This window comes from Thermodesulfobacteriota bacterium, assembly GCA_034189135.1.
Taxonomy (GTDB): domain Bacteria; phylum Desulfobacterota; class Desulfobacteria; order Desulfobacterales; family JAUWMJ01; genus JAUWMJ01.
In genome coordinates, this window is record JAXHVO010000051.1 from 19,558 (window position 1) to 67,657 (window position 48,100).

The 48,100-nt window shown below is 45.4% G+C and carries 37 protein-coding genes and 1 tRNA gene; 11 read left to right on the forward strand and 27 right to left on the reverse strand.

Translation table 11 applies throughout. From position 1 onward, the window contains the following. Positions 1-161 precede the first annotated feature (161 nt). Both SWH54_07215 and SWH54_07220 read left to right on the forward strand, forming a co-directional pair. Positions 162-1,346, forward strand: coding sequence for an NTP transferase domain-containing protein (locus SWH54_07215; protein ID MDY6791040.1), 1,185 nt, complete (start codon positions 162-164; stop codon positions 1,344-1,346). Positions 1,347-1,429: 83 nt separating this feature from the next. Beyond that, positions 1,430-1,846: a LysR family transcriptional regulator gene (locus SWH54_07220; protein ID MDY6791041.1), complete on the forward strand. Its 417-nt coding sequence runs from the start codon at positions 1,430-1,432 to the stop codon at positions 1,844-1,846. Positions 1,847-1,889: 43 nt separating this feature from the next. Here SWH54_07220 and SWH54_07225 read toward each other — a convergent pair whose 3' ends face one another. From SWH54_07225 to arfB, 4 genes are all read right to left on the reverse strand, one after another. Next, on the reverse strand, positions 1,890-2,720 hold the full coding sequence (locus SWH54_07225) for a CoA pyrophosphatase (protein MDY6791042.1): 831 nt from the start codon (positions 2,718-2,720) through the stop codon (positions 1,890-1,892). A gap of 245 nt (positions 2,721-2,965) precedes the next feature. Then, positions 2,966-3,388: an HIT family protein gene (locus tag SWH54_07230; protein MDY6791043.1), complete on the reverse strand. Its 423-nt coding sequence runs from the start codon at positions 3,386-3,388 to the stop codon at positions 2,966-2,968. Between the two features lie 52 nt (positions 3,389-3,440). Then, complete coding sequence (locus SWH54_07235; protein MDY6791044.1) at positions 3,441-4,745, reverse strand: MFS transporter; 1,305 nt, start codon at positions 4,743-4,745, stop codon at positions 3,441-3,443. A 223-nt stretch (positions 4,746-4,968) separates the two neighbouring features. Then, positions 4,969-5,394, reverse strand: coding sequence for an alternative ribosome rescue aminoacyl-tRNA hydrolase ArfB (arfB, locus tag SWH54_07240; GenBank protein MDY6791045.1), 426 nt, complete (start codon positions 5,392-5,394; stop codon positions 4,969-4,971). A gap of 311 nt (positions 5,395-5,705) precedes the next feature. Here arfB and SWH54_07245 point away from each other — a divergent pair, with 311 nt between their 5' ends. Further along, the gene (locus SWH54_07245; protein ID MDY6791046.1) at positions 5,706-6,086 is read left to right on the forward strand and encodes a response regulator; all 381 of its coding nucleotides are present in this window, start codon (positions 5,706-5,708) and stop codon (positions 6,084-6,086) included. A gap of 178 nt (positions 6,087-6,264) precedes the next feature. Here SWH54_07245 and SWH54_07250 read toward each other — a convergent pair whose 3' ends face one another. The 3 genes from SWH54_07250 to lepA form a co-directional block, all read right to left on the reverse strand. Further along, positions 6,265-6,789, reverse strand: coding sequence for a 3-isopropylmalate dehydratase small subunit (locus SWH54_07250; protein ID MDY6791047.1), 525 nt, complete (start codon positions 6,787-6,789; stop codon positions 6,265-6,267). Positions 6,790-6,793: 4 nt separating this feature from the next. Continuing rightward, positions 6,794-8,080 carry a 3-isopropylmalate dehydratase large subunit gene (locus tag SWH54_07255; protein ID MDY6791048.1) on the reverse strand — a complete coding sequence of 429 codons (1,287 nt, stop codon included), beginning with the start codon at positions 8,078-8,080 and terminating at the stop codon, positions 6,794-6,796. Between the two features lie 248 nt (positions 8,081-8,328). Further along, positions 8,329-10,125: a translation elongation factor 4 gene (gene lepA, locus SWH54_07260; GenBank protein MDY6791049.1), complete on the reverse strand. Its 1,797-nt coding sequence runs from the start codon at positions 10,123-10,125 to the stop codon at positions 8,329-8,331. A 273-nt stretch (positions 10,126-10,398) separates the two neighbouring features. Here lepA and SWH54_07265 point away from each other — a divergent pair, with 273 nt between their 5' ends. Continuing rightward, positions 10,399-11,313: a diguanylate cyclase gene (locus tag SWH54_07265; protein ID MDY6791050.1), complete on the forward strand. Its 915-nt coding sequence runs from the start codon at positions 10,399-10,401 to the stop codon at positions 11,311-11,313. Here the strand turns inward: SWH54_07265 and SWH54_07270 are convergent. From SWH54_07270 to SWH54_07285, 4 genes are all read right to left on the reverse strand, one after another. Beyond that, positions 11,308-12,279 (reverse strand): rhomboid family intramembrane serine protease, encoded by a 972-nt coding sequence (locus tag SWH54_07270; protein MDY6791051.1) that lies wholly within the window; start codon positions 12,277-12,279, stop codon positions 11,308-11,310. The two genes, SWH54_07265 and SWH54_07270, sit on opposite strands and share 6 nt — an antisense overlap. A 13-nt stretch (positions 12,280-12,292) precedes the next feature. Next, complete coding sequence (gene nadC, locus SWH54_07275; protein MDY6791052.1) at positions 12,293-13,138, reverse strand: carboxylating nicotinate-nucleotide diphosphorylase; 846 nt, start codon at positions 13,136-13,138, stop codon at positions 12,293-12,295. Positions 13,139-13,181: 43 nt separating this feature from the next. Continuing rightward, on the reverse strand, positions 13,182-15,848 hold the full coding sequence (locus SWH54_07280) for a valine--tRNA ligase (GenBank protein ID MDY6791053.1): 2,667 nt from the start codon (positions 15,846-15,848) through the stop codon (positions 13,182-13,184). Between the two features lie 210 nt (positions 15,849-16,058). Next, entirely contained in the window at positions 16,059-18,080 is a 2,022-nt protein-coding gene (locus SWH54_07285) for a hypothetical protein (GenBank protein MDY6791054.1), read from the reverse strand. 205 nt (positions 18,081-18,285) lie between these two features. Between SWH54_07285 and SWH54_07290 the strand changes: the two genes are divergently transcribed. Together SWH54_07290 and SWH54_07295 are read left to right on the forward strand one after the other, a co-directional pair. Continuing rightward, the gene (locus SWH54_07290) at positions 18,286-19,032 is read left to right on the forward strand and encodes a 16S rRNA (uracil(1498)-N(3))-methyltransferase (protein MDY6791055.1); all 747 of its coding nucleotides are present in this window, start codon (positions 18,286-18,288) and stop codon (positions 19,030-19,032) included. A gap of 53 nt (positions 19,033-19,085) precedes the next feature. After that, positions 19,086-19,161 (forward strand) — tRNA-Phe (locus tag SWH54_07295). A 76-nt stretch (positions 19,162-19,237) separates the two neighbouring features. Here the strand turns inward: SWH54_07295 and SWH54_07300 are convergent. The 3 genes from SWH54_07300 to SWH54_07310 all read right to left on the reverse strand — a co-directional run bounded on the left by SWH54_07300 (position 19,238) and on the right by SWH54_07310 (position 23,138). After that, positions 19,238-19,510: a PilZ domain-containing protein gene (locus SWH54_07300; protein MDY6791056.1), complete on the reverse strand. Its 273-nt coding sequence runs from the start codon at positions 19,508-19,510 to the stop codon at positions 19,238-19,240. A gap of 646 nt (positions 19,511-20,156) precedes the next feature. Then, positions 20,157-22,367: a catalase/peroxidase HPI gene (katG, locus tag SWH54_07305; protein MDY6791057.1), complete on the reverse strand. Its 2,211-nt coding sequence runs from the start codon at positions 22,365-22,367 to the stop codon at positions 20,157-20,159. A 327-nt stretch (positions 22,368-22,694) separates the two neighbouring features. Further along, the gene (locus SWH54_07310) at positions 22,695-23,138 is read right to left on the reverse strand and encodes a transcriptional repressor (protein ID MDY6791058.1); all 444 of its coding nucleotides are present in this window, start codon (positions 23,136-23,138) and stop codon (positions 22,695-22,697) included. A gap of 369 nt (positions 23,139-23,507) precedes the next feature. Here SWH54_07310 and SWH54_07315 point away from each other — a divergent pair, with 369 nt between their 5' ends. Next, positions 23,508-24,434, forward strand: a complete 927-nt coding sequence (locus tag SWH54_07315; protein MDY6791059.1) for a GGDEF domain-containing protein — start codon at positions 23,508-23,510, stop codon at positions 24,432-24,434. 168 nt (positions 24,435-24,602) lie between these two features. Here the strand turns inward: SWH54_07315 and SWH54_07320 are convergent, their stop codons facing one another. The 5 genes from SWH54_07320 to SWH54_07340 form a co-directional block, all read right to left on the reverse strand. After that, entirely contained in the window at positions 24,603-24,812 is a 210-nt protein-coding gene (locus SWH54_07320) for a hypothetical protein (protein MDY6791060.1), read from the reverse strand. Positions 24,813-24,963: 151 nt separating this feature from the next. Then, on the reverse strand, positions 24,964-27,570 hold the full coding sequence (locus SWH54_07325; protein ID MDY6791061.1) for a cache domain-containing protein: 2,607 nt from the start codon (positions 27,568-27,570) through the stop codon (positions 24,964-24,966). 1,367 nt (positions 27,571-28,937) lie between these two features. Beyond that, positions 28,938-29,429, reverse strand: coding sequence for a PaaI family thioesterase (locus SWH54_07330; GenBank protein ID MDY6791062.1), 492 nt, complete (start codon positions 29,427-29,429; stop codon positions 28,938-28,940). A gap of 120 nt (positions 29,430-29,549) precedes the next feature. Next, the gene (locus SWH54_07335; protein ID MDY6791063.1) at positions 29,550-30,239 is read right to left on the reverse strand and encodes a DUF1722 domain-containing protein; all 690 of its coding nucleotides are present in this window, start codon (positions 30,237-30,239) and stop codon (positions 29,550-29,552) included. A gap of 31 nt (positions 30,240-30,270) precedes the next feature. After that, on the reverse strand, positions 30,271-30,876 hold the full coding sequence (locus tag SWH54_07340; protein MDY6791064.1) for a TetR/AcrR family transcriptional regulator: 606 nt from the start codon (positions 30,874-30,876) through the stop codon (positions 30,271-30,273). Positions 30,877-31,032: 156 nt separating this feature from the next. Here SWH54_07340 and SWH54_07345 point away from each other — a divergent pair, with 156 nt between their 5' ends. Beyond that, positions 31,033-31,593: a methyltransferase domain-containing protein gene (locus tag SWH54_07345; protein MDY6791065.1), complete on the forward strand. Its 561-nt coding sequence runs from the start codon at positions 31,033-31,035 to the stop codon at positions 31,591-31,593. Between the two features lie 24 nt (positions 31,594-31,617). On the opposite strand, the gene SWH54_07350 is transcribed toward SWH54_07345, so the two are convergent. The 7 genes from SWH54_07350 to SWH54_07380 form a co-directional block, all read right to left on the reverse strand. Beyond that, positions 31,618-32,343 (reverse strand): class I SAM-dependent methyltransferase, encoded by a 726-nt coding sequence (locus SWH54_07350; protein ID MDY6791066.1) that lies wholly within the window; start codon positions 32,341-32,343, stop codon positions 31,618-31,620. 77 nt (positions 32,344-32,420) lie between these two features. Beyond that, a complete protein-coding gene (locus tag SWH54_07355; protein MDY6791067.1) occupies positions 32,421-33,023 on the reverse strand; it encodes a poly-gamma-glutamate hydrolase family protein in 603 nt (200 codons plus the stop codon). A 166-nt stretch (positions 33,024-33,189) separates the two neighbouring features. Further along, positions 33,190-33,789, reverse strand: a complete 600-nt coding sequence (locus SWH54_07360; protein ID MDY6791068.1) for a flavodoxin family protein — start codon at positions 33,787-33,789, stop codon at positions 33,190-33,192. Positions 33,790-34,138: 349 nt separating this feature from the next. After that, the gene (nifJ, locus tag SWH54_07365; protein MDY6791069.1) at positions 34,139-37,648 is read right to left on the reverse strand and encodes a pyruvate:ferredoxin (flavodoxin) oxidoreductase; all 3,510 of its coding nucleotides are present in this window, start codon (positions 37,646-37,648) and stop codon (positions 34,139-34,141) included. Between the two features lie 289 nt (positions 37,649-37,937). Continuing rightward, complete coding sequence (locus SWH54_07370; GenBank protein ID MDY6791070.1) at positions 37,938-39,548, reverse strand: fumarate hydratase; 1,611 nt, start codon at positions 39,546-39,548, stop codon at positions 37,938-37,940. 26 nt (positions 39,549-39,574) lie between these two features. Next, positions 39,575-39,952: an FMN-binding protein gene (locus SWH54_07375; GenBank protein ID MDY6791071.1), complete on the reverse strand. Its 378-nt coding sequence runs from the start codon at positions 39,950-39,952 to the stop codon at positions 39,575-39,577. 123 nt (positions 39,953-40,075) lie between these two features. Next, positions 40,076-41,428 carry a zinc-ribbon domain-containing protein gene (locus SWH54_07380; protein MDY6791072.1) on the reverse strand — a complete coding sequence of 451 codons (1,353 nt, stop codon included), beginning with the start codon at positions 41,426-41,428 and terminating at the stop codon, positions 40,076-40,078. Between the two features lie 392 nt (positions 41,429-41,820). On the opposite strand from SWH54_07380, the gene SWH54_07385 reads away from it, so the two are divergent. Both SWH54_07385 and SWH54_07390 read left to right on the forward strand, forming a co-directional pair. Beyond that, on the forward strand, positions 41,821-42,582 hold the full coding sequence (locus SWH54_07385) for an NAD-dependent protein deacylase (protein MDY6791073.1): 762 nt from the start codon (positions 41,821-41,823) through the stop codon (positions 42,580-42,582). A 36-nt stretch (positions 42,583-42,618) separates the two neighbouring features. Further along, the gene (locus SWH54_07390) at positions 42,619-44,172 is read left to right on the forward strand and encodes a chemotaxis protein CheW (protein MDY6791074.1); all 1,554 of its coding nucleotides are present in this window, start codon (positions 42,619-42,621) and stop codon (positions 44,170-44,172) included. A 271-nt stretch (positions 44,173-44,443) separates the two neighbouring features. On the opposite strand, the gene lgt is transcribed toward SWH54_07390, so the two are convergent. After that, positions 44,444-45,289, reverse strand: coding sequence for a prolipoprotein diacylglyceryl transferase (lgt, locus tag SWH54_07395; GenBank protein MDY6791075.1), 846 nt, complete (start codon positions 45,287-45,289; stop codon positions 44,444-44,446). A 645-nt stretch (positions 45,290-45,934) separates the two neighbouring features. On the opposite strand from lgt, the gene SWH54_07400 reads away from it, so the two are divergent. Continuing rightward, positions 45,935-47,962, forward strand: a complete 2,028-nt coding sequence (locus SWH54_07400; GenBank protein ID MDY6791076.1) for a LuxR C-terminal-related transcriptional regulator — start codon at positions 45,935-45,937, stop codon at positions 47,960-47,962. The last annotated feature ends 138 nt before the right edge of the window (positions 47,963-48,100 follow it).

Consider the following 48,100-nt stretch of genomic DNA (forward strand, 5'->3'; position numbering starts at 1 on the left):
AAGTGACTAAAGTTAAGGAATTCTGTCTATTTTATTTTTATTAAAAAGATGAAGCGAAGCGACACCACAACTTTAGGCACTCTCGTTCACTTTAGTCACTCTTATTTATTCAGGCAAAACCAATTATCTCTGCCCACGCCCAAAGGGCGTAGCTTTAAAAATTGAATAAAATCACAGCCATCATCCTTGCGGCAGGATTGTCATCCCGCATGGGAAGCTTCAAGCCTCTACTGCCTCTGATAGAAACGTCGCTAATCGAGCGGTTGATACAGCTTTTTCGATCAGCTGGCATCAACGACATCCGTGTGGTAGTCGGTCACCGGGCGGATGAGGTAACGCCGCTAATTGAAATGCTTGGCGTGCAAAGCATCGTGAACCGCAGCTATCACGATGGTATGTTCTCCTCGGTATTGACCGGGATTCAGAGTTTAACACTATCAACGTCCGGTTTTTTTATCCTACCGGTAGACGTTCCCCTTGTCCGGCGACAAACGCTGCTCGATCTTTTAAACGCATTTTTCCAAAGGAACGGGAAAATTTGTTATCCGACATTTCTGGGAGAACGAGGGCACCCGCCTCTGCTCTCCATGGCATTTGCCCAAAAAATCAAATGCTGGAGCGGGCATAACGGTCTCAGAGGGTTTCTGGCTCTTCATGAAAATGATGCGGCAGAAGTGCCAGTTGCCGATCAATATATTCTGAAAGACCTGGATACCCCTGTTGATTACCAGTGGATGGTAAAACGTATCAAACGATATGCTATTCCTACAGCCGCAGAATGCCGGGCTTTGATGACCAAACGCCTCATCGTCCCGGAAAGGGTGTTTGACCATTGCCGGGCCGTAGCCGGTGTGGCATTGTGCATAGGCAAGGCTCTGAAGGCTGCAGGCTGCAGGCTGGATCTCGGTTTAATCGTCTCGGCGGCCCTGGTTCATGACCTGGCCAGGGGGAAGCCGAACCATACCGCAGAAGGATCGCGTGTACTCAGGGAAATGGAATTTCCTCTCCTTGCAGACATAGTTGAAGTGCACATGGACTTATCCATAACTAATTGGGTCCCGATAACCGAAGCCGAAGTAGTCTTTCTGGCCGACAAACTGATCCAGGGGCATCATCGTGTGGATCTGTCGGAACGCTTTCAATCGAAGCTGACAAAATATGGCGGCGATCCTGTGATACGCGATCGGATCCTATCAAGAAAGAAAAATGCTTTTAAGGTTAAAAATCGCGTTGAAGCCTTCCTGGGCAAACAAATTGTCGAACTGTGGCCTGTATGCTCGAAAAAACCCACGAACATCCTGCGCCTTAATCATGACAGGGCCGAAGCGCCCCTTACACTGTCCTGACTTTCAGAAACATACTCATTTCAGCTAAAAAAGGTGTAAATCGTTTTTACGCTTTTTCCTTGAAATTAAAGCAAAATCTGATAATGATTAAGCAGGCTGCGTTTATAACAGAAGATATTTTCAATAGCAGGGAATATATATTACATATGCCGGTTGACAGCACTGCATTTCACATGCGTTCAAAGATGTGGATTGAAAATGAACAGGGAAAAGTTGTTTTCGGTCTCGGGCGGTATCGCATTCTGGATTCAATCCAGCGTCTTGGATCGCTGAATGCCGCCGCCCAGGAATTGAAAATGAGTTACCGGGCCATCTGGGGGCGAATCACCGCAACCGAGGACAGGATTGGAAAACCACTGCTGGTTCGAGGCAGCAGAGGCTCAAGCCTTACCCCACTGGCCGAATCCTTGCTGAAGCAATTTCGCAGGATGCGAACGATCGTGGAGGCCGAAGCGGATGAAGTTTTTAAAGATTTAATGGCAGCTTACCTGGATGGGTGAACCTTTGCTTCATTTACCGGATCATCAAGGGATGAGATAACGATCACCCGTTTCCGGTCAGATAATTTTCATCCAAAGTCCCGTGGACCACGGGAAGTGATTCCATATCCGGTGGTTTGAATCCAAAGACAATTTCAAGAAAAACCATGGTGATGCGAAAGGTTGCGCCCCATAGCTTTTCCACACGATCGTTATCTTTATGCAGAAAACAGGGAAAGTCTTTTACGATAGATTTTTTTTCGTTTTCTGGGTGGGTATTAATATTCAACCGATAACAGGCATAATTAGAATGCATCAGTAAATTTTTAAGCGGTATATAAACGACTTCTTCAACTTCCCAGTTCGGTGAAAAACGTTTTTGTCCGGAAACCCAGCCAACCATGGGATAAATGACCCTTTGAAACATGACCAGCTGTTGCGGCGGCAGGGGTCCTAAAAATTTTACGCCAAAAGGGTTCAACCGCATTTCTTCAAATCCTTCACGCAGGCTGGTGGCAAAAAGAAGTGCCAGTTTTCGGGCCTGTCGTTGTTTTTCTTTACGCCAATTATGCCACGAGGGCCAGTTTGACAGAGAAGATCCGGGCAGATATAACAGTTTTGCCAGAAAAGAATCCAGATAAGAAGATATGCTGCCGCCAGGGCAGCAAAGGTCTCCGGGCTGTTTGACCTTCAGAGATCTCTTGTTTAAAATCAGACATGGTTCAGGGGGAAAACGCTTTTTATCACTCATAAGACCGAGCAGAAACAATACCGCCGATGCACTCGATGAGTGGTTAATATCACCTGAATAAATACGCTTATCAGGGTTGTTTCCATGGAGTGCATCTATCACTTTGTTAATAAATACAAAGGGATCTCCAGAATCGTTCAACATTTCATCTAAATTATAAATAATCCACCTCGCTTATCGCTGACTTTAGGACCTACTTAACCCCGGAGATAATTTTTAGCAGTTGTTATAGTCACTCCAACCTATTGAATATCAGAGGAATAACTCTTCAGGATTCCATCCCGAGAGCGTTGTGAAAAGTTTCATGACCAAGGTGCAGCGGTTTTCCATACACCGACCTGCAGTACGCCGAGTTATGAAAAACCGCTGAAACGCAGTTGATGGGTTTTTTATGACGTCATGGCTGCGGCTATCCGATCACCGGTCTGTTTGATGGCATCCATATCTCCCGGTATAAGTTCCCATTCGGTCATTTTAAGTTTCGGGCTTCCGCTGACTCGGGGAATCAGGTGAAGATGATAGTGCATTACCACCTGGTTCACACCCTTTCCGTTGAGTTGGAGCACGGCAACCCCCGCCGGGTTGAATACCTCATTTATGGCATCGGCCACTTTTTTGGAAGCCATGTGAATGGCGGTAAGGTCTTTAGCTGAAATTTCCCATATGTTCTCTGCGTGCGCCTTTGGTATAATCAGGGTGTGACCATCTGAAATAGGGTTTACATCTTCAAATGCCAGCACGCGATCATCTTCATAGACTTTGAAACAGGGAATATCACCTTTAACAATTTTGCAAAAAATACAGTCTCCCATTTCATACCTCCTTTTTAAGTGTTAGAGGTTGTATTAAAAACGCCTTCTAAATTCATTCATTTGATGCTTCACTAGGAAAAGTCTCCTTCATCATGAATGTGCAAATCAGTGCTGCCAGTGAAGTCCCCAGCAAAATAAGCAAAAGTGTAGCATATGCATCGAGTGAATATCCTGTTGCTGATTTTGGATAGGCATCCAGAACTTTGCCAAGCGCGGGCATGAACACGGCCCCGCCTAAAAATGGAAACAGGTTTACCGTTCCGACAGAGGTGCCTGCAATCGCAACCGGGAAGAGCTCTTTGGTCATGGTAAATCCAATGGCCACAATGCATGAGGCGCAGATCGAAAACATAAAAAACAGAACGTACAGGACGGCATGGGGCAAGTCTGAGGGAAATATATTGAAAAATAATAGTATCAACACAAGACCTGAAGTGCAAAATACAAAGACTTTCTTTCGGCTTTTCAAAACCCTGTCCGATAAAAATCCCAAAATAGGGCTCCCCACAATCATTCCCCAGGCAATCATGCTGAGAACAGTCCCTGCCTCGGCCCGGGTCATGCCATATACATGCATGAGATAAGGCCCGCTCCAGAGAGCTCCGAAACCGAAAAAGATACCGCAGTCAAAAAAGTACCATACGGCGACCGGCCAGAAATATTTTTCAGCGACAACTTGTCGTGCGCCCTCCCATAACCCGATCTGATTGACCGGAGCCATCACCTCGCTTCCTTTACCATCAATTTGAGCCAGTGAAGGCAATCCCTTGTCTTCAGGACGATCCCGAATAATTAACCAGCCCAGGACCACAGCCGCAATTGTGCATACACCGATCAGCTCAAAAGATACCCGCCATCCAAACCAGGCAACCATCAGGGCCAGGAGCCAGGTGGCGGCAAGAACCCCCGCTCCCCCCACCGCATTGAGAATGCCGGCCATGAGGGCAAATTCATGAGCCCTGAACCACTGAGAAAGTATTTTCATGGCCGGAATGAAAACCATGGATACTCCCAAACCCACCATCACCCTTCCGGCATATGCAGTTTCAATGTTTGGAGCAAAACCAAATAAAATGCTCCCTGCAGAAGCGATGAGCAGAAAAAATGTCACAGTTTTTCTGGGCCCGATGGAGTCAGAGAGAAGTCCGGCAGGTAATTGCATCACCGCATAACAGTAGAAGTAGATAGAACCGAGCACACCGATTGCACTCGCGGTGGTTTGAAAATCTTTTACCAGATCATTCGCCACCACAGATAGAGACAAGCGGTGAAAGTAGACAAAAAAATAGGCCAGCGATAAAATAAAAAAAATCAACCAGCGGAATCGTAAGACGGATTTGGTTTTGTCTCTATTCATTTTCTAAACTATCCGGTACAGGTTCATTGTTTAGTCTCCTTGCGTAACATAAAACAGCGTTTAACGCTTTTTTGTAGAAGATGGATTTGAAGCTTTCTCCTGACCTGCCTTGTAAAGACAACGGTTGAAGTCAGCTTCGGTTTTCCCGGAGTACCATTGATTTGGGTTATATTTTACACTTATCACAGCCATACTTGGACTGCAAGGGTGCTCCTAACCCCCCTTAATCATCAGAAATTGAAACCCGGCGCCTCATCCGTTTTAGCTTGCTTCGATGCCGTTTTGCCGCCAGCAAACGTTCTTTTGAGGCTCTGGTTTGTCTGGTCTTAATACGTGATTTTGGTTTTTCCGATGCTTTGCGGATCAATTTAACCAGACGATCCATGGCATCCTGACGATTACGTTCCTGTTTCCGAAACCGTTTGGCTTCAATAACAAGCACTCCGTTTTCCGTCATTTTTTTTCCTGCAAGACCAACCAGGCGGGTACGAACCCCATCAGAAAGAGAAGGGGAGTTCTTTACATCCCATCGAAGTTGAACAGCCGTGGCCACCTTATTCACATTCTGACCTCCGGGGCCGGATGCTTTTATAAACTGAAACTTTATCTCATTTTTATCTAGTTTAATTGAGGGTGTGATGTCAATCATGACCGCAGCTTACATCATATCCATTTTTTCTTCAACAACAGCGGTTTGAAAAACTTTCCCGATCCCTGAATGAGTTATGTTGGTGAATTCGGCGTGCTTTTTGGAAAATTCGTTTTTTTTGAGACGGTCAACTTTTATTGAAAGAAAAAAGATTGAGTTAAAAAAAGAGTTGTATTATTTTATTTCTTTATTTATACACGTGCACTTTGTTTCTCGGTCATGTTCACTCGAACCCTTGACTCCCTGACTCCTTGAACCCTGATCAATCGACCCACTCCCCGGGAGATGATCAATAGCAAAAGGTATCCCCTATGAACGAAAAGAAATTACTGGTAGTGGATGATGATACGGCTTACCTGAATGTTCTGGAAAAGATATTTTCTAAGATGGATTATACGGCTGAATTTACCGGCAGTTCTAAAGAGGCGCTGGAAATTTTAACCAAAGAGCATTTTCCCCTTATCATCACAGATTTAGATATGCCAGGTCTCGATGGGGTTGAGTTGTGCAAGCAAATAAAAAAAATTGACCCTAAGTCCATCGTTTACGCTTTATCCGGATACATTGTAGAATATGATGCGGAGAATCTTGAAAAGTCCGGGTTTGATGGCTACCTTTCCAAGCCGGCTAAAATTGAAGTGCTTCAACAGGCGATAGAAGGTGCCTTTGACAAAATTGAAGAAAACCAATAAGGGTTCACAGGAACCAGGGTAAGTACCGGATGGCGTTGTAGAAAGGCTCATATACCCCCGCTAAAAATCAGCGGGATAAAAAGGCGTAGCATTTTTTCAGGGACGAGACTATACACATAGTATGTCGAGTTTCTGAAAAAAAGCTACAACGCAGTAGGTGCGCCTTTCTACAACGCCATCAGTATTTTGAGTCCGCATATTCCATCCATCCCCCGGCTTTAACAAGCGCACGGTCGAAATCAGAAAGCGAATAAAATATCGTTTCTTCTTTTCCCTCCGTCGAAATGGTGATTTTACTTTCTTCAAAGTCTGTTTCCACCACAGTTTCTCTTCCGCCAAAAACGGTAAATATATGATCAATGGATTCGGCAGGCAATTCAACAGCCATCATTCCACAGTTAAACATGTTTTGTCGAAAAATTCTGGCAAAGCTGATTCCGATGACCAAATGGATGCCATTTGCTTCAAGGGCCCAGGGGGCATGTTCTCTGGAGGACCCGCAGCCAAAATTCGCACGGGTAATAATGACGGTTTTGCCTGTTATGTCCCGCCCGGGAATGAATTCTTCCAGGTTAAGATCCTCCAGCAGATGTGGCTTTAAGGCCTGTTTTGAAATTTCCGTCAGATATTTTGCCGGAATGATTTCGTCCGTATTGATATCCGATCGGTCGAGAAAGAGTACCGGTCCTGCAAAATTTTTCACTGTGTTATCCCTGGTAAATCTTGGAATTTGTTATTTGTCCGGCAATGGCCGAAGCGGCTGCGGTGGCAGGGCTCATCAAATGTACCATACCGCCTTTACCCATTCGTCCGTTGAAGTTTCGGTTGGTGGTTGACGCGCAGACTTCGCCGTCTGCAAGCACACCGTTGCTCATTCCAAGACAGGCCCCGCAAGTCGGGTTGGTCACACAAAATCCTGCATCCATGAAAATCTTGATGATTCCTTGTTCAAGAGCCTGACTGTAAATGTCGGGTGTGGCCGGGGATACAATCCCACGAACCAGATTACTTATTTTGTTACCTTTAAGAATCTTTGCGGCAACCCGAAGGTCCTCCAACCTGCCGTTGGTGCAGGAACCGATGTAAACCTGGTCTATGGCGGTCCCTTTCATCTCGTCTACCGGCTTTACCAGATCCGGCTTGTAGCCGAAAGTGACTTGGGGCTTAAGGTTATTTATATCGTGCTCGATGATATCATCATACACCGCATCAGAATCCGGAGCAAACATTTGATACGTTTCCAGAGCGGCTTCTTTGGTGGTGTATTCTTGTTGTATGAATTTCCAGAGATAATCGACGGTGCGCATATCTGGGCTGCATATACCACTGGTGGCCCCTGCTTCAACGGCCATATTGCAAAGGGTCATTCTGCCTTCCATGTTCATGTGATCCACCACCGGCCCTGAAAATTCGATAATCTTATTGGTTGCACCGTTTACACCGATACGTCCGATAATTGAAAGAATCACATCTTTTGCATATACGCCCTCAGGCAGTCTGCCGGTAATGTTGATTTTAACGGTTACCGGTGTGTGAAATGCACATACACCTTTAAGAATCCCCACTTCAAGATCCGTTGTTCCCACACCGGCGGCAAAAGCGCCGAATGCCCCGTGGGTGCATGTGTGCGAATCCCCCATGATGATGGTAAATCCCGGTCTGACAAAGCCTTTTTCAGGGAAAATAGCATGACACACGCCGTTTCTTCCAATGTCAAAAAAATCTTTTATATCATGGCGGTGGGCCCATTCCCTGAGAATTTTTCCCTGCATGGCCGTATTTGAATCTTTTGCCGGGCTCACATGGTCTATGACCGCCTTTATTTTAGAAGGATCAAATACCCTGTCCTTGCCTTTGTCCAACAGGCTGTTAATCGCAATCGGTGTGGTTATCTCGTGGCAAAACACGGCATCCAACTTTAACACATGGATATTTTCCGCCGGACGGTCCACCCGGTGTGACTGGAAAATTTTTTCAGCAATTGTTTGTCCCATAAAAGCTCCAGATTAGATGGTAAACTATGTTATTAACCCGACAACGTAACTTTCAAGCCCTGTTTAGCAGCAGCTTTATTTTGTGTAACGCGTAATCGTTACGGGTTGCGCGTTTCGGGTTACGGGGTATAAAAAAGGAGTATTTACGATTAACAACGCGCAACTCGTAACCCGAAACACTTGCGTGATCACAAAAAGAACAAGTTTAAAAAACCGTTTTATGGGTAGCGATAAATGTTGTTGTAAGGTTAATCCGTATCGGTTTTCAGTACGGATAAAAAAGCCGACTGGGGGATCATCACCTGCCCCACCATCTTCATCCGTTTTTTCCCTTTTTTCTGTTTTTCCAAGAGCTTGCGTTTTCTTGTTATATCACCGCCGTAGCACTTTGCCGTCACATCCTTTCTAAATGGCGACACCGTTTTTCTGGCGATAATGGTGCCGCCGATGGCTCCCTGTATGGCTATTTTAAACATCTGCTTGGGAATTTCATCTCTCAGTTTTTGACAGGCCAATCTCGCCCGCTCAACAGCCCTTTCTCGGTGAACCAGTTGGGACAGGGCATCTACACGGTCTCCGTTTATCAAAATATCAAGCTTTACCAGATCTGTTTCTCGGTAATCTTTTAAATCATAGTCAAAGGATCCGTATCCTTGGGTAACGGATTTGAGTTTATCGTAGAAATCATAAATAACTTCAGCCAGAGGAAGCTCAAATATCATTTCCAGGCGGCTGTTGGTGAGATACTGGTAATTTTTATTGATTCCGCGGCGATCCAGACAAAGTTTCATTACCGCACCCATATAGCGGTCCGGGACAATGATTGAGGCACGGATAAACGGCTCCTGGGTACTTTCAATCCCACTGGGATCCGGGTATAAAGCAGGGTTGTCTATGGTCAACTCCGATCCGTCATCCATAAGGATTTTATAGCGTACCGACGGCGCGGTGAGGATCAGGGAAAGACCATATTCACGTTCAAGCCGTTCCTGAACCACCTCAAGATGTAAAAGACCCAGGAAACCGCAGCGGAACCCAAAACCAAGGGCAACGGATGTATCTTTTTCATAAATCAGCGATGCATCGTTTAATTTAAGCTTTTCCAGGCCGATGACAAGTTCCTCATATCCATCAGAGGCAACAGGATAAATCGATGAAAAAACAACGGGTTTGGCTTCCTTAAATCCAGGCATCGGCGTTTCACAGGGTCGGTTTTTTAGGGTGATGGTATCTCCGCACCGGGTATCGCTGACCGTTTTTATGCCTGCGATTAAATAGCCCACCTGGCCGGCAGAAAGCTCCTGTTGAGGCATGCGGTCAATCTGAAATATCCCCACCTCCTCCACTTTGTAAGCCGCCTGGTTGGACATAAATATAATTGTATCGCCGGCTTTTATTTTCCCCTGAAATATTCTAAAATGAACAACCGTTCCCCGGTAAGGGTCATAGTGGGAATCAAAAATCAGCGCTCGAAGTGAGTCTTCTGTGTTTATTTCAGGGGCCGGCAGCTTGGTGACTATCGCTTCCAGCACATCCTCGATACCGGTTCCTTCTTTAGCTGATACCAGGATAGCCGTGGCGGAATCAAGCCCCAGGTCTTCTTCGATCTGCTTTTTGATCCTTTCAATATCCGCCGACGGGAGGTCGATTTTGTTTATCACCGGAACAATTTCAAGGTCGTGTTCCAAGGCAAGATAAAGATTTGCCAGGGTTTGGGCTTCCACACCCTGGCTGGCATCTATTAGAAGCAGTGCTCCTTCACAGGAAGCCAGTGCCCGTGAAACTTCGTAAGTAAAGTCAACGTGGCCAGGGGTGTCAATCAGGTTTAGAGAGTACGGATGGCCATCTGTTGCAGTATAAGGCAGACAAACGGTCTGGCTCTTTATGGTGATGCCCCTTTCACGTTCAATATCCATGGTGTCAAGGATTTGATTCTGAAAATCACGGTCAGACACAATATGGGTGGCTTGAATAAGTCGATCAGACAGGGTGGATTTGCCATGATCGATGTGTGCAATAATACTGAAATTTCTTATATTTTTCATTTAATTTTTATTCTCACTAAAAAATGAAAGGTAAAACCTGTTCAGGACAAGGAGGAAAAACTCATAGCTGGTAAGCCAAAAAGGATTTTGTGGTTGTGGGAAATTAACAGCCGATCATTTTCTCCAGGAATTATAGACGCAAACAAAAGTCGGTTGACACAATCCATGTTTTCAGCTATATTAATAACTTAGTAATAAAATCATTTTTATCAAATTGTTTTGCCTGATGTCAAGCTTGTAATAAATCGAAAAATAGCTGAGAAATAATCAACCATGAATGTAGATATTTTAATTGTGGATGACGACTCCAGTGTCAGAAATCCCATGAGCGAATTTGTCAGGCTATCCGGGTACAATTCCTTCGAGGCGTCAAGTGCAGAAGAAGCCATTGATATTTTAAAGACAAACACCATACAGGTGGTCATCACCGACATCATGCTACCTGAAATGAGCGGGTTTGAGCTAACCGAGCTTATCATAAAAGAATATGACAGTGATGTGATCATTATCACCGGCTATAGTGACATTTATTCTTACGAAGAAGCAATCAAAGCGGGAGCAAGTGATTTTATCATTAAACCGGTTCGCTTCGAAGAACTGTTGCTTAGGTTGCAAAAAGTTTTATCAGAAAGAGAACTGGCAAAAGATCGTGTCCGGATGATGGAAAAATTGCAGAAGCTTGCCATCACCGATGGGCTTACCAAACTCCACAATTCAAGATCTTTTTACAGTCAGCTCGAAGTGGAAGTGGACAGGAACAACCGTTACAAACGCTCACTTGCATTAATGCTTATGGATATCGATCATTTCAAGAAGTACAATGACACTTATGGCCACCTTGAAGGAGATAAGGCGCTGGTTAAAATTGCTCAGACAATCAAATCGTGTCTGAGAAAGCTGGATAGTGCCTATAGGTACGGCGGTGAAGAATTTACTGTGATTCTGCCTGAAACAAGCTGTGAAGAAGCGCATACGGTTGCGCAGAGGATTAAATCGGCTTTAAATGCTGAAAATTTTACGCCTCAAGAGGCAAAAGAAGGAAACATAACCATCAGTATTGGGGTGACGGAATATTACCCGGGTGAACAACTGTCGGAGTTTATACAGCGGGCGGACAAGGCCATGTATAAGTCAAAAGAAAAAGGACGGAATAAAGTCACCACACTGACCGCAGAAGAACTTTTATGATTTAATCATCACCTTTAAAAACAAATCCCCTTTCAGGCCATCCGTGGTCATCCTGCCAAGCCCTTTTAAGCGAAGCTTGGTATTTTCTTTTATACCGGGCGGAATAGAAACCCTGACAAGTCTTTTGTGGAATCCCCATGGGATGTTCACCATCTTATGGGTACCTGCCAGGGCCTCAAAAGGTGTAATTGCAATCGTGCCGTAAAGATGAGAGTCGTTACCCGGTGCGACAGGACGGATCACCTGCAGGCGGTGTGTCTTTCTCTTTGCGGTTACCGGGCGCATTTTTTTCGTCACCCCTGCGGACGGTATCAAGAGAAAAAGTTTCAGAAAAATTATTCCAAAAACAAATCCGCCGATATGGGCCCACCATGCAATACCGCTCACATCTCCGTGGCTCCCCGCAGCATTCAAGAACTGAAGGATAAACCAGAACCCGAGAAAAAAATAAGCAGGTATCTCAATAAACCAGGGGATAAATATAATGGGGATTAAAGTTAAGATTTTCGATTTGGGGTGGAGGATAAAATATGCCCCCATGATACCTGCAATCGCGCCACTTGCTCCGATAGTGGGAATATTGGAATGTAAATTTAGTAACAGATGGGAGAGGCCGGAGGCCGTACCACAAAGGAGGTAAAACCCGAGGTATCGCAAAGGACCCAGGCGATCCTCTACATTATCACCGAATATATATAGAAACCACATGTTCCCCAGGAGATGCAGGAATCCTCCGTGCAAAAACATAAAGGAAACGATGGAAAAAAGCTGCTGACCCGTTGAAAAATAAGCGGCGATTTGATAGACGGAATATCGGGCGGGAACCAGGCCGTAGATATAGATAAAGCGGTCCAGCCCCGGCCCCTGCATCAGTTGTAACAAAAATACGACCACATTGATGCCGATGATTGTATTATTGATAACCGGGTGGTTTCTGGTAGAAATGGTATCGCGGATAGGAATCATCTGGGCTTACCGGTTATTTGTCGGTTGATTTGGTTGGTTTGATCCGCATGCTTATATCCATGCTTCTGGCAGAATGGGTGAAGGCCCCCACTGAGATAAGATCCACACCGGTATCTGCCAGGCGGAGAAAATTGTCTTTGGTAACCCCCCCCGAAACTTCAACGATGGCGCGACTGCCGATCAATACGATCGATTCTTTGATTTGTTTAACGCTCATATTGTCCAGCATGATCACATCCGCACCGGCATCGATGGCTTTCTTTACTTCATCCAGGTTGGATACTTCTACTTCTATCTTCACCAGATGTGATATTTTGCTGCGGATACGTTCCACCGAAGCGGTTATTCCGCCGCCGGCAGCGATATGATTGTCCTTGATAAGAACCCCGTCGTAAAGCCCCATGCGATGATTAAAAGCCCCCCCAACGCGGACGGCATATTTTTCTAAACAGCGTAGACCCGGGGTGGTCTTGCGTGTATCCACCAGACGAACGGTATTCTTTTTCAGCTTGTCTACATAAAAACGTACATTGGTGGCAATACCGGAAAGTCTTTGCAGGAAATTCAAAGCGGTCCGCTCACCTTTGAGCAGGGCACCAAGCGTGCCGCTGACCTGAAAGATGGTGTCGCCCTTTTTCACCGTATCGCCATCCTTGAACTCGGAATTATAAACGATTTGGGGATCAAGGCGCTGAAAAACGCTTTTGGCCACCTCAAGTCCGGCAATCACCAGGCTTTCTTTTGCAATGGTCACACCGACACCCTCAAGCTCAGGGCCAACCAGATTGTCGGTGGTAATATCGGCCGGACCGATATCCTCTTTAAGTGCGATTTCGATTAAATCATCTATAGAATGCATGTCTAATACTACGGGCAAAAAGAGCCCCTCTCTAAGTTGGCCTCTAACCAGGGTTAAGCGCTTTTATCCTATCCAGGTTCGACTGCAACTTCTGCTGCTTTTCCAGCAGATGCATTTTTTTATCTTGCACCTTTTGTACCACCTCTTCCGGTGCTTTTCCCAGGAATTTCTCGTTTTTCAGTTTGTTTAAAACAGGGACCAGTTCATTGGTCAGCTTGGTAATTGCTTTTTCTAGACGGTGGGTTTCTTTGGCAAAATCTATAATTCCTTCCAGGGAGACAAACAGGGTGGCGCCCTCTATCACCGAGGTGGCTACCCGTTCCGGCTTTTCCCCGGAAGGCTCAACCCGAAGAGTCGTCAGCCCGGCAAGGTTGATAATGATATCTTGATGTTGATGGATCGTTTCTCTGATTTTTTCGTCGTCTGACTGTATGGAAACATCCAGGGACATGGAGGGGGAGATGTTCATTTCGCCCCTGATATTCCTTATTCCGGTGATTACCTGCATAACCGTTCCCATTTTTGCTTCGGCGGCTGAATTTCGATTAATGTTTGCAGCATCGGAATGGTCCGGAGGAAAAATTGCCCGCATAATGGAGCCGTCGGTACCCGGCAGTTTATTAAATATTTCCTCGGTGACAAAAGGAATAAACGGATGCAGCAAAACAAGTGTATCGTGCAACACCCGCCAAAGTACACTCAAGGTTTTCTTTCTGTTATGCTCACCTTCATTGCCGTAAAGTACAGGCTTAATCGCTTCAAGATACCAGTCACAAAACTCATGCCAGACAAACTTGTACAGCGCTCCGGCTGCCTCATTAAATCGGTAACTTTCTATGGCTTGGGAAGTCTTGGTCGCCACATGGTTGAGTCTGGACAAAATCCATTGGTCCGGAAGAGATAACCCATTGTATTCGATGGAGTGGTGACTGTGATCAATATGCATCAGGGCAAAACGCGCCGCATTCCACAGTTTATTGACAAAATGGCGGTATCCTTCCACCCGCTTTTCGGACATCTTGATATCCCTGCCCTGGGCGGCAAAAGCGGCCAGGGTGAACCGGAAGGCATCCGTACCGTACTTTTCAATGATGGTTAACGGGTCGATGACGTTTCCCTTTGACTTGCTCATCTTTTTGCCATGCTCATCACGAACCAGAGCGTGCACATAAACATCCTTAAAAGGGACATCCCCCATGAAATGGATTCCCATCATCATCATGCGGGCCACCCAGAAGAAAAGGATATCAAAGCCGGTAACGAGTACGGATGTGGGATAAAAAATTTTTAGCAGCGGTGTTTTTTCAGGCCAGCCCATGGTAGAGAAGGGCCAAAGGGCGGAGCTGAACCATGTGTCGAGCACATCTGTTTCCTGCAACAGGTTTTTGCCTCCACATGCAGCGCATTTTTTTGGTGTATCCAGCGCAACCACCATTTCTCCGCACTCCTGGCAGGTCCAGGCCGGTATCTGATGCCCCCACCAAATCTGCCGGGAAATACACCAGTCCCTGATATTATTCATCCAGTCAAAATAGGTGTTTTCCCAGATTGAGGGAATAATTTTTGTTTTTCCTTCCTTTACCGCGGCGATTGCCTTTTCCGCAAGGGGCGCTGCTTTCACAAACCACTGTTTGGACAGATTCGGTTCAACCACGGTCCTGCACCGGTAGCAGTGCCCGACGCTGTGTTTATACGGCTCTATCTTCTCAAGAAGACTCTCTTTTTGAAGCTCTTCAATCACCTTTTCTCTGCATGCAAAACGATCAAGGCCTTCGAACTTTCCGGCTTCAGCAGTCATCATGCCGTCGTCTCCAATCACCTTGATGCTGGGCAGATCATGGCGGGTGCCTATTTCAAAGTCGTTGGGGTCGTGTGCCGGTGTAATTTTCAGTGCTCCGGTTCCAAAGGACATGTCCACATATTTATCTTTAATCAGGGGGATCCGCCGGTTCATCAAAGGAAGAATTACACCTTCGTCGGCGGTTTGCGGATATCGCTCATCATCCGGGTGTATGGCAACTGCTGTATCTCCGAGCATTGTTTCAGGCCGGGTGGTTGCCACCACAATGCCGCCTTTTACGTCAGCATATGGATATCGTATATAATAAAGATTTCCATCAATTTCTTCATGCTCAACCTCAAGATCTGCCAGAGCGGTGTGACAGCGATGGCACCAGTTAATAATATAGTGACCGCGATAGATAAGGCCTTCTTCGTACAGCTGTACAAAAACCTTGCGCACGGCCTTGGACAGCCCTTCATCCATGGTAAAGCGTTCACGGGCCCAGTCACATGAAGCGCCGAGATGTTTGAGCTGGTTAATAATGGCACTGCCGTATTCCTTGCGCCACTCCCATACGGCCTCAATAAACTTTTCCCGTCCCAGCTGATGTCGATCCGTTCCCTGCTGGGAAAGATGTTTTTCCACCACATTCTGGGTGGCAATGCCGGCATGGTCGGTTCCCGGCATCCACAGGACATTATTTCCCCGCAGCCTCTGATAGCGGCAGAGAATATCCTGCATGGTATTATTAAGTGCATGGCCCATGTGAAGTACTCCGGTAACGTTGGGCGGAGGGATCACGATAGAATAGCAGTTTTCATGGCGATCTTCACTGGCGGCAAACAATCCCTGCTCTTCCCAGAATGCATACCAGCGTTTTTCCACGTCATGGGGTTCATAACCCTTGTCAAGCAGATTGGAACTCATGAATAAAAACTCCTTTTTACTTTTCACTTCCCCGGAAGAAAAAGCCGTCGGGCTTCCACCGGGCAGGCTGATTTTTAGGGAAATTGCAATCAACCCAATGCGTCAATAAATTGAAAGCGGGGATTATCAAATAATCCCCGCTCTGTATCCTGATTTTAAATTAGCGAAATATTCCGATGGGAAATCACACGGGTAAAAATGACTGCAAAATTACTCATCATCGGTTGTATCTTCAAGCAGAAGGGTTTTAAGCCTTTGGATTTCTATGGACACTTTTTTTTCAATCACATCAGCAAGTACGCGCTCAATCTTTTCAGCATATATCTTATGGACCACTTTTTCAACCGCCCCTTCAATCATCTCAGCGGATATTGATTCAGGGTCAACCACAGCATCCTTTGTCTTTAAATCTTCTGGTGGCAAATCGGCAAAATCGTCTTCCTGGACCAAGCCAAAACCGGTTTTTATGCCCGAAGAAATGTCTTCAGCTTCTACGGGTTCTTCTTTAACTGGTGTTGAATCCGCAGAATCAACTTCCTGGTCTAAGTCAAAGCCGGTTTCCATGTCCTCAGAAACATCTTCAAACTCCATGGATTCTTCTTGTTTGGCTTGAGATGCATCCTCAGAATCAACTTGCTGGTCTAAGCCAAAGTCGGTTTCCATGTCCGCAGAAACGTCTTCAAACTCCATGGATTCTTCTTGTTTGGCTTGAAGTGCATCCTCAGAATCAACTTCCTGGTCTAAGTCAGAGTCAGTTTCCATGTCCTCAGAAATGTCTTCAAACTCCATGGATTCTTCTTGTTTGGCTTGAAGTGCATCCTCAGAATCAACTTCCTGGTCTAAGTCAGAGCCGGTTTCCATGTCCTCAGAAATGTCTTCAAGCTCCATGGATTCTTCTTGTTTGGCTTGAGATGCATCCTCAGAATCAACTTGCTGGTCTAAGCCAAAGTCGGTTTCCATGTCCGCAGAAACGTCTTCAAACTCCATGGATTCTTCTTGTTTGGCTTGAAGTGCATCCGCAGAATCAACTTCCTGGTCTAAGTCAAAGTCGGTTTTCATGTCCTCAGAAATGTCTTCAAACTCTAGTATTTCTTCTTCGCTAACAGGCCCTTCATCCAAATCTTCGCCGTCTAATTCCTCCAATTCAATCATTTCTTCATCAAAGCTCGAATCGAGATTTGCGCCTGGATCATCTTCTACTGAATCGGCAAGTTCAGGACTTCCCGTTTCACTTCCGAGCTCGGTAGATTTAAAAACATCTTCATCTTCCACGGGAGTATCATCGGTCATATCTTCAACTTCTTCCTCAAAAGAATTCTCAACCGTAAGGTCTTGTGGTTCAAAAGCCGTTTCTTCAAGCTCAACGGGTTTTTCGTCTTTAGCCGGTTCTTCATCCAATAACTCGGTTGGCTCGTCATCCATAGACGATACTTCTGGTGGTGAAAACTCAACAGTCTCTGCCAATGGTTCGTCATCAAATTCAATATTGATTTCTCCATCCAGATCATCACTGTCCAATTCGTCCAGTACAATGGTCTCTTCATCAGCGTCCGAATCGAGGTCTGTGCTTTGATCATTTTCTGTTGAAGCGGAAAGTTCTAAACGGTCCGTTTCGCTTCCGAGCTCGGTAGATTTGAAAATATCTTCGTCTTCCACGGGGGTCTCATCGGCCACAGGTTCATCTTCTTCCTCGAAAGAAGTCTCAACCGCAGGGGTTTCCGGTTCAAAAGCCGTTTCTTCAAGCTCAACGGTTTCTTCAACAGTGTCAGAAAGCTCAGGCTTTTTTTCAGCTTCCTCAGCCGGCGCTTCAGTAACATGCCCCGTCCCTGAGATTTCTTCAACTTCCGCAGAAGATGGGTCCGGCATACTGTCAAGCTCCATAATTTCATCTTCGTCTATAAAGAGTTCCTCGTCCGCATTGTTAAATTCTAAACCGTTTTCATCCTGCGGGGCATTGTCTTCTACTGTGTCAGTGATATCAATAATATCATCATCTTCAGATGGAGGCGTGTCGACCGTGTCAGTCACATCTATAATATCATCATCTGAAGGGGTATCGGCCATTTCGGTCAAATCCAGAATGTCTTCGTTTTCCGTTGGAGAAGTATCGGTAGGCTCCGATTGCTTTTCTGCTTCTTTCTCATCAGGTTTATCCGGCACTTCATTCTTAAGTTCAATAATTTCTTCATCCAACGGATCATCCAGTTGAATGATATTTTCTTTTTCTTCCATGTTAACCCTCATTTGGTAGAAATAAGTATTGGGTTTGCCAAAAATTAAGTTCCAGATCCGTATAATGGAAATTCTTGATTATTATGTAATTTTATCACAGGGTATGATATGTGTCAACATAATTGGCTTTGATCGGATTTTGAGGATTTCAGGGTTCAAGGGGGCAGGGGCTCGAGTAACCCTCTGCAGAAGAGGCGGAAACAATATGAGATACTTCTTTATCAAGCAATCGGATCTTGCAGGCTCAAAAGCGGTGGTCAAAGGTTCTGATGCCCACCACATTAAAAACGTACTGCGCCTCAAGCCGGGCGATAAGATCGGCCTTTTTGACGGTACGGGCCTCAACCATGAGACCAGGATTCTCAGTGTATTACCCAAGAGTATAGAAGTCTCGATCATTCGCAGTTTTTCCTCCAACACCGAATCCAACGTAAACATCACGGTTGCCCAGGCCCTGTTAAAAGACAGAAAAATGGACTTGCTGGTCAGGCAGCTTACGGAGCTTGGAATCACCCAATGGATACCTTTTATCGCCACGAGATCCATTCCCCGACCGGATCAAAAACGCCTTGCTGCACGAAACCAAAGGTGGGGAAAAATTGCAACAGAAGCGGTAAAACAGTGTAAAAGATGCCGTTCGCCGGAAATCGGTGCAACCGTCTCCTTTGAAGAGGTGCTGAGTGTTGGGAAAGAAAGTGACCTCAAAATCGTCTTCTGGGAAGAAGAATCAAAGCCGGTGGATAAAGATCTTCTGGTGTCTAATCCAAATCCTCTTGAACAAATATTTATCCTGCTGGGGCCCGAAGGTGGTTTTACATCAAAGGAGGTGGAAAGCGCCAAAGCCAGCGGTTTTATTACCGCAGCCCTCGGTCCGCGCATTTTGCGTGCCGAAACAGCCACCCTAGCCGCATGCACTATGCTGCAATATCTTTTTGGTGATATGGGCAAATAAATCTTGACAAAATTTCAGGACTTCTATAGGGAAAGCAAGCTATCGTTGGTTGTGCCGAGGTAGCTCAGTCGGTAGAGCAGGGGACTGAAAATCCCCGTGTCGGCAGTTCGATTCTGTCCCTCGGCACCAGAAAGAAAACAGCCACTTACGCTAAAAAGCGGAGTGGCTTTTTTCATTTTTGGCTAAAGAATGGCTATTTCAAATTTTAAAATTCATCTACTACATTTAATTCTACTCCAATGCCCTCTGTGTTTTGCCAGATAACCGCCCCTAAGCGTTTTGAATCTTTTGCTTTTGAATATGGAAGTGCCAACTTAAGCGTTTCTCCAACAGAATATTTATCCTTGGTTTTTACAAAAAGACCGGATGTACTGTAATTTTTTACTTCCCCCTCGTAAAGCTGCTTCTCATTAGAAAAAAAAATAGAGCCCTCAAAAGGTATTCTTTGCTCTTTTCTCAATTCTTTTTTTATCTTCACAACTTTCTCCTTTATTTTTGTTTTAAACAGATATTGCCAATCTATTCAGTATGACCATATCACAATATGCAGCTAAAGTCAAGTAATAAACCACTATATGTTGTAGTTCATCCAGGACAACAAAACTTGCGATATCTCCAAACAGTAGATATCAGTTGCAAAAATTCCGATGATATTCGATTTAAATCACAGTTTACAATTATTTAACAAACCGAGCGTTCCCGATGTAAGCTTTAGACAGGCAAAGCGTATCTGATAAAAATCCATTGTACTATATAAGATGAATATCTCAGTATATCACAGGTTGTGTCGTCTGATGTTTTTGAGATAATGGCTGATATTAGGGCAAATTGGGAAATGTTCTCCTAATATGCAACAGTTCAGCCAGGCAGTTTGCAGTGCATGCATCAAATAAAGCGGTACCATCCAGCAACCCTGTCAACCCCAACCTTTTTGGCCCCGATTTTGTGACCAGCAGACTGAAAGGGGCTAAAAAAAAGGCGGCGTTTCAGATTGTATTGAAACGCCGCCCTCATATATTGCCAATAGCCTTCGTGAGCGTTCAAAACATCCTTCCATTGGTGTGGTGATTATCGTTTCCTGATCATCTACACTTCACCAGCTCTCGAAGACGTTTATGCTGCGATCAGGCAAGGTCGAAGCGGTCAAGGTTCATGACCTTGTTCCACGCCGCTATAAAATCATTTAAAAATTTATCCTGGGAGTCCTCACAGCCATAGACTTCCGCCAAGGCCCGGAGCTGGGAGTTCGAACCGAAGATGAGGTCGACACGGGTGCCGGTCCACTTGAGTTCGCCGCTGTTGCGATCATGCCCCTCGAACACGTCTTCGTCTTTCGAGGTTGCCTTCCACTCCGTGCTCATGTCGAGCAGGTTCACGAAGAAGTCATTGGTTAGCGTCTCCGGCTGCTTGGTGAAGACGCCGTGCCGGGACTGCCCGAAGTTGGTGTTCAGAACACGCATGCCGCCAATGAGAACCGTCATCTCGGGAGCGGTCAGTGTCAACAGTTGCGCACGATCGACCAGCATTTCCTCTGCAGAAACGGCGTATTTTTTCTTTTGGTAGTTGCGGAACCCATCTGCAGTCGGTTCAAGTACATGGAATGAGGTCACGTCGGTTTGCTCTTGCGACGCATCGGTGCGTCCCGGAGTGAAAGGAACGGTCACATCGTGACCGGCATTCTTGGCAGCCTGCTCCACGCCTGCGCATCCACCCAGGACAATCAGATCGGCCAGCGAAACCTTCTTCGCGCCTGACTGCCCGCTGTCGAATGCCTTTTGGATTTCCTCAAGGGCCTGAAGAACAGTTGCAAGTTGCCCAGGCTGGTTGACTTCCCAATCCTTTTGCGGCGCAAGACGAATGCGGGCCCCGTTTGCCCCGCCACGCTTGTCGGAACCGCGGAACGTGGAAGCCGATGCCCAAGCGGTCGAGACCAGCTGGGAAACAGAGATGCCCGAGTTTAGGATCGTGCCTTTGAGGTCTGCGATGTCCTGCGCGTCGATGAGCTCATGGTCGACAGCGGGCACCGGGTCCTGCCAGATCAGTTCTTCTTGCGGAACCTCGGCACCGAGGTAACGCGAGCGGGGACCCATGTCCCGGTGGGTCAGCTTGAACCATGCTCGGGCGAAGGCATCCGCGAATTCCTCGGGGTTCTTCAGGTAACCCCGTGCAATCGGCTCGTAAATCGGGTCGAAGCGCAGGGAGAGGTCTGCCGTGGTCATCATCGGCCGGTGCTTCTTCGACGGGTCGTGCGCGTCAACCACCATGTCCTCATCGTCCACGTCCTTGGCCAGCCACTGATTCGCCCCGGCCGGGCTCTTGACCAGCTCCCACTCGTATTTGAACAGCACTTTCAGATAGCCCATGTCCCATTTGGTCGGGTTCGGTTTCCATGCGCCCTCGATGCCGCTGCTGATCGTGTCGCCGCCTTTGCCGCTGCCGAAACCGCTCTTCCAGCCGAGACCCTGCTCTTCGATGCCGGCGGCTTCAGGCTCGGGCCCAACATGTTCCGCATCCCCGGCGCCATGACACTTGCCGAAGGTATGCCCGCCGGCAACGAGCGCAACGGTCTCTTCGTCGTTCATGGCCATGCGTGCGAATGTCTCGCGGACGTCATGTCCGGAGGCGACCGGATCCGGGTTGCCGTCCGGGCCTTCCGGGTTTACGTAGATCAGGCCCATCTGCACAGCGGCGAGGGGATTTTCCAGATCCCGGTCGCCGCTGTAGCGGCTTTTGGGCTTGTCGCTGGTAGCCAGCCATTCCTCTTCGGCACCCCAGTAGACATCCTCTTCCGGCTCCCAGATGTCCTCGCGCCCTCCGGCAAAACCGAAGGTCGGCAAGCCCATTGATTCGATGGCGCAATTGCCGGCAAGGATCATCAGGTCGGCCCAGGATATTTTTCGGCCGTATTTCTGCTTGATGGGCCAGAGCAGGCGGCGCGCCTTGTCGAGGTTCACGTTGTCCGGCCAGCTGTTAAGCGGTGCAAATCGCTGGTTTCCAGAACCCCCTCCACCGCGGCCGTCGCCCATGCGATAGGTGCCTGCGCTGTGCCACGCCATCCGGATGAAAAGTCCCCCGTAGTGACCGTAATCGGCCGGCCACCAGTCCTGCGAGTCGGTCATCAGGGCGTAGAGGTCCTTTTTCACCGCCGCCAGGTCGAGTTTTTTGAATTCTTCAGTGTAGTTGAACGCCTCATCCATTGGATTGCTCTTGTGCGAGTGCTGATGCAAAATCCTGAGGTTCAACTGGTTTGGCCACCAGTCCAGATTCGACGTGCCACCGCCGGCAATGGGTTTGCCTGTCCTGCCCGTTACCGGGCATTTGCTGTCTTCATTCATAAGATTACCTCCTTTCGTTGTGTAAACGTATGCACCGTAATGCTACGGATATCGTGCTTCGGTGCTTATTTACCTGGTTAACTTAAGCGGACTTATTAATTGATTCTGATAAGAATGGGAGATTTGAAGAACCGTAAGAAGAACGGCGCGAATTTTTTGAGCGAAAAATTTTGAGCCGGCTGTGATTATTTTTCAATTATGAGCGACAGAGCAGCTGCATTCTTGGTCAGCCTTTTCATTTCTGACGTGTGGACCTCCTCATTCATTTGATTATTAAATAAAAAGTATTATACAATAACAATTATCATTTAGTGTTAAAAAAATATATTAGACTTTCTCTGACCTACAATTGCTGCATATACCGAAAAAGTCCAAGCGATGATTGAGAATTTTAAAATCGGTCTCTAGCGCAACCTCTTTTTCCATTTCAGGCAGACTATGCAGGTGTGGGTCGATAATTTTTTTACACTTGATACAGATGACGTGTGGATGAGGGTTGGGCTTGTTTCCATCATATCGGTTACTCCCATCGGGAAACCCTAATTCAAGAACTTCACCTAATGATTTAATTAATATAATATTTTTATATACAGTGGCAAGGCTCATGGTGGGAAATTCATTTTTTATCTGGTCATGAATATTTTCCACACTGGGATGGCCTTCACTTTTCGCCAGAACTTTGGCGATAGCCAGCCGCTGGGGTGTTATCTTGTGTCCATTATCCCTTAATTTCTGAATGATGATTTCAAATCTTTTTTTAGGGTCTGCCAACTAAAGCCTCTTTAAGTTAAATAATAATTATTTTCAGCTAACATTAATTTTCTTTTATGTCAACCTTTTTTTTAGTTGTTTACATATGATAAATCAATTGTTAATTTGTATTAATTTCAATTAGTTAAATAATGGAATGATTTTTAGGTGGCAAAATTTTTAACCGGGTTGCGCAACCCGTCAACCTCCGGTTATCAGCGATAGGATGATCTAAAAAATATGCTGGCTTTTTCATTGTAAATACGGTATCATACATTTGAGCGATTTAATTCTTTTGTTTTTATGCGTATTAAATTTTCGTGAAGCATATACAAAACTTACCTTTTAAACCAATATCCTTTTTTTAAACAGTGCTTGAATATCAAAACTATGAACAAGGCAGATGAAACATGCAGACCTGATGATGAAGATACAGAGGATCTTGAGTTAGAGGAGATTTTCGGCGGGCCCTCCCAAAAACAAAAGGATCAACAGGAATGCTATTTAATTATTGTTTATGGCGATGATGCCGGCAAAATATATCCTTTAGATAAAAAGGTCATTACAATCGGCAGGAGTGATGAGTTTGATATTCAGATTTCAGATTCCAGTTGTTCAAGGGAGCATTCAATCATTCAGTTTAATAATAGCAATAAGCCTGTCTTAAAAGACTTGAACAGCACCAACGGGACATTTGTGAACGGATCGCAAATCACGAAAATAAATCTTGAAGATGGGGATAAGATTATGTTTGGTGTTTCCTCAGTATTCAAGTTTGCGATACAGGATTCTCTTGAAGCCAAATTCCAGAAGAAACTGTATGAATCTTCTGTAAATGATCATCTGACAGGCGCATTCAACAAAAAATACTTCATCGATACATTGAATAAAGAGTTCGGTTACTCTTTAAGACACCACAGCAGCCTTGGCCTGCTAATGCTGGATATAGATTTTTTTAAAGAGATCAACGATACGTATGGCCATCTTGCTGGCGATATTGTTCTGATAGAGGTTGTTAAAAAAATCAAAAACAATTTGAGAAATGAAGACATTCTCTGCAGATATGGCGGAGATGAATTTGCCGTTATTTTTAGGAATTTTAAATCCGGCTTTGTTAAAGCCACTGCAGAAAGAATCCGGCTTTTTTTTGATGGAAGATTGATAAACATTAAAAATCACGAGTTCAATATATCGGTCAGCATAGGCACGGCAACAATAGGTAACAAAAACATCGCAACGCCTGAAGATATGATAGAACTTGCTGACGCCAATCTCTATAAGGCAAAACAGTCCGGCGGGAACTGTGTTGTCATTTAACCGGGGTGGGGGTTGGGGTGCGAAACTTGAGTTATAAGATTCTATTTATCCATTGGTAGTTCGGGGTATAATGTTGAGATAACCCACCACCGGGGAAATAATATTTATTACCGCGTCTGCCTTATAAATACGCGGGATTGGCCTAAGGCCGCGAGACCTTATGCCGCATTATTTCTTTTTACACCCTTCCAGGCATTCCTCATATGCAGCTTCACAGGCAGCCTCTTTAAGCTCATTCTTTTCGGCTTTTTCCTTACACTCTTTTAAAGCCGTTTCACAGGCAAGTTTGCAGGCAGCTCTTTTGGGTGAAAAACCCATGTAAAAAACCGAGCCAAAAATAATTCCCAGAACAAAAAATATATATAAACCCTTTTTCATGATTCCCTCCTTTTTTGGGTGGTTGATTGCCGGCTATTCTGTATCTTCAGGCCAGGCATTTTCGCCTTCCTTAAACTCAAACAGATAAGCGTAGACTTCTAAAATTACCATTTTTCAAAAGTCTCGCAGCATAAAGAGAAAATGGACATGGCTATTTCTCCAATTCTTGCTTAACTGCCAGACCTATTCTTTCCAGAGTAATCGGTTTTTTTATATATCGACCTGCGCCTAATTTTTGGGCTGCCTTTACCTCATCTGTTTCCGCAAATCCACTGACGATAACCGCCTTTTGACCGGGGTGAATCTGTATAATCTTTTCGTATGTCTGACGGCCGTTTAGGCCCGGATCCATAATCATATCAAGCAGGATTAAATCCACCGAATTTTTTTTCAAATATTCAACCGCTTCTTCACCACTGGAAACGGCTTTGGTTTCATAACCCAATGTATCCAGCATGTTACAGGATATTTCTTGCTGGCTTTCCACATCATCAACCACCAGGATGGTTTCACCATTTCCCTGGTAGTCTTTGATGGGTATGGATAAAGCCTTATCCGATATTTTATCTCTGGTTATGGGAAAGTACAGCTCAAATGCGGTGCCGTTTTCGTCCGTGGCTACATCTATATAGCCTTTATGATCCTGCACCACATTCCAGATAACCGCCAGACCCAAACCGGTACCGCTTCTTCCCATGACCTTCTTGGTATAGAAAGGCTCAAATATTCTCTCAAGGTCATCTGACGATATTCCAGGACCATTGTCCGAAACAGACAGAATGGCATATTCACCGATGTATACATCATCATATCCCTTCAGAGGCCGGTCTATATAAAGGTTCATGGTTGATATGGTCACGTGGCCGTCTCCTTCGATGGCTTCCAGTGCATTTGACACCAGGTTCATCAGCACCTTTTTGAGATGAATAGGTGAACCACTGATGTTAAATAGGTTTGTATCCAGGCGGGTCTTGACCGTGGCGGTGGGATAAAATTGCTTGAGCTTCTTAAACTCGGGAGAATGCAAGTACTCACCGACCAGATCATTGATATCCAGGGGTTCTTTTGTGATGGCCACGCCTCTTGCCACGGTTAACAAGTCCTGGACAATGGCAACCGCACTGTGCCCGGAATTCTGTATGGTTTCAATGGGCTTTCTGAGCTTGCTGTCTTCTGGTAGATCCATTAAAATCAATTCCGGATAGCTGACAATCCCGGACAGCACGTTGTTTAAGTCGTGGGCAACACCCCCGGCTAAAAGTCCTAAAGACTCCATCTTTTTTGATCTTGCCAGCTTTTCTTCACTTTCCCGCAACGCTTTTTCCGCCTCTTTAAGCTTGGTCAGGTCAAAGATGTATCCGATTAAACCGGGTGTGATACCATCTTTGGTTGGCCTTGCGTTAATAAAGCCGTGATAAGTACGGCCGTCCTTTCGCTGGATCAGATATTCAGCACCATCGGCATACATCCCCTGCAAAATCTGTTTAGACAAAGTTAATGCTTTATCATGGTCCTGCGGAGCGATCACTTGCAGCATATTTAAGCCGGCATCAATATCTTTTTGATTAAAACCGGTTGATTCTAAGGCAGCCTTGTTGGCAAATACGACATTTCCCTCGTTATCCAGTTCGAACATGGCCATGGGCAATAGCTCTGTCAGCAGTCTGTATTTTTCCTCGCTTTCTTTAATATTTTTTCTGGATTTGTACAGATTGGAATACAGTTTATTGAACTCCTGGGAGAGAATACCGATCTCGTTTTTTGAGTAATTCCAATCCATCGGTGCATTTTTAGACCGGATATTGTGTACAAGCCTGGATAAGGGGCGGAGCGAGTATCTAAGCGTTAAGACTATCAAAATCAGAGCCGCCAGGAAAGCCGTGAGGTAGAACCGATTGATAAGACTGACCTTCTCTTTTGCTTTAGCCACCACGTCGTCTTTTGGCTGTTGAACCACCACCCCCCACCCGACGGGTTTTATCGGTTGATAGGCCGCAATCCAGGTTTTTCCCTCATATTCGTAGTCTATCATGCCAGATTCACCGTACATGAGGCGAACAACCGGAGGGTATTTGGCATAATTGTAAGCAGTAAAATGCTCGAAATCGAGCTTTATTTTCGGGTGGCCAAGCAACCAACCATGGTTGGACACAAGGTACATGTATCCATTCTTGCCAATAGCTCGGGTGGTGACTATATCGCCCAATGTGTTCATTTGGGACAGGACGAATACACCTCGCAGTATTCCGATCGTGTCGCCGCCGGTATTATGTATCGGGGTGGAAAATCCGCTGACCAGGGTGCCGACCTTCGACTGGACGATGTCTATAAAAACGGTACGATTGATTTCAAGGGTTTTATTCACCCAGTCCATGTTGTGAGAAGGAATTTCATCGCCCACCATCCATGGGCGCTTGGGATAAGACACCCATTTCCCGGTGGTGTCCAGCACGAAGTAGTAGTTGTAAAATTGGGACACCGCGTTCATTTCACCAAGCGCAGAATCCAATCTGGCTTTCTCCATTGAGACAATCGAGGGGATTTTGGAAAGTGCCTCCAGTTCCAATCTGGCTTTTTTAATTGAAGACTTTATGTTGGTAGCGAATTCAACGGCCAGCACTTGCTGACTATGCCCCGCGTCGAGGATTTCATGTTCCTGCATCAAGGGCATCAGATATAGCTTATTGAACAGCAGAGACATCCCGAAGACAGCCAAGAGTATGGCAAGGCTTCTAAACTGGAGGGAGTGGATATTCATTTAGCGTATTTCACCGTATTTTTTTTGGGGGGGGTAAGCCAAATCCTGTTTTAGCTTTTGAAAGTATGCTTAATGTATGCTGCTATCGATATCAGGTTTTTATGGTTGAAGTCTCTGGTGTGATTGAAACCGGTCAAGCTTTTAAATCGGCTTAATCCTGCTTGCCCCAATGTTCACATCTTCTAAAGTCCATCTTATTAACTGTATCTTATCGCAAAAACTTCATCAAAGCAAGAGGTTCAGCAAGTCCTGTTAAAGCGCCGATTGGTGTTAAGGGTATGAATCGAGACAGTTATATTATTTTCTTCCAGGGGATATGAACTGAATCGGTTGCAGCGTGTCCGGATATTTGGGATAAAGTCCATCCGTTGCTAAACAATATAAAGGGACGGTCTATCCCAAATATCCGAACACTGCGAAAAGAGGTAATAGATGACCCACATATCACCTTACAGAAAAAAATATAACCGTTTCGATTCACAGCTGATTTTATATGTGACGTGCCGTCAGGGCATTACTTTCCGCCAAACCGGGGTGCGAAACTTGAGTATCTTATTTATGCGAATAAGAAAATCAGCAAGATGATCCATGGCAAACAATTTATTGTAGCAGAGGCAGGCACAGGACAGCATGGCTTGAAATGTGGAGTTCACCCATTGGGGTGATGGGCATGGCAACAAAGGGAATAGATGAAGGTGATGAAATATAAGGGGTGTGAAGCAACCGAATATTCAGGCATAAATATCAATCACTCTACCCACAGATTTTGCTTTTAGAAGTTTAACTGTATTTGAAATATTATAGGTAAGGGTGTGCATATGCGCAAGGCTTGGGCGAAAATATGAGCACTGAAAGGGTTGATTTTTTTTAAAAAAGACCGGTGGATCCTGTTTGTATGGGTATGTGCGTTGCGGTGCCTGAGATATATTTCTCGGTGTATGATAAATACTGGGCAAAAGGCTGTGGTGGTGAAATACTCGCATCGGATGTCACTTTTTTTCGCCTTCGCCTGATTGCCCTAAACTTGCCATAGGGATGAAAGGCAAGGTGGCTTACGCGGTGGCTCCATAGAGCGAAGGCGGGTTAGGCAGCGTGCGAATTCAATTTTGAAAATCCGTCACTCTCTGCAGGAGATTCAGTAAATAAAATATATAAATGCATAAGTGATGCCAAAAAGGTAATTGTGTAACCAAAAATGTAACAAAATCTTTAATAACAATTAGTTATATCTATTTTAAGGTAAAGCCGTCCGTACACATACATAACGATGACGCTGACTTTGTGGGGTCAATTACCTAGAACTGTGAAAGATTTTGCATAAAACCGGTTCATAAAAAAAGGCCATTGATAAGAAACTCCCCGATCAATTAACCCACTTTAAAAATTGCACACGTGCTGACTCCGTGCGCGTATAATTCACCATGCTTATTTTTCAGTTGGCCCTCAGCTGTTGCCAATCTTTTTCCTATATGTATCGGCTTTGCCTCACAACGCAAAACTTTAGTATCGGTAGTTACAGGCCGGATGAAATTGACTTTAATCTCAATCGTGGTGCAAGTCATTCCTTTGGGAAGGGTTGAGAGGACTGAAGAAGTCATTGCAGTATCAAGCAATGTTGAAAGTATTCCGCCATGAACCGTGGCAAAAGGATTATAATGGTACTCTGCGGGATGAAGCTCAAACACGGTATAGCCATGATCTACCTGGAAAATATGGTAACCGATGAGATTCGCAACCGGTGGTGGACTAATCTTGCCATCCTTTATGGATTTAAGATAATCCAATCCAGACATCGAAGCAACGGCCTCTTTCTTATTCAGTTGGGGATCATCCCAGTATATTGTTCTTTTTCTTTCCATATCACTCCTTGTTTGCTCGTTACAGAACGCTGAAATCCATGGTGGCCATCTCTTTAACCGAACGAATGATGCATAATTTAAGGTTAAACCGCAATTTTTCCGCCGGGTTCATGCGGCTGATTACAGCCAGGCCATGAGCTCGCTCAACGCTGTTGAACTTGTTAGATACGGTTCATTGGTTGTGATTGCCCTTGTTTGTGTTTCCTGCAGCAACCTGCGCAATGACCAGGAATTTACAGCGGGGTTGTGGGGGGATGGATCGCCCGATACATGGCCCCACATATGTTGAACCGCATTGCGGATTCCACCCTCTTTCGGGGGTGTTCTTAATAACTCAGTCAGAAGTACAGCCAACCCGGAGAAGTTCCTCCTGGTATGAGAGACCTGGCGGCCGATTTTTTTGTACTGACTCGGATCACGGGCAAGGACTGAATACTTGTGATGGCTCCAGAGTTGCTGCTCATTCTTCGGAAGTGGTATGCGGCCCGGTTCTTTGTTGGCGTATTTTTTTTTGAGCAGTTGAAATTGTCGGTCCGGTTGATCCAGGTAGGTTGCCGGCCAGATGCCATTGTTGGAGCGGGTGGTGACGGAAGATTTATCAGTGAAACCCCTCAATGCCATTTCACACGTCAATTGTCTGTGGCGCTGCCTGAGGGCCCAGCCATGACCGATCCAGCGGATCGTTTCGGGATGCCTGGAGTAACCCTTTTTCCCTTTGGTGATAATTGATACCACGCCGTGAAGCTCACGATGTTCACCCAGCAGGCTTTGCCGGTTTAAATATCCTGGATTTATATCCCAAATTCGCATTGAATCCCTTATGGTGAATTGCCGGCAAATGCTAGTCAAACAAATACCGGGTAATCATTTCCGATAATTGGGTGATGAGTCGATGTTCTTCGATTTCCGGTTTGTCGATCTTTATCATATGTACCACAGATTCAACCGCACTCACCACGATAACGGCGGCAGCTTCCACATCGGTCACCCTCAAGTTGCCGTCATATGAGCGAAGACTTTGGATCACATAGTGCAAAATCATCTGTTCTTCTTTTTGTCTCACTTTGGCCACATCCGCATCCATATAGCGCATGGCCGACGTCTGGCGATGGAATTCCGGTGAGTATTCGTGGGCTTCAATGGCCCGGAAAATCAGCTGATTGACCACAGCCTGTTTGTCTTTTCCTGCAAACAATTGGCCCTGGTGGGGGGCCAGGACTTTGGAAAATATTTTGAGGCTGTATTGGGTCAGGTTTTCGATGAACAACGCTTTTTTGTCGGTAAAATAGCTGTAAAAACTGCCGATGGAAACACCGGCGGCTTTGGCGATTTCCTTGGAATTGGTATGGTAGTATCCTTTTTGTGAAAAGAGATTTTCTGCGGCAGCAATGATGCGTTGGCGGGTGGCTTCACTCCTTTTTTGCTGTGGTGTACGAATATTTCCCATAATATCAATATACTCCGATTATATTACTTTAAACATATCATAACAGTCACCGACCGCACAAGAAAAAATGAACTTTAGTTCATTTTTTTGTTGACAACATGAACCAAAGTTCATATTTTGGATATAACATTGATTGATGCAAGAAAGGAGATAGCCATGAGTATAGGTGATGTTTTACTGGGAAATAGAATAGACCGCATGCCGAACGTTGCTTTTCACCTGATGTCTTTGATGTTCAAATTAATGAAAGTGTTTTTTTCCTATGAAAAAGCGATCGACCGCATGGGGATTCAAGAGGGGATGACGGTGGTCGATTATGGCTGTGGACCGGGAAATTATATCTTGGGTGTCGCTAAAAGATTGGGCCGTCACGGCAAACTCTATGCGGTGGATGTCCATGAACTGGCGGTTAAAGCGGTGGACAAAATAATCAAGAAAGAGAATCTCATCAATGTGGAAACCGCATTGGTGCAGGACTACCGATGTGAAATACCCAACCATGTGGCAGATCTGATTTACGCCATGGACATGTTTCACATGGTTAAGCATCCGAACCGATTTCTGGTTGAACTGCACCGAATTTTAAAATCAGACGGCAGGCTGATCATCGAAGACGGCCACCAACCCAGGGAAAAAACAAAAGACAAAATCAACCAAACTCGAATATGGAAAATTGTCGAGCAGGAGAAAAGATATTTGGTGTGCAGACCGGTTTGAAAAGCCTGTGTTGAATATGGACGGCTATTGTTTGACGCCGCTGAAATAGAGCAGGGCACCGTTCCGGCCGGGAACAATTTCAAACCCGAATCCATTCTTCTGAAGTATGCTTGCAAGTTCATCTTCCCGGTAAAGTTTTCCTCTAATTGTACTTTCGGGCTTACTCCTTTCCGGCACCGGTACGGAGCAAAGGAAGATGGAACCTGCAGTTAGCACTCTGTGCGCCTCTTGTATTACCCTTTCAGTATGATCAAAAAAATTCAGTGACAGGATGCAAAGACACAGATCAAACACTCCATCATCGAACGGCAAATCATCCGCACTGGCCACATAGAATTCGGCGTCCTTAAACCCGGCGGAGCTGAAGCGGTCGACCGCTTTCTTCAGCAACCCCGTACTGATATCGGTTCCAGTGTACTGATTGTCCTTGTCTAGAAAATTAATGGAGCTGCCGCTCCCTGTGGCCAGTTCAATCACACGTTTACCGTGAACATCTTTTAGCTTCCGGAGAAGAATTTGGTGATGTTTGGTCATATCGCCATCAAACTTGTGGGGAAATATCGAATTTCTCATAATGTAGTCATAAAGAAACGAAAAACAATCTCCAAGCCAGGGCTTGAAGCGCTGAGGCTTTCCGTTCGTTCCGATAACGTAATTCAAACCATTCTTTTTGACGGTTTGCCTGTCCTTGTTTAACATGTTCAACATCTCCTTTTCATCGTCGACCAGAAGAAAACTCAATGAATTCATAGTTATTTTTGTTCGGTTGAATGAAAAATGTTACGGATTTTTCCCAGCCATTGCAGATGCAAGCGTATGTTTTTGCCCTAAAAGGAAAGCAGGGCCTCTTTAATGGGATTAACGAAAGCAAAAAAAATACTCGATTTTTTTCGTAATGAACGGCGATGCAAATTTTCAAACATTTCTTCCCTTAACCCTCTTGAAATTTCCAGCTGTACACCTTTTCCACTCTTGCATCTGTTGCAGATGTTTTCCGGTTTGATTCCCCGAAGTCCCGTTATTTCGCTGATCACAGCGTTAAATCCGTCTGCCCTTAATGCAGACATTATTCTTTGTTTTAGCTTGTGGTTTTTACCTCCGACAAAAACCATGTCGCCCCTGTTTCTGGCGCCGTGAATTGTAACGACAATGAATGCATTTTTCGAAATCTGCAGTCCGATGGGTTCATCAAACCGGTTGCTGGTGATATGTAATAGTTTATTCCCCGTTTTTTTAATACCTTTAAAGGCATAAAAGGTAAAATCGCTTCCGGCTAACGCATCTGCAATGTCTATCGTTCCGGGTTCGATGCCTCCGCCGTGGGGCGCCATTATGGCAATTTTAGCATCAACTTCACGATATAAAATAGTGTAGTCTTCATCTTCTCTCTCATGTTGTTCCAATTCAGCGAAATTTTTATATTTGTCCATTACGGTCACAAAAAGTATTCTATTCGTTTTTATAGCACATCGACAGATGCAACGGACAAACTGGAGCGAGGCGGAAGGCTGCTCTATGGAAAAAATGGTTATGATTTTACCGTGAATCCATAATTATTGAAGTATCTTGTCCGCGAAATTGTAATTTTTCAAACCATTACAGTTTGGTGCCTTTTAACAATTTTTCAGCGAAGTGACGCCCCGTATGGTAGGCTTCATCCAGATAATTTTGATGATTCAGGATATCACCCTCGAGGTCGAGACCACGATAACAGAGCGATTTTTCCAGCTTCATATCAAGCGTGTCCATAAAATAGCGCATACTTAAAATGGCACCGTCAAACAATTTTTTCCCCTGAGTCGCTCCAACTGAAATAAAAATGCCCCTTCGTGAAAAATTTCGGGACGAAGGTGGGATTTTATCAATCCAATGCTGCTTCACCCACAAAGACTGGCAGCGGTCCATGAATGCTTTGGTATGTGCGCTGACTGCATAGAAGAATATCGGACTGGCAATGATCAATCCCGGTGCCGCCAAAATCTGCTCGATTACTAGTTGAAAATCGTCCTGGATGACGCATTTTCCTTGTTGTTTGCAACCATATATTTCCAAGCAGGGTGAAATTTTTAGGTCCCGTAATACAAATTCCTTAACCGTTGCTCCCGCATCATGAGCACCTGAAACGGCTTTTTTTAAAAGGGTAGCTGTATTGCCATTTCTGCGTGGACTTCCATATATAGCGACGATATCAGTCATAACACAAAACTCCATATGATCGTTCCGCAGGAACAAAGATTATATGTTGTGATACAAAATTATGTTTATGATAGAAAATACAATTATTTTTCTGGTAAAGTCAAAGCAAAACAATTTGATAATCTTTGCTTCAAGACGGATATGCCATGGTGGTTTTTAACGGTGAAGAGACTGAAGATGAATCCGCAGAAAAAAATTGGCGCAATTTTTCAGGGAAGAAGGTGAAATAGTATAGGTTCTTTAATTGGCCGAATGGCCAACAGCTATCTATCCCCATAGAAATGGGATAGATAGCATTGTCTGTTTCCTGTTGCCGGGAAAAATGACTCAAAAAGCGGAGCCCAGTCGCCTATTCTGCTTCTGCCCGTGCTTTAAACGCCTCATACCGTTCCATAAGCTCTTCTTGGATCCGGGCACGAAGCTTTTCCGATTCTTGCGGAAAGGTTTTTTCCAGGGAGGCATACCTTACCTCACCACTCAAGAATTCCTGGAGAGTCCCATCCGGTTTTTTGCTGTCGAAAATAAATGGGTTCTTTCCCTGCGCTTTTAATACCGGATTATAACGATACAGGGGCCAGTAACCCGATTCAACTGCCAGTTTTTCTTCGAGCTGGCTTTTGCCCATTCCTTTTTTAATACCGTGGTTGATACAAGGTGCATAGGCCATGATCAAGGACGGCCCGTCATAACCTTCGGCTTCGATCAGCGCTTTCATCAGCTGGTTTTTATTGGCGCCCATTGCCACGCTGGCCACATATACATAGCCGTAACTCATCATCATGCTCCCCATATCCTTTTTGGCTGTCTTCTTACCCGAAGCGGCAAACTTTGCCACCGAACCGGTTGGGGTCGCTTTGGAAGACTGGCCGCCGGTATTGGAATAGACCTCGGTGTCCAATATAAGCATATTAATATCTTCTCCGGAAGCCATGACATGGTCAATGCCGCCAAAAGAAATATCATAGGCGCTGCCGTCACCCGCAAAAATCCAGTATGATTTTTTGGTGAACAGCTTTGACATTTCGTTAATTTCACTTAAGAGGGAATGATCCTTGTATCCGGGAAGTAAAGCTTTTAGCTGGTCTCCATATTTTCTTGATCCATCCGGATCATTCATATTTTCCAGCCACCCGGACATGGCATCCTTTACATCCTGGGAGACGTCGGACTTAAGGGCTTCCTGCATCATATCGGCCAGTTTGGTGCGTTGATGGGAAGCCCCTAAAAACATACCATAGGTAAATTCCGCCGGATCCTCGAACAGGGAGTTTCCCCAGGTGGGTCCAAAACCGTCCTTATTGACACAATATGGAATTGCCGGGGCTGATCCGCCCCATATGGAAGAACATCCGGTGGCATTTCCGATTACCATCCGCTCGCCAAAAAGCTGGGTAATAAGTTTGGCATAAGGTGTTTCTCCGCATCCTGCACAGGCACCGGAGAACTCAAGCAACGGCTGGTAGAACTGGCTACCTTTAACCGAAGTTCTCTTAACCAGATCGTCGCGAACAGGAAGTTTAACCGCATATTCATGGTTGGGAACCTGAACCTCAGTCTGTGTTTCAAGGGGTTTCATTACCAGAGCGGGCTTTTTGGCCGGACAGATGTCCGCGCAATTGCCACAGCCCAGACAGTCTAACGTATTTACTTGTATGCGGAAGTGATAACCCTTCAGTTCTTTACCAATCGCTTTTTTGGCCTCAAACCCCTGTGGCGCATCGGACAGTTCCTTATCGGTTAACAGAACCGGACGGATGGCTGCATGAGGGCAGACCATGGAACACTGGTTGCATTGAATGCAGTTATCGATATCCCACTCCGGGACCAAAATGGCCACACCCCGTTTCTCATATTGCGAGGTGGCCACAGGAAAGATCCCATCGGGCTTGAAGGCACTCACCGGAAGCTTATCTCCCTGCTGGGCCAGTATGGGGCGCATGACATTAGTGACGAATTCAGGCTCATCCTTGGCACCCAACTGCTGTTCCGCGCCATTAAGCCAGGATTCGGGGCACTTTATTTCCACAAGATTATCGAGAGAATTGTCTACTGCGGCAAAATTCATGTTAACGATCTTATCTCCCTTTTTACCGAACATCTTTTTAATCTGGTCTTTGAGATAAGCAATGGCATCTTCTACAGGAATGACATTGGCCAGTTTGAAAAAGGCGGTTTGCATGATCATGTTGATTCTGCCGCCCAAACCAATCTCGGATGCAATTTTAACCGCATCTATATTATAAAACTTTATTTTCTTTTTAACCAGGGTACTGCGCATGTGGGCGGGGAGTTCTTTTTCCATGTCTTCCGCCGTCCAATGCGAATTGAGTACAAAGGTTCCCCCTTCTTTGATTCCTTCGAGAACATCGTAAGTATGCACATAGCTCGATTTATGGCAGGCAATATAGTCTGCGGCATCGATAAGGTAGGTGGACTGAATCGGGGTTTTGCCGAATCTAAGGTGGGAAATGGTTACCCCCCCCGATTTCTTGGAATCGTATGCAAAATACCCCTGGGCATACATATCGGTATGGTCGCCGATAATCTTAATCGCACTCTTGTTGGCCCCGACGGTTCCGTCCGCGCCAAGACCCCAGAATTTACACTGAACCGTCCCTTCAGGGGCAACGTCAAATCCCGGTTCTACTTTTAAAGATGTGTGGGTGACGTCGTCATTGATCCCTACGGTAAAATGGTTTTTGGGTTTATCCGAAGCCAAATTGTCAAAAACCGCCTTAACCATGCCCGGGTTGAACTCCTTGGAGCTTAGACCGTAACGTCCGTTAACGATCAATGGCACTTCGTTGCGTTCGAAATAAGCCGTACACACATCCAGATACAGCGGATCTCCCGGTGCTCCCCTTTCTTTTGTTCGGTCAAGGACCGCAATACGTTTTACCGTGGAAGGAAGGGCTTTAAACAGATGCTCAGTAGAAAAAGGACGGTACAAGCGTACCTTTACCAGCCCGACCTTCTCACCCTGACCGGTCATATAATTGACCACCTCTTCGATGGTTTCGCAAGACGAAGCCATTGAAATGATTATATTTGTTGCATCGGGGGCTCCCACATAATCAAACAGGTTGTAGGGGCGACCGGTCAAATCACTGACCTTTTTCATGGCTGCTTCAACGATCCCCGGAACCTTTAAAAAATAAGGATTTGCCGCTTCTATTCCCTGAAAGTAGATATCGGGATTCTGAGCGGTGCCCCTAAGTTCCGGTCTTTCCGGGCTGACCCCCCTGGCGCGGAATGCTTTAACCGCATCCTGGTTTACCAGTTTTGCCATGTCATCATATTCGATCATTTCCACTTTTTGAATTTCATGGGACGAACGAAATCCATCAAAAAAGTGGATGAAAGGAACGCTGGCCTCAATGGCCGAAAGATGTGCAACCAGTCCCAGATCCATAATCTCCTGAACCGAAGCGGATGCGATTTGCGCAAAACCTGTCTGGCGAACCGCCATGACATCCTGGTGATCGCCGAAAATAGAAAGTGCATGTCCTGCCACGGACCTGGCAGTGACATGAAAAACACCGGGGAGGATTTCTCCTGATATTTTGTACATGTTCGGAATCATCAACAGAAGACCCTGGGACGCGGTAAATGTAGTGGTTAAGGCTCCCGCAGCCAGACTGCCGTGCACGGCTGCTGCGGCTCCCGCTTCGGACTGAAGCTGGCGTACCGTCATGGTTTGGCCGAAGATGTTTTTGAGGCCATCGGCCGCCCACTCATCGCACATCTCTCCCATGCCGGAAGAAGGCGTAATCGGGTAAATGGCGGCAGCGTCACTCATTGCATACCCCACATAAGCCGCCGCTGTATTGCCATCGATTGTTTTCATTTTTATTGCCATGGTACTGCTCCTTATTATATAGATTTATCTGCTATTTCATTATGTTAAAAAAAGATTTGCCTGCGCATGCCAATGACCTGAATTTGTACCGCTTGTCATAAATATGTTCCGAAATATGGAATTGCGGTATAAGTGGTTGTAGAAAAAAACGTTTTGATAACGGAACGTTTTTTTGACAACCACTATAAAAACTTGATCATGGCTGTTCAACACGCCATAAATAAGATTTGTAGAACCAAAGGAATTTTATTATTTCAACAGATATGATTTGTAAAGGAAAAAAGCGTTATCAAAGGAGATTTTCAAAAAAATCATTCCCCTTGTCATCCACTAGGATAAATGCGGGAAAATTTTTAACCGTTATCATGAATATGGCTTCCATGCCCAGTTCAGGATATTCAATGGTTTCAACATTTTTGATGCATTCTTTTCCCAGTCTCGCTGCAGGTCCCCCAATAGAGCCAAGGTAGAATCCGCCGTATTTTTGACATGATTCGGTGACCACCTTTGACCGGTTTCCTTTGGCCAGCATCACCATGGATCCACCTTGCTCCTGGAAAATCGGTACATATGGATCCATGCGTCCTGCGGTGGTCGGGCCGAATGAACCGGAAGGATATCCCGGGGGCGTTTTTGCCGGGCCGGCATAATAGATAATGTGATCTTTGATATATTGAGGCAGGCCTTCCCCCCTGTCCAGGCGCTCCTTTAGTTTGGCATGGGCGATATCCCGTGCCACCACGATTTTTCCTGACAGCAAAAGGGGTGTGGCCACCGGATATTTGCTAAGGATGGCCCGGATTTCATCCATGGGTTGGCTTAAATCTACTTTAACCGCATCATCATCGCTTGCTGCCTCAGGCTCAGGCAGATATTGTACCGGGTTGGTTTCAAGTTTTTCCAGGTAAATGCCATCTTTGGTTATTTTGGCTTTTATATTCCGGTCCGCGCTGCAGCTGACACCAATCCCGATGGGGCAGGAAGCACCGTGCCTGGGCAGGCGTACCACCCGAGTATCCAGGCAAAAGTATTTTCCGCCGAACTGTGCGCCGATTCCGAGCTGTTGAGAAATTTTTAAAATTTCATCTTCCAGGCCCGTGTCCCTGAATGCATGCCCGGATTCACTGCCTTTGGTGGGAAGTTTGTCCAGATAACCGGCACTGGCCAGTTTTACGGTTTTTAAATTTGCTTCCGCCGAAGTCCCACCCACCACAAAAGCCAGGTGATAGGGCGGACAGGCCGCCGTCCCAAGGGATTTCATTTTTTCTTTCATGAAATTCACCAGGTTTTCCGGGGTAAGGGTGGCCTTGGTTTCCTGGTATAGGTAAGTCTTGTTGGCCGATCCTCCTCCTTTGGCAATAAAAAGGAATTTATAATCATCGCCCTGGGTGGCATATAGCTCGATCTGAGCCGGAAGATTGCATGCGGTATTTTTTTCATCATACATCGTCAGCGGGGCGTTTTGAGAATACCGCAGATTATTTTTTGTATACGCCTTAAAAATCCCCCGTGAAATTGCTTCTTCGTCCGCAACGTCGGTCCACACCTGCTGCCCTTTTTTCCCTATCACAACGGCGGTGCCGGTGTCCTGGCACATGGGAAACTCACCTTCTGCTGAAATAACGGCATTTTTCAGCATTTCAAGTGCCACATACCTGTCGTTATCGCTGCTTTCCGGGTCATGTAAAATATTTTCCACCAATTTTAAATGAGACGGCCTCAGTAAGTGGGCCACATCCTGGAAAGCCTGTTCAGCAAGAAACTCAAGTCCTTCGGGAGCTATTTTTAAAATTTTACTGCCTTCAAATGATTTTACTGAAACATGTTTTTGAGTTAACCGACGATATTCGGTGGTGTCTTCTCCAAGGGGAAACATTTCCTGGTAGGTAAAATCCATCATCTAAACCTCTCCTATTTGTAACTGTCTTATTGGTAAGCCTTTTCAATTGCCTTCTGTACGGCGTTCATAATCACTCTGCTACTGTTGGTCGCTCCGGAGATCGCATCAACCTTGGTGGACTGTTGGGCTAAGATTCTTTGGGGAATAATCTTGTCCGTCTTTCTGCCTATCCATGAGGCGGTATGCTTTACCAGCGCCACATCGGTTATCCGGCCTTCTGCAATGGTAACCTTTACCACGACCTTATTGAATCCTTTGCGGTATTCCCCTTCATAAACACCGTTTTTTAATCCTTGAGGGTCAACCGGTGCGCCCGTCAACGGCGCGATCTGGCAGCTGGCGGAACTTAGAATCATACCAACGGCGATAATAATCAGGGAGCAGGATTTAAAAAGATTTTGCATGAATACCTCCAATCTGACCATGATTACCTGAATGATATCCGAGAGTCTCCAGCGGTGAAAAATTCAGGGGTCAGAGCATTGGGTTGGTTGGTGGTCGCTAGTCACTTCTCTGAAGGGACATCTTTATCCGGCGGGAAGGGCTTCACGCCCAATATCGACGATAATCTGTTCATTCAGAAGCTCTTCAAATTGCACATGCACACTGCTTTCATCAAAAGGCTGAAGGTGAACGGCCACGATCTTACCGTTGCAGTTGATTTTGTGCTTGCCTGACTGGTTTTGGTAAATAGTTTGAATGTTTATCCAGGAGTCTAACAACTGGCTGGCATCTTCTTTTTTATTAATCTTAAACCCATAACTGATACCACCTGCCGAAATATCAAACAGGGATACCTTATAGGGTCTCCTTAGCGGTTTTCCCAATTGGTCTAAAGGCTGAACCAGGGCATTGCTGGAGAACTTAACCCGCTTATGCCCCCTTAACTGCAGCCCTGATTTTTGTATCAACTCGCCCACGCTTTCAAACGAGTTGGAAAAAACTCTCAGTTTATTTTCAATACCGGGTTGATTTTTCTCCCACTCGGTGAGAATATTTTTTTCCAGAAAAAACACTTCCGCATCCGTGATGGCGACCAGAGAAGTGGTACATACGGTAAAGGAGAAAAACGCTCCGTCATTTGCCAGGTTACCGGGTGTTAACTCTTTCAAAACCGCTTCCTGCAGTCCGAAGCGATCGTAGTATACCATTTGAAGTCGGCCACTTTTGATAAAATAGATGTTTGAATCGATCTGACCCTGTTCAAAAACAGGCTGACCCGCTTTAATTGCTTTCCTTTTCATGGCAAAATAGAGGGCATTGGCTTCGTCCTTGGTAAGGGTTTCAAAAAGTTTGGCATATGTTTGAATAAAGTTTTCATCCATGGCCTTGCTTTTTTCTTCTTCAATGATTTCGCCTGAACGGACAATTTCATTTAACGCCATGGGGGCAACTTCATACAGCTTTTCTCTGAGTTTTTCCGCCCGTGTAAAATCGTTTTCCTTAGAGGATGCGGTGATCATTTCCAGCAAAACTTTTGCGGCATTTTCCTGATCTCCCTGCTCAACATAGTGGTCCACCATTTTTTCCTGGTCTGAAATATCGCTTTCCGGTGGCAATTTTTCTTTCTTTTCGGCGGAGATATCCTCTTTTTGGGCAGGTGGTTTTATTTCGGCTTTGTCTTTCTTTTGTTCTGTTGCTGAACCGGTGCTTACTGGAATAGCAGCCCCGCAATGTTTGCAAATCTGAGCGGGAGACTGGCTGAGACCACATTCCGGGCATTCTATCCACTTGCTTTGTTGCTTGCTTGCTGGAGGGGTTTCTTTTTGTACAAAAAATTTGGTCTGGCATTTTTTACATCTGGAATAAACACCCTTAGCCGGAATTCTGGCATCATCGACCCTGTATTCGGTTTTACAGTTCGGGCACTGAATGTTCATGTTCGACCCCCTTCAGCGGTGGGATAGGAAATCAGACCTTACGAGACCATCAAAATCCGGACTTTTAGCTACAATTTTTCAAACACCTATATTATTACATGATTTTATGAACTATATCAATGTTTTTATAGGCGAAATTTCGATTTTTGTCGGTTTTTTCTATCTGCGGTAAGCCGCCTTCAAAGGCAACCGGATTAAATTTGCGTTTGTTCTTTAAGAAATTTAACATTATAAATAAAGGTCATCTCCCGATTAGTTGTAGTTAATTCAGACAAGGCAGGTGAATCATCTTCAAATGAGTCGGTGTGGTTCCAGAGGGCTCAAGGGGCCAAGGATTCAAGGGCTCGAGTGAAATACTAAAGAATTACAAGGCAGGGAAAGGAAACCAAGAAATGAATAAAGAGATCACCATTATTGCACAAAAAATGCGGGAAACCGATAAAAATGTTATTTTCACCGGTGCCGGCATATCCACTGAAAGCGGCATTCCGGATTACCGCAGTCAGGGTGGAATCTGGGAAAAATTCCGTCCGGTCTATTTTGATGAGTTCATGTCATCCAAAGAAGCTCGGATTGAATACTGGCGTCGATGGTCGCAACTCTATGACGATTTGGCACAGGCAAAACCCAACCCCGCTCATTTGGCTGTAGCCGGACTTTATAAAATGGGACTCCTTGAAGCGGTGATCACGCAAAATATTGACGGGTTGCACCAGCAGGCAGGCCTTCCGCACGATAAAATAATCGAACTACACGGCAGTACCCGCAGGATAAGGTGTATGCGTTGCAGCAAAATATCCTCCATCCATGAAGCCAAAAAGCGCCTGGATGAACAAGATCTTGCGCCGGAATGCGAGTGCGGCGGTTACCTGAAGCCGGACACCATATCTTTCGGACAGGCCATGCCCGTAGATAAAGTCGAACAGGCGATAAAACGTTCTAAAAACAGCCATTTCTTTATGGTGGTGGGCTCGACCCTGGTGGTTCAGCCTGCGGCACATATGCCGGTCTATGCTAAAAACAACGGGGCGTTTGTTGCCATGATCAACCTGTCTGAGACTCCGTGTGATGGGATATGCGACGTACGAATAAATGGAAAAGCGGCAGAAGTTTTGCAAAAAATCACTAATGCAATACAGCAAAATGGTCGATAATAGTTATGATTTAGAGTCACCTTAAAATTAAAGATTATGGACAACACGCAACACCACAACGCTTTTTTAACTTTTCGGGTAGGACCTTTTTGCTTGGCTGTTCCGGCAGTGGACGCGGAAGCGATTATTACCATGCCGGAAATCAGATCCGTGCCGCTTACCCCTGCCTCTATATCAGGCGTGTTTTCCCATCGCGGTAAAATTACAGTGGTGATCAGCCTCAAACGTAAATTCGGCCTGAAGGAATCGGACGACCGATCGGCTGGCCAGCTGATTATATCACGCCTGAATTCGGGTTTGAAGGCCTTTCGGGTGGATGAAGTGCTGGATATTATTCCTGCTTCAGGTTTAAATTTCAGCACGTTGCCTGCATTTGGCCGGATCACCGCATTCGACAAATTTGCAGTCAAACATGACGAAATCATTTTACGCACCGATTTCGAACTTCTTTTCCGCCTGGAAGAATCAAAGGAAGTTGCCGATTCGCTGAAAAACTTAACCAAAACGCTAAAACCGGAGCCGGATTCTGATCAACCTGTGTCTGATGAAGATGTACCTATATCAGAACCCCACTCTCAAACAACCCCTGAAGAGAATAACGGCATAGAGCCCCCCCAGCATTCAGACAGCGGTGACTCTTCTCAATCTGACGGCAATCCTGCAGACACTCACCCTGAAGAGGTTTCAGCACAAAAAGCTGGGGCGGTGGATAAAAGGGCTTTATTAAAACCGAATCGCAGGCCAGTGCGAAAACCAATACCCTATAAAGCACGACCGGCTCAAAGAAAAACCCCGAATGGATACGGATTACCCCCGGACCGCCAAGACGCCACCCAACCGCCCAAAAGAGTCCTGCGGCTGGTGGTTGCCGCTATGGTGATCCTGGGTATTATTTTCGCATCCATGATATGGCTATGGCCGATAAACGATAAGGATCTCAAGGTGGCTTATGGGCCGGTGAAACCGGCGGAAAATCACAGCCGGGATGTTTTTACCCAGCCCCCTGATTTTTCTCAACAAGAGGTAACAGGTGATACTTCAGAGATAGTTGCGGATACCGTTGAGGTATCCGAAGATAAGAATGATGAACCAGTTAAACCAGAGGAACCTGAGGCGGTGGAACAGATACCGCTGAAAACGGCAGAAAAAACTTTCGAGACAGTTGAAAAGGATAGTGCGGATTTTACCGCGCCACCGAAAAACAAGGAAATCCTGAGAATCGATACGGACGATTTTACCCTGACTGTTGAGCGGCCGCAGTCGTCAAAAACAGAACCGGCGGTGCCACCCGAGCAAAAGACGATTGATGAAGATTCACCCCCATTGAAAACGGATGAACAATTCCCCCGCAAAACCCAACAAGCACCGCCGGAAAAAACAGATCAAACCAATTCAGCGCCTGCGGCAGCGGGAAATATGGAAATTATACACATCGTGGTAAAGGGCGATACGTTGTGGGATATTTCTGCAAAATATCTGGGTGATCCTTTCCGCTATCCGGAACTGGCAAAACTGAGCCGAATCAACGATCCGGATCTGATTTACCCCGGCGATCTGATTCGTATCACCAAAAAAAAGCAGACCGTTTAGCAAAAAGCCGAATTTACCACTGGCGACAGGATGCTCACAGAAACAAACGGTTAATAAAACAAAAACTTCTCAGCATTTTCTGATAACTCATTGATTAACTCGTAAGTTCAATTTAGACGGTTTCGAAAAAAGTATAACCGATGGCTAAACAGAAAGTTTCATATACAAGGCACAGTGGTTTTTTAGAGACGAGGCAATACAAGTAGTATGCCGAGTGTCTAAAAAACCGCTGTAACGCAGTAGATGGTACTTTCTGTGACGCCATCAATGTTCATGGGGAATCTTTTTTGCGAAGATATAGGAAAAGGAGAGCGCCGCAGCCAATCATGGCGGCACACAGCAGCTGACCCATGGAAAACGACCAGAAGATATATCCCAGGTGAGTATCCGGCTGGCGAAAATACTCGATAAAAAATCGAACAACGCCATAGCCAATCAGATAGAAAGCCAGCATGGCGCCGGGCGGTTTTTTTATCTTGCGGATACTCCACAAAACCGCAAACAGAAAGATTCCTTCGAGAAAAGCCTCGTATAGTTGTGAAGGGTGCCGAAGCCCGGTCCCGGGTGCAAGGGGAAAGTACATACCGATGGATGAAGAGGTCGTTCTGCCGAACAATTCACCATTGATAAAATTCCCGAATCGGCCGAAAGTATATCCCAGCGGAATAGCGGCAATATATAAATCCGCAATCTGCCAAAAGCTTAAGCCCGCCCGGTGAGTGTATAGCCACGTACAAAAGACCACTCCGATCAGACCGCCATGGTAGGACATCCCGGATATGCCGGTAAAGGTCATTCCGTTGGAAAATTCAAAAGGCAAAATAATTTCAAGCGGATGTCTAATATAGTAGGAAAAGTTGTAAAAAATGACATATCCCAAACGGGCGCCGATAATCAATCCCACCATCATTAAGGTGGTGAGGTCTTTCACCTGGTCGGAAGTGATATCAAAGTCCTCTTCCCGTTTGATGCGGAAAAGAACCAGAAAAAAGGTAATGGCAAAAGCAACCACATACATCAAACCGTAATACTGCAGCTTGAAAGACCCGATGCCAAATATCACCGGATCAATGTTTTCCGGGAGGTGCTGCCACCAGATTATAAATTCATCCATCATTGGTTCCGTTTCCCCTTAAGACCTTCCAACTGTCCCGTTTTACCAGGGTTTCCAATCCCTCCTGGCAATTGTTGAATTAACCAACGCATGATAATGTAATATAGTCATTTAATCTTTTCAATTGAAATTTACGGACAGTGTGATAAAATCATAAATCATAATGCGTGTAAATTGATTCTGCCAATCCGATAGGACTGCTCAGTTCTTTTGATGCTCTTCTCAGTTGATTAATTTGCTTTTTGACTTCATGGAAGCCATGCGGTTACAAAAAAAGGAACCTGTGGCTTATTCAACGTCAGGTTGAAAATGAAAACGCTCATATCCAAAACTTTAGCCATCCTCAGCACTTTATATTTCACAACGATCTACGCATCTGTCGATGCAAATTCATGGCCCGGAAAAGCGGCAGGCGTTCGGGAAACGTGCCAAACAGTTTACGTCCGGGATGGTTTTTAATAAAAGCGTGAACGTGAAACCGGTCACGAAAGATCGATATGGCAGAACCGTTGCATGGGTAAATTGTAATGGAAAAAGTCTTAATGAGAACCTGTTAAAAGATGGGCTTGCCTTGCACATCAAGAGATATTCATCCGATAAAAATCTTGCAATAATGGAAAACAAAGCACGTCAAACAAAAGCCGGGCTTTGGATAAATCCGAAAGCTCAGCCTCCTTGCAGAGTCGTGAAAATATTCCGGAATTTATAGAAACATTTGCAGGAGATGACCGCCATATTGTGGATTATTTAACAGAGGAAATAATTAATCTTCAGCCGGAGCATGTGCAGAATTTCTTACTGCAAACAGCTATTCTCAATCGTTTATCAGGACCACTCTGTGATTCCGTTACCAGTCAAAAAGGCAGCCAGGAAATATTGGATGACCTGGAAAGAGCAAATTTATTCATTATACCATTGGATAATAAGCGTCAATGGTATCGCTATCACCATCTTTTTGCCGATTTGCTTCGGCAGCGATTGCACCGGACACATGGTGATCGTATGCATGAACTACACAAGCGGGCAAGTGAATGGTACGATCAGAATGCGTTTGGAGAGGAGGCCATAGAGCATGCGTTAATGGCTAAGGATTTCAAACGAGCAGCACGTTTAATTGAAGAACTTACCGAAGCCATATGGCAGCGTGGTGAACCGGCCAGGCTGTTTCGGTGGATAGATGCTCTGCCGGATGCATATGTGATTTCGAGGCCAAATCTTTGTATCGCGTACGCTTGGGTACTAGCAGTAAGTGGTAAACAAGCAGCCGCTGAACGGAGCTTGCAGACGGCTGAAAAGATCATTCATACTACTAATATGGATAAACCAATAAAGCCAAAAGGTGAATCAACGAGCCTATATTCTTTAAAGAACAGAGAGCTGCAAGGTAGAATAGCTGCGATTCGTGCGCATATGGCAACTGACCGGGGGGACGTAAAAAGTATCGTTAAGTTCTCGGAACAGGCGCTTAAACTCCTTCACAAGGAAGATTCAGCATGGCGCGCGGGTGTTGCGATTTCATTAGGCATTGCGAACTCGCTTCAAGGAGACAGCATATCAGCCATTGAAGCGCTCTCAGAAGCGGTAGCCGCAAGCAAAGCCGCAGACAATATTAATTTGTATCTGATAGCCAATTTTTGGTTGGTGGTTCGACTGAAATATAGTGGCCAACTACCGCGAGCAATTAAACTTTGTAAGCATTTATTGAAAGTCGTAAACGAAGAGAAATTGTCACATACGACAATAGAAGGCGCGTTATTCGGTATTTGGGGAGAAGTTCTCTACGAATTGAACGAACTAGATGAAGCCTTACATTATGTAAGAAAAGGTCTTATACTGTTGGAACATGGACAATATGTCGGTAGCCTTGGTTGGGCCTATTACGGCCTGCTGAAAATTTTGACTGCCAAAAATGATCTCCCCGGCGTCGAAGAATCAATCAAGAAAATAGCGCGATTAGAGCAGGAATCTGAGGTTCCTTCTTGGGTTACTCACCCGATTGAAGCCTGGAAAGCTCGGATATGGCTAATGAATGGCAACATAGACAGAGTTTTAAAATGGGCGGAAGAACGCGAATTAAAATTGGATGACGATCTGACGCCCATGCGCGAAACTGAGCACATTATGTTTGCACGAATTCTCATCGCCCAGGGCCGACTGAATGATGCTATCGGATTGTTGGAACGTCTGAGCAAAGAGTGGGAAAAGGGCGGTAGAAGTCTAAATCAGATCGAAACACTGCTGGTTAAAGCTTTGGCCCTGCGGGCACAAAGGAAAATAACTGAAGCCTCGGTCACCCTTGGGAAAGCGCTATCAATAGGCGAACCCGGAGGTTATATCCGCATCTTTTTAGATGAGGGCCCCCTCATAGCTGAATTGCTAGAAAAAGTGCTTGATACAAAGGTTGACGTTCCACGTGCGTATGTGAAAAAGCTGCTATCAGCATTTAGGCTAAACAAACTAATTAAAACAGATGATGGTCTGGTTGAACGGCTGAGTGAGCGTGAACTGGAGGTACTGAGACTCATTGCTGCCGGACTATCCAACAATAAAATCACAGAAGAACTTTTCATCTCATTGAGCACCGTTAAAACCCACCTCAGGAACATCAATAGCAAACTAAACGTTCATAGCCGCACTGAAGCTATCGTTAAAGCAAAAGAGTTGGATCTATTATAGTTAGATTGATGGTTTACTATTTAGTGTCTGAACGACAATTGAAAACTGTTTGAATTTACGATGTAAAATCGCATAGAAGTAAAACGAAGATTTTCCAGAAAATGCATAATTTACTTGCATTGGCAACTCGTTAAAGGT

Bases quoted from the DNA above. Each gene is read 5' to 3' on its own strand.
- SWH54_07330 (MDY6791062.1), bottom strand. From the start codon at position 29,429: ATGGAAAGAAAAAGAACAATATACTGGGATGATCCCCAACTGAATAAG.
- nifJ (MDY6791069.1), bottom strand. From the start codon at position 37,648: ATGGCAATAAAAATGAAAACAATCGATGGCAATACAGCGGCGGCTTAT.
- lepA (MDY6791049.1), bottom strand. From the start codon at position 10,125: ATGAAAAATATAAGAAATTTCAGTATTATTGCACACATCGATCATGGC.
- SWH54_07270 (MDY6791051.1), bottom strand. From the start codon at position 12,279: ATGATTCCTATCCGCGATACCATTTCTACCAGAAACCACCCGGTTATC.
- katG (MDY6791057.1), bottom strand. From the start codon at position 22,367: ATGAATGAAGACAGCAAATGCCCGGTAACGGGCAGGACAGGCAAACCC.
- SWH54_07325 (MDY6791061.1), bottom strand. From the start codon at position 27,570: ATGAATATCCACTCCCTCCAGTTTAGAAGCCTTGCCATACTCTTGGCT.
- SWH54_07350 (MDY6791066.1), bottom strand. From the start codon at position 32,343: ATGAATTCATTGAGTTTTCTTCTGGTCGACGATGAAAAGGAGATGTTG.
- SWH54_07380 (MDY6791072.1), bottom strand. From the start codon at position 41,428: ATGAACATTCAGTGCCCGAACTGTAAAACCGAATACAGGGTCGATGAT.
- nadC (MDY6791052.1), bottom strand. From the start codon at position 13,138: ATGCATTCTATAGATGATTTAATCGAAATCGCACTTAAAGAGGATATC.
- SWH54_07225 (MDY6791042.1), bottom strand. From the start codon at position 2,720: ATGTTGAACGATTCTGGAGATCCCTTTGTATTTATTAACAAAGTGATA.
- SWH54_07315 (MDY6791059.1), top strand. From the start codon at position 23,508: ATGAACAAGGCAGATGAAACATGCAGACCTGATGATGAAGATACAGAG.
- SWH54_07245 (MDY6791046.1), top strand. From the start codon at position 5,706: ATGAACGAAAAGAAATTACTGGTAGTGGATGATGATACGGCTTACCTG.
- SWH54_07255 (MDY6791048.1), bottom strand. From the start codon at position 8,080: ATGGGACAAACAATTGCTGAAAAAATTTTCCAGTCACACCGGGTGGAC.
- arfB (MDY6791045.1), bottom strand. From the start codon at position 5,394: ATGATTGACATCACACCCTCAATTAAACTAGATAAAAATGAGATAAAG.
- SWH54_07235 (MDY6791044.1), bottom strand. From the start codon at position 4,745: ATGAATAGAGACAAAACCAAATCCGTCTTACGATTCCGCTGGTTGATT.
- lgt (MDY6791075.1), bottom strand. From the start codon at position 45,289: ATGATGGATGAATTTATAATCTGGTGGCAGCACCTCCCGGAAAACATT.
- SWH54_07230 (MDY6791043.1), bottom strand. From the start codon at position 3,388: ATGGGAGACTGTATTTTTTGCAAAATTGTTAAAGGTGATATTCCCTGT.
- SWH54_07370 (MDY6791070.1), bottom strand. From the start codon at position 39,548: ATGATGGATTTTACCTACCAGGAAATGTTTCCCCTTGGAGAAGACACC.
- SWH54_07320 (MDY6791060.1), bottom strand. From the start codon at position 24,812: ATGAAAAAGGGTTTATATATATTTTTTGTTCTGGGAATTATTTTTGGC.
- SWH54_07290 (MDY6791055.1), top strand. From the start codon at position 18,286: ATGAGATACTTCTTTATCAAGCAATCGGATCTTGCAGGCTCAAAAGCG.
- SWH54_07345 (MDY6791065.1), top strand. From the start codon at position 31,033: ATGAGTATAGGTGATGTTTTACTGGGAAATAGAATAGACCGCATGCCG.
- SWH54_07340 (MDY6791064.1), bottom strand. From the start codon at position 30,876: ATGGGAAATATTCGTACACCACAGCAAAAAAGGAGTGAAGCCACCCGC.
- SWH54_07385 (MDY6791073.1), top strand. From the start codon at position 41,821: ATGAATAAAGAGATCACCATTATTGCACAAAAAATGCGGGAAACCGAT.
- SWH54_07390 (MDY6791074.1), top strand. From the start codon at position 42,619: ATGGACAACACGCAACACCACAACGCTTTTTTAACTTTTCGGGTAGGA.
- SWH54_07220 (MDY6791041.1), top strand. From the start codon at position 1,430: ATGATTAAGCAGGCTGCGTTTATAACAGAAGATATTTTCAATAGCAGG.
- SWH54_07280 (MDY6791053.1), bottom strand. From the start codon at position 15,848: ATGAGTTCCAATCTGCTTGACAAGGGTTATGAACCCCATGACGTGGAA.
- SWH54_07335 (MDY6791063.1), bottom strand. From the start codon at position 30,239: ATGCGAATTTGGGATATAAATCCAGGATATTTAAACCGGCAAAGCCTG.
- SWH54_07360 (MDY6791068.1), bottom strand. From the start codon at position 33,789: ATGACTGATATCGTCGCTATATATGGAAGTCCACGCAGAAATGGCAAT.
- SWH54_07375 (MDY6791071.1), bottom strand. From the start codon at position 39,952: ATGCAAAATCTTTTTAAATCCTGCTCCCTGATTATTATCGCCGTTGGT.
- SWH54_07355 (MDY6791067.1), bottom strand. From the start codon at position 33,023: ATGGACAAATATAAAAATTTCGCTGAATTGGAACAACATGAGAGAGAA.
- SWH54_07265 (MDY6791050.1), top strand. From the start codon at position 10,399: ATGAATGTAGATATTTTAATTGTGGATGACGACTCCAGTGTCAGAAAT.
- SWH54_07285 (MDY6791054.1), bottom strand. From the start codon at position 18,080: ATGGAAGAAAAAGAAAATATCATTCAACTGGATGATCCGTTGGATGAA.